We start from the raw sequence: 57,671 nt of genomic DNA, 5'->3' as shown, positions 1-57,671 counted from the left end.
AAAATTCTTAGTAATACAAAAAGATTATCGAATTTAGTTGGTATTATTTTGCAAATTTCAAGATTAGAAAATCAAGGTATCATCGCAGAAAAAAACAAATTTAAATTAGATGAACAACTAAGACAGACTTTATTGCTTTTTGAGTCAAGATGGACTAGTAAAAATATTGATTTAGATCTTGACTTAGATCCAATCACTTTTTATGGAAATGAAGAACTTCTAATGCAGGTATGGGCAAATCTCTTTAGCAATGCAATAAAATTCACTCCTGATAACGGAACTATTACTTGTACGCTAAGACGGTCTGACAGCTTCATTATCACTACAATTTCAGACAACGGCATAGGAATTTCAGAAGATGTACGAAAACATATATTTGAAAAATTTTATCAGGGAGATAAATCACATTCTTCTGAAGGCAATGGCTTGGGGTTAGCTCTTGTAAAAAGAATTATTGATTTATGTAACGGCACAATAGAAGTACAAAGTGAATTAGGTACTGGCTCTACTTTTACTGTTAAATTACCATATTAATTGAACTTTTATAAACTGTATTTCGATCAATTATTTTTCTCTAATGACAGAGCTATATTAATTGATCTAAATGCAGTTTTTTATTATATAAATTTCTATCGAATAACCTTGAATATCTTAAAACAATTCACTCTAAAAACCTATCATCTTACTGAATAAATAATCAAATTTCCATAATACTATAAGTAATGCACTAATAACATTAATTGAAATATGTTAAGCAAAGTAATATATTGGTCCAACAATATTCGAAGGAGATATAACCAGTGAAAAAATTTATTTTCATTTTATTATTAACTTTTTTATCATTATATATATTTATAACACCTTCTATGGCTGATTCAAGATACTTAACCGAAGGTCTTTATGGGGCATCAGATTTAAATTTATCTCAGAATGCTACTCATACTGTTCAAAATAATTCTGATACTGAATATGCCTTTATAATGATTTTTGACTCCAATCAGTTGACTCAACAATACATGCTATTAAAACCTGAATCGAAAGAATATATTTTAGTTCCTATAGAACTAGGATATAAACTTTTGGTAGTCACCAATGACAGCATCACTATAAATTAAATGTAATCCATAGTTTATTTTTATTCTTACACCAAAATTCAAATTTGAAAGGTAGTTATTTGATGAAAAAATTCTTTTTTTTACTTTTATGTTTCTTACTTATCTTTACTGAACCTGCAGCAGCAAATCCAAAATCGCTTAAAGAAGGATTCTATAAAGTTACTGATTTAACTATATCAGAAAATACAACTTATACAGTACAAAATATTTCTTTTAATGAACGTATTTATGTGATTATTTTTGATTCTCATGCTCAACCTCTTCAAGGTGTTCGTCTAAAACCACAATCAAAAAAGTACAACTTAATTTCACTTCAGCCAGGCTATAAGATTGTACTAATCGGCGGTGGTGAAATTAATATATCTCCTGATATTATGTTAAAATAAAAAACTAATGTTTTCTTCTATTTTTTATTAAAAACTCACTATGACTATTATAAATATGTATACTTTTCCTCAGTTTTCAAATAATAAATGAGATAAAAAATTTAGATGATATATAGAAAACATACGAGGAGGACTAGTCTAATGCAAAAAGTCACAAAAACAATGGACGGAAACCAAGCCGCAGCATATGCTTCATATAATTTTACTGAAGTGGCTGCAATATATCCAATAACTCCTTCTACACCAATGGCTGAGGGGGTTGATGAGTGGTCTGCCCACGGAAAGAAAAACATGTTTAATCAACCAGTTAAAGTAGCTGAGATGCAATCAGAAGCTGGTGCTGCTGGTGCCGTACATGGATCACTTCAAGGTGGAGCATTAACTACAACATATACAGCATCTCAAGGATTGCTTCTTATGATACCGAATATGTATAAGATAGCCGGTGAACTTTTACCAGCAGTATTTCATGTAACTGCTCGTGCAATTGCAACTCATGCTCTATCAATATTTGGAGACCACCAAGATGTTATGGCAACTAGACAAACTGGATTTGCTATGCTTGCATCAAGCAGCGTTCAAGAGGTAATGGATTTAGCCTGCATAGCTCATTTAAGTGCAATTAAAGGAAGAGTCCCATTTACCCATTTCTTTGATGGTTTTAGAACATCACATGAATATCAAAAAATTGAAGTACCAAATTTTGATGCAGTAACTAGCCTTGTAGATAAATCTGCCTTAAAAGCTTTTAGAGATAGAGCTTTAAATCCAGAACATCCAGTTGCTAGAGGTACAGCACAAAACCCTGATATATACTTCCAAGGAAGAGAAGCACAGAATCCTTTCTTTAATGCAGTGCCTGACATAGTGGAAGATTATATGAAGGAATTAAAGAATATTACTGGAAGAGAATATCATCCATTTGATTACTACGGTGATCCAGAAGCTGAAAATATTATAGTAGCTATAGGTTCAGTATGTGATACTATAAGTGAAGTTGTAGACTACCTAAGAGAAAAAGGCGAAAAAGTTGGTATGATAAAAGTTCATTTATACAGACCATTCTGTGATAAATACTTCTTTAATGTTTTACCTAAGTCTGTTAAGAGAATAGCTGTTTTAGATAGAACAAAAGAGCCTGGCGCACCTGCGGAACCACTATACTTAGATGTTACTAAACTTTTCTACAATGAAAATAATAAACCAGTAATAGTTGGAGGAAGATATGGTTTAGCCTCTAAGGATACAAGACCATCTCAAATTATTTCTGTATTTGATAATCTTAAATCAGATAAACCGAAAGATAATTTCACTGTTGGTATAGTTGATGATATAACTAACACTTCTCTACCTGAAGGGGAAATAATTGATACAACACCACAAGGTACTATCAGCTGTAAGTTCTGGGGACTAGGATCAGATGGTACAGTTGGAGCTAATAAGAGCGCTGTTAAAATTATAGGTGATAATACGGATTTATATGCTCAAGCATACTTTTCTTATGATAGTAAAAAGTCTGGTGGTACTACTGTCTCACATTTAAGATTCGGTAAGAGCCCTATAAAATCTCCTTATTTAGTTTATAATGCAGATTATGTTGCGTGTCACAACAAATCTTTTATTTATAATTTTGATATTTTAAAAGGATTAAAGAACAACGGAACTTTTGTACTTAACTGCCCATGGGATAAAGATGAAATTGAAGATAAACTTCCAGCGGCATATAAAAGATATATAGCAAAAAACAATATAAAATTCTACACTATAGATGCGATTGCTATTGCTGGTGAGATAGGTCTTGGAAATAGAATTAATATGATAATGCAATCTGCTTTCTTTAAATTGGCAAACGTTATCCCTGTAGAAGATGCAGTTAAATATTTAAAAGATTCTATTTCAAAACTATATGGTAAAAAAGGTGATAAAATAGTTAAAATGAATCATGATGCTGTGGATAGAGGCATAGATTCATTAAATGAAGTTAATATACCTGACTCTTGGGCTAATGCAGAAGAAAGTAATAAACCAGTTAAAAACGAACCAGATTTCGTTAAGAATATTCAACGTCCTATGGCAAGACTTGAAGGCGATGAATTACCAACAAGTGCTTTTGCAGGTATGGAAGATGGTACTTTCCCACTTGGTACAACTGCTTACGAAAAACGTGGAATTGCTGTTAACGTTCCTGAATGGCAGACAGATAAGTGTATTCAATGTGGTCAATGTGCATTTATCTGCCCTCATGCAACTATACGTCAATTCTTAGTTAATGAAAACGAAAAGAACAATGCTCCTGAAGACTTTATCACAAAGAAAGCTGCCGGAAAGGGCCTAGAAGACTATGGATACAGAATACAAATAGCTCCGTTAGACTGCACAGGCTGCGGAAACTGCGCAGATGTATGTCCTGCTCCTGGCAAAGCTCTTATAATGAAGCCAGCTGAAGAACAAATATTAGAACAGGCAGAAAATTGGGAATATGCGATGAGGCTTACTCCTAAGGAAGATTTAATTGATAGAAACACCCTAAAGGGCAGTCAATTAGTTAGACCTCTTTTAGAATTTAACGGTGCTTGCCCAGGATGTGGTGAAACACCGTACATAAGACTTTTAACACAACTTTTTGGAGAAAGAATGATAATTGCAAATGCAACTGGATGTTCATCTATTTGGGGTGCAAGTGCTCCTTCTATTGCTTATACCACAAATACCGAAGGAAAAGGTCCAGCTTGGGCTAATTCATTATTTGAAGACAATGCTGAATTTGGATATGGTATTTTCCTTGGTGTTAAACAAATTAGAGAAAAGCTTGCAGACTTGATGAATGAAGGATTAGAATCATCTGACTTTAATGATGATATTAAGAGTGCATTCCGTGAGTGGCTTGATAATTTTAATGATGGAAACGGATCAAAAACAGCCTCAGCTAAAGTTCTAGAAGTTTTAAAGAACTCAAACAATGAAATAGCAAAAGAAATATTAGAAAGAAAAGACTACTTAATTAAAAAATCCCACTGGATACTTGGTGGAGACGGCTGGGCTTACGATATAGGTTATGGCGGAGTTGACCAAGTGCTTGCTATGGGTGACGATGTTAATATATTTGTAATGGATACTGAAATATACTCTAACACTGGAGGTCAGGCTTCAAAATCAACTCAAACTGCTCAAGTCGCTAAATTCGCAGCAGCCGGTAAGAAAACTAGAAAGAAAGATTTAGGACTTATGGCTATGAGTTACGGTTATGTATATGTTGCTCAAATAGCTATGGGCGCAAACATGAATCATGCAATTAAAGTAATCGCTGAAGCGGAAAAATATCCAGGTCCATCAATAATTATAGCTTATGCTCCATGTATCAGCCATGGTATAAAAGTTGGTATGGGCAATAGTATTAAAGAGGAAAAGAAAGCTGTAGACTCTGGATACTGGCACCTATATAGATATAACCCATTATTAAAAGATGAAGGCAAGAATCCATTCTTACTTGAATCTAAAGAACCTTCTGCTCCATATAAAGATTTCTTACATGGTGAAATACGTTACTCATCCCTAATGAACGTATTCCCAGAAATAGCAGATAAATTATTTGACGAAGCAGAAAAGAACGCAAAAGAAAGATATGATACTTATAAGCGTTTAGCTGATATGCAATATTAAACAAGAAACGCTTCAAATACCTTATCAATAATATAGTAAATAAAATAAAAAAATCCTCGATTTTTCGGGGATTTTTTTATACGATAGTTTGAAAATCAAAAGTTATATTCCACTAGAAATAAGAAGCATGTTTTGTGAAGTGTTTCATTGGAATTTTGATGGTTATGATTCTTAAGTGAAATTCCAAATCTAAGATTTGGTTAATTGAACTTACTCAGTGAACGAAGTGAGTCGAGTTTCCTTTGCATTAGCCCAAATATGCTAGTTCAAACTCGCTTTTGAGGCTAGCATTTTGGGTTCAACTTCTAATCTTAGAATCATCCATAAAAATTCCTTAGAAACCGTAATAAAACATGCTTCTTATTTCAGCGATGGACATATACTTACTTTTGATTTGTATCTACATATTCTTTTGCATTTCTTACTTGTATTTCGCTAGGAATATTTACGTTAGATACTGGTTGAGCATCTTCCATATTAGCCCATGCAGCTGCATCATGCTTTTCTATTGGCATACCAACGAATTTTTCTTTAAATCTATTTTTCATGTGTAAAGCCTCCTTTTATGTGCAAGATAGTTTTAATAACTTGAGATTAATAATAGTATTAGCATAAAAATGAAAAGTATAACTGAAATTAATTCTTAACTTACTATTAGTTAAGAGGCAGATACTACTTTTATATTTTATGAAGCTTCTTATATTTTACTCGTTAAGCTAAAAAAAATAGTTTATAACAAAAAATAAAAGCCTCCTAATAAGACTTTTACTAAACCAAAACAAAGATTTAAATTTTACTTGTGCTTCTCTATTTATTAAAATTATACCTACTTATAACTATTACCAATCTTCTCTACAACATCAAATCCATATTCTTTATCAATAATATAACTATTTTCACTAGTTTTACATAGATAGAAAGCCATTAATAAATCTCCCATGCTTCCTAAAAAATTTAATATAAATATTATAGTTCCAATATTTCCTGAGATAAATATTGAAGCTACAGAAATTATGGTTACTGGAGCTAAAAGAACTAATAGAAACTTTGTTCTATGCAGTGGATTTCCTGAAACTTCCTGAACATAAGCATATAACACTTTAAAACCATATCTTACTTTACCACCAAATATTCTATAAACAAAACCATGAATCAACTCATGTATACACGCTACAATAGAAAAAATTAATACAATAGAAATATTAAGTTTTATAAACTCAGTCCCTGTAATACTCATCATATTATTATGAAATAACATATTTGCAAACAAATTGTAGATATTTTCTTGCTCTATTAAACAGAATAGAAATGCTATAATAAAACATACTGCATGAAGTTTCCATGAAACTTTAAAAGACATATCAACACCTCCACTATGGAGTATTGACATATATTTTTTATTCTAATCCTACGCTAAAGTAAACTATTTTTTGCATTTCATGGGGTAGTGACTATAATATCTATTTTTAGAAAATCTAAATTGTACGATTCATAATAAATATCATGAAACTAATTTCCTATTTCATTTATCATCATTTCAGCATTTGAAACGTAATTTGACTTTGGATAATTTTCTTTTACTTTCTTGAAGTAAATAAGCGCATTAACTTTATCATTTGTTTCTTTATAGCATGTCCCTATTTGATATGTAATCCATGGCATAAGGTATAGATTAGGATCAATTTCTGATGCTATTATTAACTTCGGAAGTGCTTCAGAATACTTTTTTTGCTTATACAACTTATTGCCTTGATTATATATACTCCATAATGCATTAGGATTTAAATCTTTCCACAACTTATCAAACTTCATTTTAGTTTCACTATCAAAATTAGTATTTTTTATACTTATTAAAATACCGGCAGCCTTCTCATAATTACCATCCTTAAAAGCTTTCTCAGTATCATTTAACTTATTTATAATGTCCTCGTTACTCTTGTTCTTATCTGCTTCTACTTTAGAATCCTCTATCCCTTGTGGCACACTTTTGTTTTCTTCATAAGTAATATTTTCTTTATCCAAACCTTCACTTTCATCTAAAAGCTTATCAGTTTCTTCCTCTGAATCAATAATATTATTATTACCTTTAAATCTATCTAAAAAATCTTGAATATTATATGAATAGAAACGACTTGCCCCTGCTCCAGTAATAATCGTCATTATAATTAATAAACCTATTACAATGCTGCCTGTTGAACGTTTAGCTGATGTAGATTTCTTGAAATCATTATTAGGTATATATTTAATTTCATCTATGTCTATTACATTATTTTTAGCAATTAATTTTTGGGTTATTAAACTTTGTATGTATTCATTTGCCAATTCATTGTATATTAAATCCTTAGAAAGCTTTTTAAATATTTTTTCACCTTTCTTATATTCTTTCATATTAACATGGCATAACCCCTTAAGTTTTAATGCATCTGAAAATTCCTTATTGTAAGACAAAGATTTCTTCAAATCATTTATAGCTAGCTCTAATTTACCTTTTCGTATGTCTCCTATGGCCATATTATATAAAATTATAGACTTTTTGATGTTATCATTAATTCCATGTTTGTTTAATTCCATTTCTCTTATATTGATTGGCTGAGCTTTTTTTATTTCCAGATCAAAATTAACCAACTAATCTCCCCCTTAAAATTTTACATAATAACGCATAGTACCTCTTCATTTGATACTCTATTATTATAAAAAAAACTAAACTTTCCACATTTATTAAACTTTAACTAATATTTATATATAAAGTTTAGCAAATTATGTCACAAAACACAATAAAAAGTCTCATTGATAAAATCAAATTTTCTTTTTTAAAGGGTAGATAGATATTTAGATAATAAAGTTAATCATTCTTTAGAAATTTCCTTAGTAAATATCCACTGCTTATCTTTAATATTTCTCCCTTGAATAACAACCTTATCTCCATTGACTTCGATATATAAACCTTTAATATAAGGTTCTCTCCTCCTGCCACCTTCACTACCTTGATCCGGAATTATAGTATAGTGAACAGCACCAGTATGGACCATTGTAAATGGTTGATTTAATACTACACTATTTTCATCTAAGTCTCTATGAGTATGAGAAGAGAATAGTATTACTTCAGGATATTTAGATAATATTTCTTTAACTTGATCACTTTGTTTAACACCAACCCAGCTATTTGCTCCATTTCCACTATTTAATGGTTGATGTAAGAATACAAATATCGGTTTCCCTTTTTGATATTTTTCAGCCAACTTTTCTTTTAGCCATTTTTGTTGTTCTTCAGATATAGAAGCTGTTATGGAATTCATAGTTTCTGAATTACCATCTTCCGATCCTAGAGATATAAAATGATAATCTTTTACCCATGTATCGTGATACACTTTATCTTCTTCAGCAAATTCAAGATATCTATTTATGAATGTTTGAACCTGTTCTGGTGAATTGACCTCTATATCATAGTTGAAAAATTCATGATTACCTATATTCTTAATAATTATTTTAGGCAGTAAATCTTTATTTTTATTAATGGTTTTCTTAACTGAGTCATATTGTTTTTCAATTCCTTGGTCTACAGTATCACCGTTTAAAACCAAAGCATCCATACCTGGATTTATTTTATATAAATCATTTATTGACTCCTGAAAGCTATCAATATTTTCATGGACATCGCCAAGCACTGCAAAAGCAAGATCCACATCAGGTACTTTCGATGCTGCACTTTTATCTATAGGTTTGGGTTTATTCATATATATAACTGCTGCTACTCCTGCAATTATTAATATAATGGAAATAACTACTTTCTTTATCTTCCTCATTATTACTCACCTCTTCCTTATTTTAATCAGCTTTATGAAAAATATATCATATTCTTTATAAATAATAAAACAAACCACATATTAGTTGATCAACTTAATATGTGGTTCATCTTTATATATTTAATTTGAAAGCATTTTTATTACTTATTGCAACTCATTAAATTACTTTTTTATAATTTGTACCTACTTAAAACTTTTAATAATTTTTATTAATTATTTATACAGCATTCTCTGAATCCTCTGAATCTTTTTCATTTTGAAGAATACTGTGCTTTCTTCCATAAACGAAATATACTATAAGTCCTATAATAAGCCAAACTATGAAACCTATCCATGTTATTAATTTCAATCCGCATAATAAAACTACACAACATATTATTGAAATTAATGGAGTAAATGGAACTCCTGGTGTTTTAAAAATTCTTTTAAAATCTGGCATTGTTTTTCTAAGCACTATAACTGCAACAGATACTGCTATAAAACTTAATAATGTACCTGTGCTTAAAAATTCTACTATAATATCTAACGGTAAAAATCCTGCTATTATTGCAGCTATACTTCCAGTTATCATCGTTGAGATATGTGGTGTCTTATGAGTAGGATGTACTTTTGAAAATATTTTTGGTAAAAGCCCGTCTCTTGACATAACCATAAATACTCTAACTTGGCCATAAAGCACTACCATCATAGTAGAAATCATTCCAAGAATAGCACCTGTTCCTACTAGCGCTGCGCCCCAGTTTATACCAACTCTTGCTAAAGCTCCTGGCACTGCATTTTCTGAAATAATTTCACTAAAAGGAACCATTCCAGTAAGTACAACAGCTACTGAAACATAAAGCAAAGTAACTGCTATTAAACAAATTATAAGTCCAATTGGAATGTCTCTCTTTGGATTTTCAGCCTCTTCTGCAGCTGTAGAAATAGCATCAAATCCTATAAACGAGAAGAATATAGTAGCTGTTGCCGCAAAAATTCCTTTAAATCCAAACGGAGCAAACGGTTGATAATTAGCAGTATCTATATGTCCCACTCCAAGTATTACAAATATAATAATTATTGAAATTTTTATTCCTACAATAAGATTATTAACTCTAGCACTTTCCTTCATACCATAATATAATATGTAAGTTATTATTGCAATTATTAATACAGCTGGTAAATCTACTATTCCACCTTTACTTGGTGATGAAGTAAATACTGCTGGAAGCGTCACTCCTACTGATTTTAGAATACCAACAAAAGTACCTGACCATCCCGATGCTACAGCACTACATGCAACTAGATATTCCGCAGTAAGACACCAACCAATTATCATAGCGATTATTTCACCAAATACTATATAAGAATACGAATATGTACTTCCTGCTACTGGAAACATTGTTGAAAGCTCACAATAACATAATGCACATAAACCTGCTACTATACCTGCTAAAATAAATGAAATAATTACGGCAGGTCCTGCTAAATGTGCACCTGTTCCCGTTGCGACAAAGATACCTACTCCAACAACTGCTCCAATCCCAAATGCAGCTATATCCTTAGCTTTAAGATTTCTCTTTAGGGATGATTGCTGAGCACCTTTCAGCATCTTATCTACTGACTTTTTCTTAAAAATGTTCATAAGGGTCCTCCTATTTAATTAATATATGCCCCAAATATTTACGTTTTAATATGCTAATTTTTCAGCTTTTAAATATATATGCCGAGAAATTATAAACTTTTAACAAATCACTTGCTATTTTAACACATTTCGATAATACTCGGCAAGCTATTAACATTATGATAATTTGATTTTTTATATAAAAATAATTTTCACTATGGACTTTTTTTACATATTATCCTTACCCTACAATAAATTAAAGAAAATACTCACAAAACATATTTGCTTATATAGCTGTATTCTACTTACTTTCAGCCAATATAACTTGTTCATAATAATTTTTTTAGTAAATCCGTACTTATGAATTATAAGCATTAATATATCAAAAAAATTTATCTATTATTAATGAGGCACATTTAATATTATATATTTAATATTAAATTTCCTATTATTTATTGTTTTATTCCATTAAAAATCAAATTCCTAATTATAATTTTTTATATAAAATTTTATAATTCAGAAAGGTTTTTCCCACAAACTTAAGCCTTTTTGAGAATACCTCCTAAATAAACTTATTAATTTGACAACAAAAAAAAGAACGACTTACTAGGATGTAATAAGCCATTCAAATATTGGTTAATAATTATATTTTAATAGGGGTAAATAATTTTTAACTATCTTACACTTAATATATTACAGTATAAATATGTCAGTAGTGTGGCAAAACATTAAAGATTTAATTAATATATAATGAGCTGTATCAAGAACAAGTATTCACTTTAATCTTGATACAGCTTGTATTTTATTTTGTGATTAAAAACTATTGTTTTATATTGTTTTTCTTATAAGCACACCATATTTAAATAATTTATTATCTGAGTATCGATTGCTAAATAAAATTTCTCCCCCCTCGTCAATTAAGATATTATTATCAGAACAATTTAGTAATATCTCTAGCTTATTATTACCATACTCATCAATTTTAATATATTCTATTACCCTATCCTCCCTAATAGTGTTAGGAAAATGAAAGTTGCGGCTTTTAAATAATTTTTGTTCTTTTCTAAGTTTAATTAATTGTTTCATAATGCTAATTTTTTCGTCATACTTCCCGTCTTCAATTTCATCCCACGGCATACATCTTCTACAATCTGGATCATGTTTTCCTTCAAGCACTATTTCTGTTCCATAATATATGCATGGACTACCCGGCATTGTAAACAGTACTGCAAGTTGCTGATAAAATATATTAATATCCTTCACTCTAGATATTAACCTTTCAGTATCATGAGAATCCAACAAATTAAATAGCACATCATTATTTTGCTGCATATACATTGTATAGCATCTATTAATTGTATACTCAAAATCTTCCTTAGTTAAACTATCATCAATCCAAAAATCAGCTATACCACTAGTTAATGGATAATTCATAACAGCATCAAATTCATCTCCTCTAAGCCAAGAAATTGAATCATGCCATATCTCACCCAAAATGTAGAAATCTGATTTTATAGCTTTCATCTTTTTCCTTAATGTCTTGCAAAAGTTATGTGATATTTCATTTGCAACATCTAATCTTAATCCATCAATATCAAAGTTTTTGACCCAATATTCGCACACACTAATTAAATAATCAATTACTTCAGGATTATTTGTATTTAGCTTTGGCATCTTCTCAGAAAAAGCAAAAGAGTAGAATCTTCCATCTTTTGTATCTCGATTATTATTTTCAAAAGGCCATTTATTTACCATAAACCAATTAAGATACTTTGATTCCGGACCCTTCTCTATAACATCAATCCAAGGCCAAAATTTAGGCCCACAATGATTAAACACACCATCAAGCATAATCTTAATTCCTTTTTCATGAGCTGTATTTACTAGTTTTCTAAATACCTCTTCATCTCCAAAATTAGGATCAATTTTCATATAATCAGTAGTATCATATTTATGGGTTGAAACAGCTTCAAATATAGGAGTTAAGTAAAGTCCTGTAATTCCCAAACCTTCTAAATAATCTAGTTTATCCACTATACCTTGCAAATCCCCACCATAATATTCCTTATTTGTGACTTCCCCCTTGTGCCAAGGTTTTACGCCCTCCGGATTAATTGACGGATCACCATTACAAAAACGTTCCGGAAATATTTGATACCATACCATATCATTTACCCAGTCAGGAGTTTTATTTATGTCTGCACTGTTCATCCATGGAAAAGTAAAACATTGAAGCATTCTTCCATCCATATGCATTTGTTTTTCGTTTAGAAAACCATCTTCAAAGTAAAACCAAGTCTCTTTCTCTCCTACTAATTCAAAATAGTATCTACATCTTTTGAATTCCGGCTTCAACGTTGTTGTCCACCAAAGTTGATGCTTAAGTCTCTTTTTATATGCTATTTCTTCTCTTTTACCTTCCCATTTCCACTCTCCACCTAAGATTCCTGTTGCAAAAGGATCTCCATAATGTATAAATACTTTTTTTATATCAAAACCTGTTTTTAGATTTATAATTAAATCATATTCATTAATTGGATAACATAAGTTATCTGAAGTTCTATGATATATTGCTTCAAATTTCATAATGCTAATCTTTCTCCTTTTCACTTCGAGATAGCTGATACGCTATTCAAATTATAATATATAGTAAATAAAAATCTTACATAAACTTTCTCTATATCATCCTTTTACAGATCCTGCTGTTAATCCTTTTGCAAGGAATTTTTGTGTAGCAACGAATATTGCAACAATTGGTATTGTTGACATTACTGCAGCTGCAGAGAACTGAGTCCAGTTTGCTGCATATTGATCTCTAATAAAGTCTCTCATACCTGTGACTACAGTTTGAGCATCTTTTGCCTTTATAAGTGCTGATGTAAAATAGAATTCACTATATGTTCCAATAAAAGCAAAAATAAAGATTACTACAATCATATTTCTTATTAGGGGAATTATTATTTTTATAAAAGCTTGAAAAGTTGATGCACCATCTATATAAGCTGATTCCGTTAGTTCTTTTGGAATACTATCCATGTAGCCTTTCATGAGCCAAATATTATACGCACTTCCTCCTGCTAAAAGTAACACTAACGCCCACAATTTGTCCATCATATTATATTTGTATGCAACACCTAATATTGCTGGTAATGCCATAGTTGTTGGAAACATTTGTAGTAATAAAAGTGACATAAGTCCATATTTTCTTCCTTTAAATTTAATTTTAGAGAAAGCAAAAGCAGCTGGCATTGTTAATAATATCTGTATTACAGCTACAGTCGTACAAAGAAAAATTGAATTTTTAACCCAAACTAAAAATTGAGTTTTAGTTAGGACTTTAATATAATTCTCTAAGGTAATAGATTTAGGGAAAATAGATGATTGTGTGAATCCCTGACCTTTAGCCAGCGATGCTGTAATAACAGCCAATAATGGTATAAGCACTATTATACACATAAACCAAATTACAACTCGTGAAGCCCATGCAGCCCTCATTTGAGCTGGCCTTATTCTTTTTTTATACTTTAATACTTCAACTTTTTGATTTTCAACTGATACCATCTTAATTAACCTCCTCAAATTGCCTTGATGCTTTCATTTGAATAAATGAAATTGTTCCTAATATTACAAAGATAATAATGCTTATAGTTGAAGCTATTTCATACCTTCCAAATTGCATTGACAATCTATAGTTAACTGATGCAAGTATATCTGTATAACCCGCAAATTGTGTTCCTGCTCTAGCCGGAGCACCATTGGTTATTAAAAATGCTGTTCCGAAATTATTAAAGTTAAAAGCAAAACTTGTTATTACTAATGGATATGCTGTTTGAGCAAGAGAAGGTAATGTTATTTTTACAAATTGAGTAAGCTTACTAGCACCATCAACTTCTGCTGCTTCATAATAAGATTTCGGTATTGCTTCCAATGCCCCTATACAAACGTTCATCATATACGGAAATCCCAACCATATTGTAACAACAACTACTACAATTTGTGATAACGTAGCATTTGTTAACCAAGGAATTGGTTTTACTATTAGATGCATACTAATAAGCAAGTTATTAATCGCACCATAAGTTCCATTAAATAAACCTTGGAATGAAAGTACTGCAACAGTACCTGGTAATGCCCATGGAATAACTAAAATTGCCTTATAAATTCCCCTTTCCCTTATGTTCTCATTGTTAACCAATATGGCCATAATAAGACCTAATAAAAATCCTCCAAGTGTTGTTAATACAGCATAAACCATAGTCCATGCAAATACAGGAAAGAATACTTTACTAAATGGCCCCTTAAATACTTCTATAAAATTTGTAATACCTACAACATGAATAACACCTTTTGAATATTGTGTATAATCAGTAAAAGCAATATATACCGTATAAATTATCGGTAAAAATGATAACACAAATATTGAAATTAAAGCTGGTGATAAAAAAGGAATCGCTATATAATTCTTTTTACTTTTTACTATTTCTTTACTTCTCATGATTGCCTCCCTCTTTAGCATAAAAGAATAAAATTAAAAATATTAATATTTTCTTTATCAATTTTTATCTATTTATATCATTAAGGTTCATCAGGTATTCTATATAAAAATATAGTGATAAACCATTATTAACAAATTTGAATTTCTATTATATGAAATAAGGGGAAGTATATTCCCCCTCATTTTAATTATATTATTGTTGAGCTATACCTTCTTTTACTTGCTTTACCATTTCCTCTCCAGTTGTTTTAGGATCCTGTTGTCCTGCTGTCATTGCAGTTAACATGTTTCCTGCTGGGGTCCATACAGCTTGCATTGCTGGAATGTTTGGCATTGGAACAGCATATTTTGCTTGTTCTGAAAATGCAATCATGTCCTTATTTGCCTTAAATGCGTCACTTTCTACGCCTTCTTTAGTTACTGGAATTCTACCACTGTCTATTATTATTGGATTAATATTACCTTGTATATATTTCATTAAATCCCAAGCTAAATCTTTATTTGGTGATTTTTCAGCTACAAATGCTGTTTGAACTCCTAGAGCAGTTGTGACATTTTTCCCACCAAATGTTGGCATTGGGGCGATTTCATAGTTAATATTTGCTGCTTTAGCTGATGAAGTATCCCATGCTCCTGAAATATAGAATGCTGCATCTCCTGACATGAATCTATTTTTAGCGATATCATCAGTTGTATCTGGCGCTATAAGTTTATCTTTAATAACTAGGTCTTGAATAAATTGTAATCCCTTTACTGCACCTTCATTTGAAAGTCCTATATCATTTGGATCAAGTGTTCCGTTATTGTTCTTAAATACATATCCTCCTTGAGTTGTAAGGAATCCTAAATTATAAAATAAAGCATTAACACTATATGAGAATCCAACTCCTGGTTCCTTGGCCTTAGTTACAAGTTCCTCAAAAGATTTTGGAACTTCTTTGGCCTTGTCTTTATTTATGAATAAAGAAACTGTTTCTTGAGCATATGGAACTCCATATTGTTTACCGCCTATAGTTACGGCATCAATTGGTCCCTTAGAAGTATACTTGCTTGGATCTAGAAAACCACTTGGTACTTCTGCAAGTAAACCAGCTTTTTGGAATGTGCCTAAATTATCATGTGGTATACCAATCATTATATCTGGAGCTGAAGAACTGTCGGCTGCTTGCATATATTCTTGAGTCTTACCTTTATCATCGACGCAGTTAACTTTAACTCCTTTATCTTTGCCCCATTTTTCTACTAATTCTTGAAGTTTCGGAAATTCTGATTCAGAAGTCATGTGTGACCATACTGTTATTGTTTTATCACCACCTGAGCTGCTACTTGCTGCTGCATCTTTTGATCCTCCTGAACATCCAGCTAATGTTCCCATCATTAATGCTGTTGTCATTATTAACGACAGTATTTTCTTATTTTTTACCATTTCATATTCCCCCTATAATTTTGTACTTTTAAATTTTTTCAAGCCTAGTAACTTTTGATTTTAGGTTTAAAAATATATGCAATGACTTTTATTCCATAATCTAGTATAATTATTATAACAACAAATTTATTTATAAAAAGAAAGTCATACAGCCATTTGGAATCTGTACCAAAAATAATTATCATATATCAACATTAAATGAGATATGTTGAATTGCACTTTTAGAATTGTTTTCTGGAACCTGTATAAAAATAATTGTGATGTATGCATTTTGAATATTCTAACACAATTAATGAATTCTATCAGATATGAACTTTTTATAGTTCTTATCTGAACATCGTTTACATTAACTATTATAATGCTATATTCATTTATAATATAGGTTTATATTATAAAAAACATTGCCAATTATTAATATTTTTTATAATATCACAGAACTCACATAATAAATTATTGCGTAAAGGAGATTTTATATATGGAATATAATTATGAAATAGTTACAACTCCCAAAAATATTCCTGCCAAAATTATTATAAATTCTTCTCCTGAAGTAGTTTATAGACATTGGCACAAGGATTTAGAATTAATATATTCTTATGAAGGTAGCTTCGTAAGTCATATAAATGGTGCAATTCACTCAATACGAAATAAAGAGCTTATTTTAGTTAATAGCGGAGATATACATTCCGTAGATGAATATAGTAAAGATAAAGCTACAACTTTATCTATCTTAATTTCATATGATTTTATAAAAGATAATTATCCAGAGATAGATAATATAGAATTTAAGCTGGACAAAAAGAATTTTAATGTGATAGACAAGCTCAATGAAATTCATGAGGAAATCTGTGGCATGTATGTGGACGATATGAAAATTAGTAATAAATCCCTTCTATTTGTTGAAGAAGAAAAACCTAATAATAAATTTCATCATTTAAAAATAAATAGTTACTTGTATGAAATTCTATATTTACTACTATACAATTATGGAATTGAAAAAGATACCCACATAACTCTTAAAACTCAAAAGCATTTGGAGCGTTTTAAAATCATTACAGAATTTATTGATAATAATTTTAAGGATAATATTTCTTTAGATGAAATAGCATGCAGATACGATATCACAAAAGAATATCTTGCAACAATTTTCAAGAAATATATGGGTATAACTGTTGGCACATATTTAAAAAACAAACGCCTTAAATCTGCATATATGGATTTAGTTAACACAGATTTATCAATTAACCAATTAGCTTTTGATAATGGTTTTCCTAATATTAAATCATTCATAAACTCTTTTAAAGAATACTATGGTCAAACCCCTTATGCATACAGAAAAGATTTAGAAAATAAGAATAAATTACTTTAAGTATAATTTCTTCTTAATAAATTAAAATTGAGTAGAATCGAAATGCCCTAATTCATATAATACCTAAAGTAATTCTATAAAGTGATAAGATGAGATACGTATTAGATACAAAAGAGTGTGAATTCTTAGGTAAAGGTAAAGAAGGCGCTGTCTATTTGACTCCTGAAGGATACGCCCTAAAGATATTTCATAATAAAAGAAAAGCTGAGGATGAAGCAAAGCTTCTTGAAGTAGTTAATGACAGTAGATTCTTTCCTAAAGTATTATTCATAGCAAATAATATGATTTTGAGAGATTATGTTCAAGGAGATAATCTTTATGATTATGTTAAAAAAAATGGTTTATCTTATAATCTTTCCATTGAGCTTATAAGCCTTATAGAAGAATTTAAACGCTTAAAATTTACAAGGCTTGATATTAGAAATGCTCATATATTTGTAGATAAGAATGAACAGATACAAGTTATTGATCCTAGAAAAGTATTTATAAAAAAGACTCCGTACCCAAAGGAAATTATTAAAGTACTTGTAAAGCTAGACCTATTTGATGAATTTTTAAAAAACCTTCTAATGTATAATCCTCAGCTCATTAAATATTGGGTTAATGGATATAACTACTTTAAGTATACATCAAAAAAAGTGATACGTATTAACATGTATGCCTGTTAGAATATTTATATCCTTACTTTACCAAATGTTTTAATAATACTCTTTTTCTTAATCCTAAAAACCATAAAAATATCATCGGAAACATTAATTAATTTATTAAACAGAAGACAGGGTACTAATCAAGTAGTGCCCTGTCACTTAATTATGTGCTGTATATAAAACAAAAGTTCTATCTAGACTTATTTCTCCTAGCAAATAGTATAAGTCCTACTCCTAACAAAATACCCGCAATACTTATTAGTTGGGCTACTCTTATGTTTCCAAGCATCAAGCTATCAGTTCTCAATCCTTCTATAAAGAATCTTCCTAGTGAGTATAATGATATGTAGCTTCCTATAACAATTCCATCATTATGACGGCTTTTCTTATATAAAATTACTAATAATATTACACATACCATAAGATTCCACATTGACTCATACAAGAAAGTTGGATGATAATAAGTTCCACCAATATTCATACCTTTTTGAATGAACCCTGGAAATTTACTTATAAATTCATAAGGCACTTCCCCACCATGCGCTTCTCCATTCATGAAATTCCCCCATCTTCCAATAGCTTGAGCTAATATAATTGATGGAGCAACTACATCTAAATACTTTAGCATTTTCAGTTTTTTTATTTTGAAAAAGATATAAGTTGCTATAAAAGCACCTATCAACCCACCATGTATAGCTAATCCGCCTTTTCTAATATTAAATATATCCATTAAATTATTTTGGTAGTTTTGAAATTCAAAAATTACATAATACGCTCTTGCTCCAACTATGGCAGCCGGAAAAGCTATAAAAAAACAGTCAAGTATTGTATCAAAATCTACATCATTTTTCTTAGAATTATAACTAGCTAGTAATATAGCTGCTATAACGCCTAACGCTATCAATATCCCATACCATCTTATTTCAAAAGTTCCAATTTGGAAGGCTACTGGATTCATAAATAATTCCTCTTTTCTTTAGTCAGTATTTTTATTTAATTAATGATTTTATCTTGCTTTCTAAAATATCTTTTGATATTCCACCTGAATAATCATTAATAATATATCCATCTTTATCTATAATAATTGTCCTTGGTATAGCTGTAATATTATATTTATCTGATGCATCCATTTCATTATCAAATAAAACTTTCATATTATAATCATTTTCCTTAATAAATTTTTTTGCATCATCTACTGTTTCCCTTTGCCCATCAGTTAAGTTTATCATTAATATGGCTACTTTATCCTTGTACTTATTTGACATTTCGTTAAATGCAGGCATTTCTTCTCTACAAGGCGGACACCAACTAGCCCAAAAATTTAGCACTACAGGAGTTCCTCTATAATCTGATAACTTTACCTCTTTAGAATTTTCATCATAAACAGTAAAATCTGTAGCCATTACTTTTGCTTTAAATTTTGATGGTTTTGTACTCTGCTTGTTCTCATCGCCATCTTTTTCTGCCTGTATAGTAACATTCTTTTTATTATATTCTGAAGACAACAAACCATATCCAAAATATGTAACTACTAGAAATGCGGCAAATCCTAAAAAACCTATTATTAATATAATTAATTTTTTCCTATTTTCCATAGTTCCTCCTAAAACTTAAAAAGCGAAAGTATCCTATTTAAGTGCCCAGTCATAATAGATATACCTATTAAAACAAGCATAATTCCAGATACATAATTTATTATACTATAATTCTTCTTAATAAAATTAAAAGTTTCCTTTAAATTATCAATTAAAACCGCACATATTATAAATGGTATTCCTAATCCCAAACTATAAATAAGCAGCATTACTATCCCTTTTATTATATGTCTCGAATTCACTGCAATCATTAATGCTGAGCCTAGAAATGTACCTATACACGGGGTCCATCCTATAGCAAATATTATTCCAAATAAAACAGAAGAGAAAAATTTAAAAGATTTTATTTTAATGTTCAATTTCAAAGTTTTCTCCAAAAATCCAATTTTAATTACTCCCATATAGTTAAGACCGAATATAATAATTATTATTCCACTTATGATATTCAAAATTATGCTTTGCCTTTTTATTAAATTTCCTAATGAACCTGCTAATCCTCCGAGTAAAGTAAATACTACAGTAAAGCCTAATACGAACCCTAAAGAATTGGTAAGTGCACTACTTTCATTTTTCTCGGCTCTGCTCAAGTTATCGCCAGCGAAGTAAGAAATATATAATGGTAATAGAGGCAATATGCAGGGCGAGATAAATGTTATAATTCCCTCTAAAAATAATAAAAAATATTCCATTCCCTTATCCTTTCATATGAATAAAAATATATGGACCTCTAATATATACTTATTCTTTACTAATACATTATATCATTAATTTAAAATTATAGTTATTATATATAATATTTTCTATATATACCGCATATAACTTAGACTTATGTGTCACTTACCGAAATAAGTAACATATTGTGTTTCGGTTTCTAGGACTTTTAATGGATGATTCTACGACTAGAAGTTGTACCCACAATGCTTGCCTCAACGACAGGCGTTGAACAAGCGTTGTGGAAATTTAAAGGAAACTCGACTCACTACGTTCGCTGAGTAAGTTCAATTTACCAAATCATAGATTTGGAATTTCACTTAACAACCATTACCATTAAAATTCCAATGAAACACTGCAAACAATATGTTACTTATTTCTAGTATAGTGATACACTCAAAGTTAATACGTATGGATAGTCATTTTAATTATAGGTTAAATATACAATTTAGGAGATCACTCCATAAATCTAATTTATATATTGTTTATCTATGAATAAAGACGAATTTGAATCTATAAGACTTCTTGAAATGATTGTATAAAAATAGAGCTAATATCCTATAGATCTCATATTCTTCTATGGATATTAACTCCGTTATGCAATTATATTTTAGTCTATAGTATAAATTTTCATAAAACTATCTAAGGTTTATTCCATATTCTTTAATACAGATTTCTAATGCCTCATCTGTAGTATAAAAATTCATTCCAGTGGAACGTGCCTTATCGCAATTTAATCTTATATCTCTTGGGTTTGTTTTGTATTTTTCTTTATCTTCTATTATTAGCTCATCTATCCTGCTTTCAAGACCAAGTTTTTTAAAAATAGATTTTACTATTTCATACCTATTTTGATTGTTTTCACTACCTAAATGATATGTTCCATAAGGAGATTTGAATAATATTTGGAAATTTTCAATCATATTATAAACATAGGTCATTCCTCTAAATTCATTGCTTGAAACTGTAATTTTTTCATTTTTCATAATACTGCTGATAGTCTCCCACAAGATATTTCCTGCCATACCACAATTTCTATCTGGCAATCCAAAAAGCCATGTGAATCTAACAATCCATAGTTCATCAATTATATCTCTTAATGATTTTTCTGCTTCAAGCTTATTTTTACCATACACTGTATCAGGAACAGCTTCATCATCTTCTTTGAATGGACCAGGATTTGTATTTCCATTAAATACTTGTTCACTGCTTATAAACACAAGTTTTCCACCAATCTTTTTTGTTGCTTTTGCTACATTTATAGCTCCATTTACATTAATTTTATAAGCAGCTTCTGGATTCTTATTACAAAAATCAGTTACTGCTATAGCCGCTGCATGAATAACAATATCAGGATTAAACTTTTCAAAGATTTCATTTACATTCTTTTCATCTGTAATATCTAACTCATCTTTATCTGTAACTAAAAATTCGTATTTTCCCTTATAATATTGCACTAATCTGCTGGAAAAAAATCCTTTTCCACCTGTTATCAATATTTTTTCCATTTAAGATCCCCCCATTAATTACATACAATCACTTTATTTTTTCTCACTAAATTATTAGACATCTATTTTAGCTATTGAAGTTTTCACCGATACTCCATCTATACTTTCAAGCTGCTCTGAAAACTCGTTAATAACCTCCTCTGTTTCACCCGTAAGCGCTATAGAGATAACTGACAATTCATCCGCAAATGGTATTCCCATTCTTCCTTTTATACTGCCTCTAAATGATGCAACAACATCATTAAACTCATCTTGAACTTCCTTTGGATGCTCTAATATTGCACTAACTACTCCTAATTTTGACATTTTCTATTCCTCCATCGTTCTTAATATAAAAATAAGATCTTCTTTAATATGAAGATCTTATTTTTATACTATTCAAAATTTTATACATTATATTTTTTCCTATTTCATATATATTATTCACTAAATTAAAGTCGTCTATATTTTTTTATTCTAACTTATTTTTTATTAGCTTATTATCAACTCTTGAAATAATACCTTTAGAATAAGATTGAACAAAATTACCTTTATATTTTATTGATTTGTTGCTTATTAACTCTAAAACACTATTTTCTGATTTATTATTAATATATACCTTACCTGAATAATCAATAACTATATCAGTTTTATCTACTGGCTCCTTTAGATTTAATGAATTCCACTTTTTATTTGCATCTGATAATACTGCATAGAATATCTTATTAACCTTGTTATTTTCTATCTCACCAAAATATACATTATCATTCACATCTGCTCCTAATATTTTAGAACTTTTAACATTAGGTATTGATAAAGGTGCTTTAGCATTTAGTACTGTTATAGATGCACCTTCTTCCATAACCGCATTTGTACTAGTTGTGGGAACTACTACACTCCCTAAAACTTTATCACTCTTTACCTTTTTTAATTGATTCATAACGTTTGCGTAATATAAATCATATTTCCCATCGCCTTTTTTGACCTTAATATATAAGCTATGTGTTAATGTTGAAAATACTACGTTACTTATCTCCTCTTTGGAACTATTAAGCCTAATTCTCATTTTATTCAAGTCAAAATCTGCAAGATCTCTAACTTCTCCTTTTTTAGCATCAAACGATATAGGTTCAAAGTAGTATATCCCTTTGTCTTTTATTTTTTGGATTACAATCATATTATCTTCATTATTTAACCACTTATAAAATGATACCTGTGCACCACTATCAAGCTCACATTCTGTCTCTTTGTTATCATTACTATCCAATATTTTCAGCTTGTTTCCATCTATATATGAAACAAATCTACCATCTGAAGATACTTTAATTTCACTTATGTTACTTTTTATATCGATTTCTGTTTTTTTATCTGCTATATCTTCTTCTTCATCAATTTTCTCTGCCTGTATGCTAATATCTGAACCTAAATACACTTTATCTACATATAAAAATATGCTTTGCTGCAATATTAAAGCAATTGCAAACCACGTTAATCTTCTCTTTATATTCTTATTCATAAATTTCTCTCCTTTATTGTTCTACATAAAATGCTGTGGCAACAGATCTTTCACCATCCCAAGCATTAGGAGAATTTATTACATTGCCTTTATAATACATGGTTGATGAGTATCCGCCATCAAGAGCTCCTGCGTTAACCGCGCCTCTACTCATCATGATTTCTTGAACATCATATAAGCTAGCTCCAGGTGATGTTACTTTCCGTCCATCTATAACTAAAAAGATTATTGTTCCATCCGCCTTTTGACCAACAGCAGTTCTTGGGTTAAGACCTTCCTCCATTTTATTTTTCACTTGCCTTACTCCATTAATTATAATATTAGGTTTTCTAAAGCACATAGCTTCTTGAACATTTAATTTTTTAAGCTGAGAGATTGAATGATCCCCAACTATAAGCTCTCCATTTTTTGTAAATGCAACAACATTTTCAATTGTATTCTCATTAACGTTTCCTTGTGGGTAAACAACTTTTCCACCAGAAATTACAAAACCACCAGGTTCTGAACCAGTACCTGCATATGCAGTTCCATCAGAAGATTTATCTATAAATGAACCACCATTAATGGCTGCAACGGCATTATGTTCACCAGCCATATCACTTGTTTTTTGCCCCATTTTCCCTAAAAACTTGGTCATTGCCACCTTAACCTTCAGAGGATTTTTTATTTCTAATATATATGCATCAAACCTTTGTTCATGTACTTTATATCTGTTTACTTCATTACCAACTGTATATTTAACATTTACCTTTTTCATGTCTTGGAAAACCTCTGCACTATCATCATTTTCTTCAATTCCAAGCATTTTATCTAATAATGGTTTAGGGATTATATCATTTATTAAGTACGCGTGTCTTGTTGCAAGTACTGTTGAGATTAATGTTTTTCTAGTATTATCATAGGGTCCTAAAAAAAACACAAGAGGCGTAGTTACAACTAGGAATATAAGCATATCCAATACTCCTCTTAATAGTACTTTTGTATTAGATTTCTTTTTCTTTTTTCGTTTTTTAGGTCTACGATTAACTTGTTTATCCATGTATTCCTCCAATTATATGCTTTACTTAATATCTTCATTATTTCCTATTATATAGAAAATTATTTGCATAGTTGTTACAAAAAAATTAAAAATATATTTAAAAAGAGATATTTATAAAATAGGAACCAATCTCTATCTAAAAATATCTCCAACTAAATTTTAAACTAGATTTCTAAGCCATACCTTTTGTTTATACCTTTTAAATCCTAAAATAAATTTATATACTTCTTCAAATGCAACCATTGCATATACAGAGTATATAGGTAATTTTAAAACCATTCCACCAAGAAAAGCAAAAGGAATTCCAACTAACCATACACCACTAATATCTAACATTAATGCTACCTTTGTATCCCCGCCGCTTCTTAGAATTCCAACTATATTAACCCAGTTAAAAATTTTAAATGGTAAGTAAATTATAAAAACAATTAAGCATTTACTTATATCTCCTCCTACTGCATCTGATACACTAAAAAGAGTAATCAATGGATTCCTTATAATAAAGCATATCACACCCATTATTAGCGCACAAATAAATTGAAGAACAATGAAGTACTTTGCATGAGCCCTAGCCTCATCTAATTTATTCGCCCCTAATTCATTTCCTAATATAACAGCAGTTGCAGCACTAATGCCTTGGAATATTACTGTGATTATTTGTTCAACGGTTTGAGTAATTGTAATAGATGCAACAGCTCCATCTCCCATTCTTCCGTATACTAACGAATACATTGTAACTCCAAGTCCCCACATAAATTCATTTAGAATAACAGGTGAAACAGTTTTAAAATATAAATTAACAAAGTTTTTATTAAAAGACACTAATTCTTTAATTTTTGCTGCCGCTGGTCCTTTCTCATAATATACTATAGACAAAATGCACAAGCATTCAATTGTTCTAGCAATCAATGTTGCAATGGCCTCACCTTGAACCCCAAGAGCGGGTGCTCCAAAATGTCCAAATATTAAAGTATAATTTAGTATTACTTTTATAAAAATAGAAATCAATGTAATAAATACTGGCGCCTTTACTTGATTTACACCTCTTAAAAGCGCAACGTAGACATTGGTAATTGCTGTTAGTGGATAACTAATTGCAGATATTGCTAGATATCCCGCACCAATTTTTATAGTATTTTCATTAGGAGTAAATATCCCCATAACTAACTCGGGGCACATTAAACTTGGAATGACAAAAAGAATTGAACCCAGCAAAGCAATTGTAAGAGACATTCCCAATACTCTTCTTATATTTTGAATATCCTTTTTTCCAAAGTATTGAGCTGTTAAAATAGAAGAACCGCTTACAACACCAAATAACAGCAACGTAAAAACAAAGAAAACTTTATTTGCTAGTCCAACTGCTGCAATCGAGCTCTGCCCCAAACTCCCAATCATTACAGTATCTACGAGATTTAAACTTGTATTTAATAGAGCCTGCAATGCTATTGGTATAGTAATTGCTACAGCTTTACGTATAAATTTTTTATCTTCTGAAATATCCTTTAAAGTTCTAGTAATAATCATAATCTTCCGTACCTCGTATATTCTGCTATTTTATCAAATTCTATTGTAACTCAGTTAAAATACTTATGTCCAGCACTAATACTTAGTTTATAACTTATTACAACCGAATCCTTACTCTTTTAAATGCATAAAAATTCTGAATAAAGCAAAAAAACCACACATGAATATGGAATAAGTTCCCTTTATATGTATGGTCTTTATACATTAAAATTTATAAATATACTTTTATGTTTCTAAATTCCCATTGTTCTGTTTTAATATATGAATTTCTATTTAGATAAAAGCATTTTTATTGAAATTGCAATCATCAATATAGCAAAACCCTTTTTTATTACTGATATAGGAACACTATTTGCAATCTTAGCGCCAAATACGGACCCTATTACCAAAAATATGCATATTAATATTCCTGCCTTTATACTCACCTGCCCTCTTCTATAATATTCGATAAAAGCTAAAATTCCAACGGGCGGCAACATAATTGCAAGTGAAGTCCCCTGTGCCTTTAACTGGTCAAAACCGCATAAATAAATAAGTGCAGGAACAATTATTATTCCACCTCCAATTCCAAACATTCCACTTAATACTCCTGCCATCAAACCAATTAATGTAAATAACATTATCTCCGTCATGACAACCTCCTATTTGATTTATTTAATTAATCAAACTTTTAATTTTATAGTTTAGCCTAAAAATTCTCATAATTACTCTTTAGTATTATAATCATTATTTTATATATCTACGCTAAGAAAAATAAAATTAGTAAAATATTTTAATATAGTATGTAATTAGTTAAATGTTTAAATATTTTATAAATTTATTGAGTTTTTAATATTGGGTGTTTTTATTTAATGATTTTGGTTGCGCTTAAAAGTTCCGAATTGTGCTTCGCACTCTTCTTATAGGTGCGCGCTTTTTTTAGATGCATGCTTTTTTAGATTCAATGATCTTGGTTGCGCTTCGCGCTTTTTTTAAAGGTGCGTATTTTTTTGAAATTTAATGATCTTGGTTGCGCTTCGCGCTTTTTTTAGATGTGTATATTTTTTTAGAATTTAATGATCTTAATTGCGCTTCGCGCTTTTTTTAGATGTGTATATCTTTTATATTTTTAATCTGGTATAATAATGTAATGTTTAAATTTAACGCATATTAGCAATACTAAAAGATAGATAATCCCTTGTAAAATAACTTATTTTATGTTATTTTTTCAAATGGAAGTTATTATAGATTTTTTATTATTCAAATATTAAAATACTGAAAGAGGTGCTTAACCATAAATACAAATTATAAAACTCAAGAAAATAAATATACGCCAAAAGGTAACTTAACTGAAATTACTGTGCTAAAGAAGGATGGATCTGAACTTACTTGTAAAATAGATACATATGATGCCGAAAGAGTAAAGCAAGAAGGAATTTGGTTTGCTGAATGGCATAAAGATTTCAATAACTACTTAGTACAAACTCAATCTGTAACTAAGGTTAACGGCAAGACTACGGCTACTAAAAAAACTATTCACTCAGTAATTCTAGATGTTGATCCAAGAACTCCTATAAAGCATTTAAATGGAAATACATTAGATAACAGAAAAGAAAATTTAGAAGTATACAATAGAACATCTAAAAATGATTGTACAAAAATAGATCATGAAACAATGGGAATTATCTTAAGGGATAAATTCGGAAATCACAAAGAAACAGCCTTAATCTCAATGGAAGATGTAAATAAGGTCGTAAGGGATAATTATAACTGGGTTATATATAAAAAAGGTTCTGAATTAATGGTTGTAGCTAATACTCCTGAAGGCAGAATTCGTTTAGATAGCTTAATTATGAATCCTGATGAAACAATGAAGGTGCATCACATAAATCTAAATCCTTTAGATAATAGAAGAAAAAATTTAGAAAATCAACCTATCTAAAATTTGATAAACGTGAATATAAGTCATTAATTAATACTAATAAAAAGGGAGGACATTCTATTTATAATAATAAGTGTTTTCTCTTTTTTTTTATTTAATAAATATGAGAATTATGTCACTTCTATTAACAATTTATTGGAATTTTGTTATTTTTATTTAAGAGAATTAGGTGTAAACTATTAAGTAAGAGAATTTGTGTGACTAAATATGAGGTGATTAATTTGACTAAATTTGAAATACTATTTGGGGATATCACTAAGATTAAGTTTGATGCGATTGTAAATGCTGCAAATGCATCTTTACTTGGTGGTGGCGGAGTTGATGGTGCAATTCATCGAGCTTGTGGTGATAAATTACTTGAAGAATGTAGACATTTAAATGGATGTTTAACAGGAAAATCAAAAATAACTAAATCCTATGGGCTGAGAGATTATGGGATATCATGGGTAATACACACCGTTGGCCCCATTTACAGAAATAATGGCACAGAAGAAAAATATTTACGAAGTGCGTATCGATCAGTTTTTGAAATTGCAGAAAATTATTCTAATTACTATGCTAAGCAGTGTAATGAAATCTTAGATAAAAATCTTTATCGTTTTAATACAAGCAGGCAAAAAGATCTTTTAGTAAAAGAATTTGAAGATTATATAAAAGAACATCCAATTAGAACTATTGCTTTACCCTCAATAAGTACTGGCGCATACTCATACCCACTAAAAGATGCTTGTAGTATAGCCTTAGATGAAATTCTAAATTTTATCGAAAATTCGCCTGAAGTTTTTGATAAAATTGCAATGGTCTGCTTAGATGAAAAGACTTATGATATGTATCAATCTTTATATAAAGAGAAGCTATAAAAATACAAACATAAATGCTTGTTTATCATTTATAAATCAAAATTAATAGCAGGTTATCCTAGTTTTGCTTGTCCAAATCTAAATTTGATTCATGCAAAACTAAATAACCTGCTATTAATATTTTCTATTAATCCATATAGAATTAAATCTGCATTTATTTTAAGTATATATTAAAGTCTATGCAAAATATCTATCTAAAAGTCCTTTGAATGCTTTTCCATGTCTAGCTTCATCTTTACACATTTCATGTACTGTATCATGGATAGCATCTAAGTTTAATTTTTTAGCAAGTGTTGCTAAATCTTTTTTACCTTGACATGCACCATGCTCTGCATCAACTCTCGCTTGTAAGTTAGCTTTTGTATCTGCTGCTACTACTTCACCTAATAATTCTGCAAATTTTGAAGCATGTTCTGCTTCTTCAAAAGCTATTCTCTTATAAGCTTCTGCTACTTCTGGATATCCTTCTCTATCAGCTTGTCTTGACATAGCTAAGTACATTCCTACTTCTGTACATTCACCAATAAAGTTTGCTTGTAATCCATCAATTATTTCTTTATCCACACCTTTAGCAACTCCGATTACATGTTCATCAGCAAAAGCTAAGTCTCCACTTTGTTCTACGAACTTGTCTGAACCTACCCCACACACTGGGCATTTTTCTGGTGCTGCTTCTCCTTCATAAATATATCCACACACTGTACAAACGAATTTTTTCATAATTTATTCCTCCTAAAATTTTAATTTATTTTAATTATAATTACTTATTTTTCTTTTGTTAATTTATTAATATTTAGCTATCTGCTACATTTTTTATTATATAATAATTATTATCCGCTGTAAAGAGTTTTTTAATAAATATTTGAAATTTATAACGAAATATTTATTAAACTCTATTATATCCCTATAGATCCTTTTTACTCCAAGAATATTATACTATTGTCCGTTAGTAAAAATGCATGCAGCAACATTTCTGACCACAAAAATTTCAGCCTAAATAATTCATTATTTCACTTGTACCTCCAGAAGATGATATAACTAGTTATATAGATGTTACTATACATGTACTTTAATATAATTACAAATACCTTCTCTAGTATTAAACAATAACACTTTAAATTGTTAATAATATCTGAATGTTTTATTATATATCTATAAACTTTATTGTTTGAATATTGATATTTACTGTATAATATATTTATACTTAATTTTAAAGGAGTGTTTTTATTGTTTGGATATGTAACTCCCTTAAAGGCAGAAATGAAAGTAAAAGATTTTGCTAGATTTAAATGCTATTATTGTGGTTTATGTTGTCATATTAAAAATGAATTCGGTAATTTGCCTAGGATGGCTTTAAATTATGATATGACTTTTTTAGGCTTGTTATTGGACGCATTAATCCCTGAAGAATTAGAGGTTTCGAAGTATAGATGTTCACTTCATCCCACTGAGAAAAAAGCTGTAATTGTAAATAATAAAGCTTTATCCTACGCAGCCGCTATGAATATATCTTTATTTTATTACAAGCTTTTAGATGATGTTAATGATGATAAAAATATAAAGAGTAAATTTTTCTCAATTCTTTTATCGCCATATAAAAGAAAATTTTCTTCTTCAGTTATAAATATTAATGATAAAATTATGGAATCGCTAAATAAGCTTTCTACCTTAGAGAACACAAAATCCTTTGCCTCTATTGATGAAATATGTGATCCATTTAGTGATTTAGTCGGGATAATCTTGCGAGACTATCCTTTTGAATTAATAAACGATTCTCCTGAACTAAGAAATACTTTATATAGTTTAGGGTATTCTATAGGCAAATGGATTTATTTAATTGATGCTTTAGACGATTTAAAATCTGATATGGAAAAAGGAAAGTTTAATCCAATAGATTTTTTATATAATAAAGATGCCTTAATATACGATAAATTTATAGGATTGATAAAATCAAAAATAGAATTTACAATTTTAAATTGCGGCTATAGCTGTAAAGAAAATTTAGAACGCTTGAAACTTAGGAGAAATGAAGATATATTATATAACATAATAGAATTAGGCTTAATGGATAAATATAACAATATAATTAATCATCCAGAAACTACTAATGAAACTAAAAGGAGAGATTTATAATGAATCCATATGAAATATTAGGCGTAAAACCAGGTGCCAGTCAGGATGAGATAAAAAGTGCTTATAGAAAATTAATTAAACAATATCATCCTGATCAATTTGGTGATAATCCTTTAAAAAATTTAGCTCAAGAAAAAATGATTGAAATTAATGAGGCTTATGAAAAATTAACCAAAAACCCAAATGCTAATTATAGCAATAATTCTTCTTATAATAATTCTTCTAGCAGCTTTTCTGATTTTCAAGAAATAAGAAGATTTATTCAATCTGGAAATTATACAGCTGCTGAAAGCAGATTAAATTCTAATAATAATAGAAATGCCGAATGGAATTATTTATATGGCGCTGTACTTTTAAACAAGGGATGGTTTGATTCCGCTTTGGAACATATGAATACAGCGGTAACTATGGATCCAAATAACTTCGAATATAGACAAGGTTTAAACTCATTGAGGCAAAGAGGAAACAATTACTCTAATCCATATTATAGAACAACCAACACAAACAATGCAGACATGTGTAACTGTTGTATAAATCTTTGGTGTTTAGATTCTTTATGCGAATGTGCTGGTGGAGATTTGATTGGCTGTTGCTAATCTTTAGTTTGTTAAGGCTTTCCCATGAAAATTCACAGTACAAACTTGTACTTATTTAAAGAGGTGAATAATTTTATGAATGCAAAATCTGTTGCTGAAAGTGGAATATTAGTGACTTTAACTCTAATAATACTTTATACTGCTTCTATTATTTCAATAAGTACTTTATCTATTTTGACAGTTGCTTCATGCTTAATTCCTATATCAATTATTAGAACTTCAATTAAAGGAACAATACTGGTTTATATTGCATCCAGTATATTAAGCTTTTTTTTAACTCCAGTTAATATTGCTTTTTTATATACTTTATTTTTTGGTATTTATGGGATAGTAAAGTACTTTATAGAAAAACGCAGAAACATTGTTATAGAGATATTCTTAAAGTTAATTTCTTTTAATATTCTACTTTCTCTAATGTATTTTGTTATCTCAAATTTCTTAGATACTTTTAATATTAAATCGCCTATCTATTTAATGTGGATAGCAGGACAAATCGGCTTTTTAATATATGATTATGCCTTAACTCTTATAATAAGTTTTTACTTAAATAGAATTCACAAGCATGTTTAAATATAGGTGTGCAATAATTTGCATAAAGATGTTACCATCTTTTAGTAATGTCTAAAAAATAAACATAATAGTGAATTTATCAATATTATATAGATATTTTGCATTTGGTGAAAGAAAACTCTAAAGTCAGTTTAGCAAAAATCATATAATTCAGATGACTTAATGCATATAGACAAACTATATTTAACTTGTCTATATGCAGCTTTTATCATTCCTTATATTTTATAATTAATTTATTTAAAAATTCAACTGTTTTGACTGGTGCTTTTCCTACTGATGTTTCGCCAGCTAATAGAAATCCTGTAGCTCCTATCTTTATGAAATTATATATACTTTCCACTTCTGAAATAGCCGGCATTTTTCCGCTTTTCATACTATTAAAAAGGTGAGTTCCGATGATTATATCTTTTCCCTTATCCTTAATAACTTCTTTTATTATTTGCTCTTCATATACTGGCGTATCTTCAATTGATGTTTCTGGAATAAGATCTCCTCTGCCTATTACAATTCCATCTGCCTCAGTCAAAATAGTTTTTATATTATTTACGCCATTTAAGGTTTCAATCTTTGCCCAAATTTTTGGTTGAATACCACCTTCCATATTTTTATTTAGGAATAGTTTTATATCTTCTATATCTTCTTTACTTTCAACAAATGATTGGCATATAATATCTACTTTATTTTTGATTCCCCATCTTATTGCATTCTTATCATTTTCACTTAATGAGAAAGCTTTTCTTTCTAAATTTTTTATATTACAGCCCTTCCCTTTTCTTATTATCCCCCCTCTTATTGTAACAACCCTAATAAGTCCATCTTTTTTACCTATAACATTAAAAATCATGGTATTATCTTTTATTCCTATTTGTTCATAGTTCTTTTCATTTAATATTTTATTTTTTATATTTAATGGAATTATCTTTGTTTTTATTTTATTAGTATCTTTGTTTATCTCTTCATATTTATCTTCTCCACAAAAATAAATTTCTTCTCCATCATAAACTTTATATATATATTGAAATTTACTAGATACTCTTACTTTATTCCCTGAAAGGTCCAGCACAATTTCTATATTATCTTTTATTTCCTTCGCCATCTCAAAAAATTCTAAAAATTCTGTTGCACTTCCGTGTATAAAATTGAATCTTAATGCATTTACGCCACTATCTATTATGCCTTTTAGTATAGTTCTATCTTTTACATTTGGTCCTACTGTTCCTATTATATACATACTGCCCCCCAAATTTATCATTACTCTTATTCATATTATAAAATAACGTTAATTATCACCTATTCATTGTCCAAAATGTTCTAAAATATAATACAAAGAATAAATTAATAATGAATAAAGTATTTCAAGGAGGTCTTTTATTTGAAGAAATTACATTATATTTTTATTGTTCTTTTTCTTTTTTCCACTATTAGTGGTTGTAGTTTACAAGATCCTAAATACATAAATTTATCTGTAAAACCAAACAATCATTATTATATTGATGAAATTAGGAATAAAATATTAAATAATGAAAAGTTTACCCTTTATGTGTTTGATACAAACTTATATAAGGAAATAGATGTTCCTAGTGATGAAAATATAATAATGGAAGATTTTATTTCTTCTTTAACTAGTGATAATTATTCTGATGAGGCTGCTGATAAAAAAGAGCCTTACAGAATAAAACTTATTTTTGATGATAAGAAACAGTATTTAATGAAAGTTTTTGATGATTGTCTCATATCTGTTTCTCCATGGGATGGAAACTTTAAAGAAGATATAGTATCAATAAAGAATTTACCTTTAAGATATAATCTTTTCGACTTCTGCAATCATATTGCAAACGAACCCTTAACTAAATAAACCCAGTAATATTAACATTTACAAAATATCAATAAAATTTTTGCCCCTTATAAAATAGTACTAGATATTATATAAAAATATGAAAAGGTACTTTTATTTGTGAACATCCATAAAAAGTTTAAAACCTATTATAAAGAACATTGTTAGACTGTTCCTTATAGTAGGTTTGTTAAACTAATGCAAGAAATATTTATATTCACTTTACTACTAATAATCTCTGGTCATCTTACTCTTATCTAATAGTTTAGATATACCAGTCTTTTCCCAATCCGATATCTCACTAGTAGCTTGATCAAAAGTTCTTCCTTGCCCTACAAGTATACCTACCATGATATATTTCTGAAATAAATGTTCTAAACTAACTCCACCATTAGCTTCTTCTAATGCATCATCAACTAATGGAGTAATATATCCAATCCAATCATCAGGGCTAAAATCATATGTATCTACCAGTGCTACCCTAGCTTTAGATGCAGTATTTATATTTTTACTTTCTGTAAGTATTCCAATCTTAGGTATTCCGCTAAGTTCTGTAATAACTCCATGATGAGAATAAAATTCGGTTGTTAAATCTTTCCCAGCAGTAAGATCAAAATGCTTACCTCCTGACCATGATTCTACTTTACTTAAATCATAGACTATACCATCAACTGCCACATAAATTGGCTTTCCATTACTTCCATCATATTGTGCTAATTCTTCTAAAGTAAATTGTTTTTGTTGCCTGCTATAATTTTCTCGTATAAGATCTTCAATTGTTTTTAAATCAAAATAAATAGACATAAATACCCCTAAACTATTTTTATCTATAAACATTTTATTAATATAATAATGATAATATGATACTTGTTTATTAATGTAGAATTTTTCTAAATATTGTACTACTTCTTAATTTCTATTATGATCAAATAGAAATTAAGAAAGAATCTACAAAAACCACTCAAATTTAACACAACTTGAGTGGTTTTCTTATTAAGACCTTTCAAAACTTTATCTAAAATTATATTCTGTAACAATACTTTCTCTATTCTTAGTTTTATCATTAAAGTATTCATAAAAAGATAATGCTAAAAAGCTTCCTGTGATATTATACACCTTACTAAATCCTAAGTTTTGAAGTGCTAAAGTAGCATTATAACTTCTTTGTCCTGTTCTACAATGTAGATATACTGGTTTATCTTTTGGTATTTCATTTATTCTTTGTCTTAATTCACTTAATGGAATATTTACTGCATTTTTAATATGGCCGCTTGCAAACTCGCCTCTTTCTCTTACATCTATTATATGAGAATTATGCTCTACAAGGCCTCTTACTAAATCAACATTAACCTGTTTAAAGTCACCATTTAAGAGATTAGAACCAACATATCCTGCATAGTTAACCACATCTTTTGCAGTAGAAAATGGTGGTGCATAACACAATTCTAAATCTTTTAAATCTTCTAAAGTGCCTCCAAATTTTATAGCTGTAGCAATTACATCTATTCTCTTTGTGACATCACCTTTACCTATAGCTTGAGCTCCTAAAATCTTTCCTGTTGGAACTTCAAATAATAATTTTAAGTGCACTGGTGATGAATTAGGCATTATTCCTACCTTATCTGTAAGTATAACCCTTACAACATCATATTGTATTTTCATATTTAAGACATTTATAAGAGCTTCATTTAGGCCTGTCGATGCTCCATTATAATCAAAAACTTTTATAGCCGATGATCCTATATATCCCTTATTTATTCCCTTCTTTCCGTTCATATGGTCTGCAACGGATCTTGCCTGCTTTTGAGCCGGTCCTGCAAGTGATAATTTTTGTACGGAATGAGTTAATGAATTATAAACTTCTATTGCATCTCCAACAGCATAAATATTCTCATCATTTGTTCTGTAATTTTGATCTACCTTTATTGCTCCTGTTTCGCCAATGTCCAATGCTGCTTCTTTAGCTAAAGCAGTTTCAGGTGAAACACCAATAGCCATTACTACAACTTTAGCATTAACTTTTTTACCTGATCCTAAAACTACTGTATCCTTTTCAAATTTTTCAACTTTATCTCCTACAATTAAATCTATTCCATGATCATAAAGTTCTTTATGAAGAATTTGAACCATATCATAATCAAATGGCCTTAATATTTGATCTGTTCCTTCTATAAGTGTCACATTATAATCAGCTTCCCTTAAATTTTCAGCTGCTTCAACTCCTACATATCCACCGCCAATAACGACTATGTCTTTTGCATCCATTGATTTAATGTATTTATTTAGCTTATCTATATCAACTACATTTCTTATTGTAAAAACATTCACTTCTTCTATTCCTGGAATATTAGGCACAATTGGCTTAGCTCCTGGAGATAACACTAACTTATCATAGTTCTCTTTATATGTTTCACCAGTTAGTAGATTTTTAATAAGTGCATATTTTTCTTCTTTATTTATAGATAACACTTCATTATTTACTCTAGCTTGAATATTATATTGAACTAGAAATTTTTCTGGACTCATTAAAACCAATCTATCAGCTTCATCTATTAACCCACTTAAATGATATGGTAGTGCACAATTCGAAAAAGATACATGTGGCCCTCTTTCAAACATTATTATTTCATCTTCTTCACTAAGCCTTCTAAGTCTTGCTGCAGCTGATGCTCCCCCTGCAACTCCTCCAACTATTAATATTTTCTTCTTCATAATCACGAACCTCCTATTTTATCATAAAAGTCATTTATTTACTTCCATGACTTTATTATATATAAATCTCTAGAAAATTTATGCGATCTAGTCACACACATATACTATAGCAAAAGAAAACAAACTATTTTCTTTTAGTTCCTGCATATGACCCCATTCCACCTGAAACATTGACAACATTAAATCCTTGACTTGTAAGTGTATTACATGCTCTTGCGCTTCTGCCACCTGATTGGCACATTATGTAGTATTCTTTACTTTTATTTAAATATTTTTCTGGCTCATTTAAAAGTTTACCCATTGGTATATTTTTAGCACTTTTTATACTGCCACCCTTATATTCATAATCTTCTCGGATATCAATCAACTCAACCTTTCCTATTAACTCATCAATATCATTCACATTAATTACTCTTCCATTATCCTTCTTAAATAATCCAAACATTTTAATTCCTCCTCAAATTTTTCTTAATTAGTATTTCATAAATCATTAATATCATTAATTTTTTAATATTTCATTTAAATCTTTTAATAATATTATTCTTTTTATCTATTTTCTCTAATACTGGATAATTGCCAGATAAAGCTTGTATATAACTTGATTTATCATCTAATATATCTAACTTACTATTCCTAGTGTGACTCCTTGATATTATTATATACTAGTATCTCAAAAACATTTGTGATTTAGTCACACAAATAAAATCCATTAAAAAAAAGAGGATATATTATTCTCAGTTTCCTCTCTTCTTATTATTAAACTATTTAAAATGCCATAATGACCATGCAATTTTAACATTTCGTACCTTAAAACAGAATCATTCCTATTTTATAGTAATGTTATTGTATCCTATGGCTTTTTTAGGGCATGCTATAGCACACTTTCCGCACTGAATACAATCTGGGTGGCTTAATATATCACCTTTATAATCATATGGAACTAACCCTAATGGACATTTCTTTTCGCAAATTTTGCAAGATACACATGTATCTGATACATGCAATACGTTTTTACTTTTTCTAAATTTTCCTGTGATTGATGCTAAAGTTCCCATAGGACAAAAGCTGCACCAAGTTCTATGATTGAATACTAAGGATAATGCTATACCTATTATAGTTGTTACTACAATCAATCTATAAACTACCATTCCTATTCCATAAAGGTTCCCCCAATTTTTATATACTCCTGAGGTAAACATTGTCATCATTATTGTTAGAATAACCGCTCTAAAATAATAGGATTTAAAAAACTTAGGCGGCTTTCTCTTATTACTAAATTTTGATACTACGTTATCATAAAAATTTCCTCTTGGACATAAATTTCCGCACCAAAATCTCCCCTTATAAATAGATACAATTACTGGTGCTATCATACAAATTAAAGCCACCACTGCAAATCTCAAATCAAACATACCTAATACTATAAATGCGATTAATAGTGTAAATGAATACTTCTTCCATAACTTTAAAAATTTTTCCAAATAAAATCCCCCCGATTTGTTATTTATTAAATAAGCGCTTTCTATTTTTTTACCTTCGCTTTTTTGGTTCTCTTTTATTCTAATAAATATCGCTATTCTTATCTGTGACAATGTCACTCAACTAAAGTATTATCATTTTTCACTCAAACAAAAGTATGTCTTATTCGAATTATCACTTAATTTAATTATCTTAACTTTTCCCTAGCCCCTTCTACTTCAAAATCTGGAATTATGTTTTTAATGTCTTTTAATTTAGTATCTTTTGAAATAGACATAGGTAAATCAAGCTTTTTATAAACTTCATTTAAATCCATGTTTAATCCAGCAGAACAAGATATTTAAGATACCTTAAAGGCTTGTCTACTTTTTCTGGCATAATAAACCTTTTTCTAAATAATTTCTTTCCTATAATCCCGAAGAATTCTTGAAGAGCGCCAAATGGACAAATAAGTCCACAAAAACTCCTTCTAAATATTAATGCTATTATTAGTGTTATTATCAAAATAACTATTGTACCTGAAAATATCTTTTCTATAAATGTGCCTCCAAAAATCAAACTATAAAGTGACTCTAATCCTCCATAAGGGCACAGAGCATGTATAGATGGTTCCTTACCTCCTCCCAGAAGTTGGTGAAGATAAGCTTCTACAGTACTATGTATCAAAAATATCGCAAGTAAAATATAACGTAGACTTTTTAAAACTTTATTATTTGGCATTTGTTTTCCCCCTAATACTTTTTATTTGTTTCCATTCAATAGTTTTTATGAATTTATATTCTCTTTATGAAAAGCAAATCTATTTCCTAAGTTTAAACTCATCATAAGACAATTCTCCCTTTGCAAGTTTTTCACATGTTGAGTTATTAATACCTTTATTTTCAATTTCATTTTTAATATTTAAAAATTCCTTGGTGTCTATGGCACAATGCGCATATCTTTTTAAAAGTATAGTAGTATAAGGATTCGAATCCTCTGTATCTTCAATAACAGCTTTTCTTTCAATATACTCATCAGCATTGATTATACCTGCAGCATATTTTTCTTTAAGAATATCAATTAATATTATTGCAAATGGATTTTCAGTTTTCTTATTTCTTAATAAAATGAATAACAATACTGCAAAAATCATTAAAATAAGCATTAAGATATACGAACCCCAAAATCCATATCCCATATGATATCCATGTCTCACAAAATCACCTCTTCCTACATAATTGAAAATGAAATAGTTATTGTTGTGCCTTTTCCTAAATCACTTTCTATAGAAACACTTCCATTTAAAACCTTTGCTAATCTTTTTGCTATTGAAAGACCAAGACCAGTTCCACCTGCATTTGCATTTCGTGCTTTATCAGCCTTGTAGAATTTTTCACCTAAATACTGAATTTCATCGTTAGGTATACCAATTCCATTATCTTGTATGGTTATATAAATATTTTTGTTATCTGTATATGTTGTTACTCTTAAAATACCTTTATTTTCAGAAAACTTAATTGCATTGTCTAAAAATATGATTAACATTTGTTTTAATTTATCATAATCACTTAATAATGTTGGTAAATTTCCCTCTAAAGACAATTCCAAATCTATCTGCTTATTTCTTATTAATGGCCTAAGGCTTCTTATAGTATCATTAATGAGCATATTAACATCTAATTCACTAAAATCAATTTCTAATTTGCCTGAATCCAACTTGCTTAAATTAAGTAAATCTTTAACCATTCTTTCAAGTCTATTTGTTTCTTTTATGAGTGTAATGCATGTATCCGCTACATGTTCTGGCTTTGTCATTCCATCTACAATAGACTCTAAATTACCTTTTATAACTGTTAATGGAGTTCTAAACTCATGGGAAACATTTGAAATGAAGTCCTTACGCATTTGTTCAAGTTTTTCTTTTTCACTTATATCTTGTATAAGAATGACACCACCTATAATCTCATTTGAATTACTCTTTATAGGAGATAATGAAAATTCCAATACCTTACCTTTATGCTCTTTTATTATTAATTTTTTCTCATTTTTTAATATAGCAGAATTGAATTCTTGAATTACATCTAATTCTGCTAATATTTTAATGACTTCATTTTCATCTATCATTTTATATGAAAGCAGATTTATAGCAGCTTCATTTATATTTATAATCTGTGAATTTCTATCCAAAGCTAAAATTCCATCACTCATGCTTGTTATAATATTACTTAATTTGTTTTTTTCTTCGAAAAGCTCATCTATAGTATACTTAAGCTTCAAAGACAACAAATCAAATGAATTCGATAATTCCCCTATTTCATCTTTTTGATATATGTTTGTTTTTATTCCATAGTGACCCCTTGCTAATTCCAAGGCAGATGAATTAATTTTCTTTATTGGTCTAGAAATATTCCTAGAAAAATAATATCCTAATACCCCTACAAGGATTATTTCACCTAAAACTGCTAAAATTAAATTTAGAAAGAATTTATTCATGGAATTTGATAAATCAGTTATTGATGAATTTAGAATTACAGCTCCTATTATGGTATTATCCTCTTTTATTGGAACTGCTATTGTCATTATTTCTTCATTATAATAAGGATTATAACCTTCGTCATACGCTTCTTCTCCATCTAATACTTTGCTATTAATATCATTATATAAATCCGTTATTTCTGAATCATTAATGTACTTAATATCATTATCAGTATCCGATGCAGTTATAATACTCTTATCTGTATTAAGTATCCAAATCTTTGCATTATCAATATCATTTAGTAAATGTATCATTTTTATAAACTCTTCATTATTTAAAGAATTCTCCACGTATGGTTTAATAGTTTCAGAAATTGCTAATGCATGTTTGTTCATATTATTCTTTTTAACTTCATAAATATTATTTCTAAATATATTTAAAGCTATAATACCTATAAAAAGAGTCGAAACTACAACAATTACTAAAAATCCAAGAGTTAGTTTGAAAGTAATATTTTTCTTAAACATCTTTCACCTCAAATTTGTACCCCATACCCCATATAGTTTTAATATCCCAATTATACTGTCCATTAAGGTCCAGCTTTGCTCTTATTCTCTTTATGTGCGTATCAACTGTTCTTGGATCTCCAAAGTAATCGATTCCCCATACATTATCTAAAAGATCATCTCGTTTGATAATATTATTAGGTGAACTTGCAAGCATCCATAAAACTTCAATTTCTTTTTTCGTAAGATTTAAATATACTCCTTCTAATTTAACAGCATAATTATTTATATCTATTTCAAGTGATGAATATTTAATTAACGATAGCTTATTATTTTCAATAGGAGTAATGCGTCGTAGTATTGCTCTTATTCTAGCCACTACTTCCCCAGGGCTAAAAGGCTTTACAATATAATCATCAGCACCAGAATTTAATCCTAGTATCTTATCTGCATCTTCGCTTTTAGCAGTTATCATAATAATTGGGGTATTTGATTCTTCTCTAATTCTATTGCAGACTTCAATTCCATCCATTAATGGCATCATGATATCAAGTAAAATTAATACAGGATTATAATGTTTAAATTTTAATAATGCTTCTTCCCCGTCAAGTGCAAAAATCACATTAAATCCTTCCCTTTCTATATAAGGTTTTAAAATTTTAATTATTTCCATATTATCATCAGCAATCAAAATATCTTTACTCATTTTTATCACCTCACATCTTTTTTTGATGTTCCTATGGCTAAATTATATCATCAACTGTAATTAAAATTGTGTCCTAATTGTGTACTTTTATTTCACAATTAGGACACTTTTACATATTAGAAATGATTTATTATTAGTGTGTAGACAATATCAAACTAAAAAACAGTTTAACAAACTTTCACACTAACTTAAAATTTAAGGAGGACTATATAATGAAATCAAAGAAATTAATATTAGGATTAACTTTAGCTATTACAATGGGATTAGGTGCAACTGCCTATGCAGCCAGTACAGAAATAACAACAACATCATCATCAACTGCTACTCACCAAAGAGCTGGACTTGGAAGAATTACAGGAATGAGAGGTTATGATTATATAGAATCAATATTAAAAAATAACCTTGGTATGACAGATGCAGAAATAACAGCGGGGCTTAATTCTGGAAAAACAATGTATACTTTAGCAGAAGAAAAAGGAATGACAGAAGATCAATTTAAATCAGCTCTACTTGAAGAAAGAAATAAAGCAGTTGATAAAGCCGTTGCAGATGGCACTATAACAAATGAAGAAGGTGTTTTACTAAAAGAAACTTTAAAAAATAATCTTTATAATTGCACTGGAACCCCAGGTCAAAAAACAGGCAAAAATGGAGCTGGACGCGAAAATGCACAAGGAACTGGACATATGTCAGGTGGTGGATTTAGAGGTACAGGTAATTGTTACATTGATAATACTGTAAAATAAATCGAACATTCTTCATTTAAAACACTCCTCTACTTATAATCACTTTACTTTTTAATTCTAACTTAGCAAAATATAATTCACTTTTCTGTGATAAAATCACATTCAATTTCTCTTATTATGTATTAATATAAATCATGATTATACTTTCTCACTAATAATAAACAAAAGACTTTGCGTAATTTACACGAAGTCTTTTGTATCTAAACTTACAAACATATATGATAAAATTAGCAGTATTTGTTGTACTTGCTGCATTAGTTACACTACTACCTTCATTATTAGTTGTATCTGTTATCGTATTTATCTTCTGTTTCATTAAATTTTCATTCATATTAGAATTATTACTTGTAATATTTAATGTAAATAAATAGTTATATTTAGATGCATGTTTTAATTCATCTGTTGGTGCTTGACTAATTAGATAATCATAAGTGTATTATTACATTTACAAAGAAATTAAAAAATATATTAATTTCAATATTCTACAATACTATATTTTGAAATGAGTTCTCATAATCCATTTTGTAAGATTTAATGATATACAATATTTTAACGTTAAGCCTTTGTTTCATTTGAATTAGAATTTTGAGTGTTCTGAGTATTGTTCTCATTTTGTGCACTTTGCTCATTTTGTGCCGTATCAGCTCTCGAAGCTATACTTAATCTCTGTAGCTGAATTAATGCCAGAATATCACCTATACTAGTGAAAAAAAGTGCCAATACTCCTAACCGGTCTCCTTCAGGATATTGTTTTGCAATTCCTATAGATAAAACCGCTGTTAATGCAGTGAGCTCCTCTGGCGATAAATCAAAAATATCCATACCTATTACCTAAATAATTGTTTATAATTTATTTATATACAGTACTTATTATAAAAGTGCTAAGTGAACTAACTATTATTAAACCCACACTTAATATATGACATTCAAAATCTACATAACGTGTTCTAGTAATGATTTTACTTTTATATCAGTATCTGATCCTAAAGAGGGTGTATTTACAATTAATTTCAAGTTAGAATTATCTGAAACATCAAAACTAACGAACTCAAAAAACAGTTCACCTACAATTGGATGTTTTAGTTTTTTATACGCTTCACTATTTCCCTGGACATCATGTCGAGTCCACCATAAATTAAATTCATCACTTTCTCTTTTAAGATCTTCAATAATTTTAGTAAGCCAAGGGTCTTCAATGTAGTGTCCTATTGTTGATCGAAATCGTGCCAGCATTCCTTGTGCATGAGATTCCCAGTCTATAAATAATTTCTTATAATCATCATATGTAAACATCATCTTAATCATATTTCTCTTGCTTTCATCTATTTTTCTAAAATCAGCAAACACAGCACTTGCAGCTTTATTCCATGCAATAATATTCCATCTTGTATCCATAATAAAAGACGGACTTAATAATAAATTATCTAACACATGCTGCAAAATTTGACTAACAGATTTTTGGTATGAAGGAATATCTGTTGGAAGAGCTTGTCTTGCCAAAGTATATAGATGAATTCGCTCTTGTTTATTAAGCATTAGAACTCTGGACAGGCTTTCCAGTACCTCTGCCGATACTTGTATAGTACGTCCTTGTTCAAGCCAAGTGTACCAAGTCAATCCTATGCCCGCAATATGTGCCACTTCTTCCCTTCTAAGACCTGGTGTACGACGACGTCTTAAACCTTCTGAAATTCCTAATTCAGATGGTGAGATTTTGGCTCTTCGGGTTTTCAAAAAATCTCCTAGTTCTTTATATCGCTGTTTCTCCATATTTAAACTTCCTTTTTATCCTATTATTATTTATACCAGTATAAATAAGCTCCTGTATCATCATAGAACTTTATATTATATTTATAACATATTCTAATCTTATAAAATATAGAAACGGAGGGTAATTATTAATGAAAATACTATTTTTGAATGGTTCACCTAGAAAAAACGGATATACTATTGGTGTAATGAAATGTATTGAAAAAGAAATTGACTCAAAACACACAGTTGAATGGATACACTCATACGATTTGAGCGTGAAGCCATGTCTAAGCTGTTTACAGTGCAGGCCAAATAAAAGCTGCATTCTTCCTAAAGATGATGGACATAATGTATGGGATAAAATTCGTTCTGCTGACATCCTAATTATTGGTAGTCCCACTTATTTTGGAAATATATCTGGGCCATTAAAAATTCTTATCGATAGAAACCTTACTGCCTTTGAGGAAATAGCAGCGAGTGGTTTAGAAATGCCCATTCCATTACACAAAGGGAAAAAGGCTATCATGGTTACAGCGTGCAATGCGCCTTTTCCGATTAGCCAACTTCCAACCCAAAGTAAAGGTACTCTGCAAGCTATAGAAATAGTACTTAAAGCTGGTGGATATAACATTCTTGGAAGTATAACTTTAGATGGCGCTGCTTCTAGAAATGAAATACCTTTAGAAATTCAGGAACAAGCGAAAATGCTTGGAATCAATCTTCAGTCATAAAAATTTTTTTATAGTAAAGAGATATAAAAGAAGGAGTTATTTATCATATATAAATCTCCTTCCCTATTTAAAAACTTAAATTTATTAGCAACACCTAAGTTATTAAGTACTTTTTTCTAGTCACATCAACTTATTATTGTATGAATAATTAGAAGTTTAAGTTTACTAAAACTACCTGTAACTATATTCCAATACTTTGCTATAGTTTGGATTATCTTAAAATACTAATAATATCTTGTAGAAGTATGTAATTACTCCCTTTGATTAAAAATTGTTTTGCATATACAATTACACAGCTACTTGCTTTAAGTTTTTTTCAGACTTCCTACACGTATACATCTACGTATCAAATATTTTCATCTTCTATCTCTACAATAACAGTTTCGTGGCTTGAATCTAAAATAGCTTTGGGATTTTGATCATATCCAAGTTCTTTTTTGGTATATGCGCATACACTACTAGAAAGATACTCTTTCAATAACCTATCAGTGATATATTTATTACGCTGTATAACCTCTGATACGCTACCACTTAATGCTTTGGCTAAATGATATGTCCATATTCCATTCTTTAGGATATCACTTCCATAAGAACTTTGTCCTGGCTGACAAGACAAAAATGTTGCATAATATGGAAACTCACTCGTAAGAATCATTATTTCATCTTGATTAATATCATTAATATTACTTCTCTCATTTTCATCCTGAAAGCTTTGGGCACAGGCATCTATAAAAATAAGAGCATTTTTACATTTAGATTTTAGTAAAGGATCTAGTAAAATTTTACGTAATGAGACAGAAGTTTCAATTATATGGTATCGATGCATATCATAAGTTGATAAATAATTAGTAACTCCATTATGGAAACCATGTCCAACATAATAAAATATTAAACGATCTTCTTCTGTTAAGCAGTGAAATAAGTTTTGAAAATCATACTCTAGATTATTTTTATACGCTTGTTCATTTATATACATATAAATATCATCCTCATTTACTTCTAGTGACTTTATCAATACTTCTTTAAATTTAAGTGCATCATCTGTAGCATATTTTACTTTTGGAACTTGATTCTCTTCTCTAGGAATATAGTCTTCTATTGCAATAATAATCGCTATAGTCTTTCTATAATTAGAAACGCTTAATGTAGTTTTATCTACTAGTGGGCTATTTTCTAAAACACTATTAACTCCTTTTCTTATATATTTTTGATTTTCTAACAAAACATCATTGACTGCTTTTTCTGTTTTGATTACAAAAATAGATTTTTCTCCACTTTTTACCCAATCATAAGTTACTGTTGGTAATGGCGTAAGTAGTGAAATTGCCTTATTGGTAATTTTGTCAACTTGGAAATCCGAGCTAAGTCCTATGATTTTATTTGAATTGGGTAAAAATTCTTTAAGTCCGAAAATCAATGTTCCCCCGTTTTTATTTGCAAATGAAGAAATTATTTTTGCTATTTTATAATGACTATATGGGATAGGATTGAATTCTAGCTCTTCAGACTTAGACTTATTTAGCAAAGTTTGTAGTTCAGCATCATTAACATCAATATTTTTAATAGGAATTCTATTCACACCAGTCATTTTCAGTAATTGACCAAACGTAAATTGTTTAGGGGGAGTGATCCCATCTTCATACCAAAGTTCAGCATCTACATATTCAAGAACATCGAATTCAGATTGATAAAAAATCAAGATTTTACCATCATCTGAAGGTCTAGCTATTACAGTTATTTCATTTCCATTCTTTATAATGCCGCTAATAACACTCTCTGCAATGCCATCAATATGCGAACAATCATATTCTGGTAATTTCTTGAGATGCTCTATTACATTATTTACAGCTCTTGGAATACGTTTCTTGATATACTCCTTTTTACTATAGTCATGCTTTGACATATGATAAAATTCTGGAGGTATCTCTTTATCATTAATTTCATTATCAATGTGTGTAGAATAATTTGCCTTTGGTTTATCTACCTCATCCTCAAAATCTTTTCTCATTTCAAAAAGTTCCTCTGGTATATTGATGTCTTCTTGTATAAAGTACTTTTGAATTTCTTTGATATCAGCTCTTAATAAAAAATCTAGTTTACTGCCATAACCCTCTAATCCTAAATAAGTACATAGAACTTCAGCTAGTCTTAATAGTACACTATTTGAATACCATGGATTTGTTACATAAAGTCTATTTTTATCAAAATGTAAATTTACATATTTTTCAAAGTTCATTTCATCATATGTGATTTTTAGCTCTTTTGATTCATAAATTTCTAATTCATTAATTCTATCTTGTAACTGTAATAATTTTTGTTTAATATTATCATCATTTTCATCATGTTCTATCCATATTTTAAAGTATGGAACAATACTATTTAACTTAATTTTTAAGTTGTCGCATATTTCTTCATCATCACATACCAATTTAAACTGATTTTGACTCAATAATTTCACTTGAAAATAGTTTAACATTTTTTTAAGATTTTGATGGTTTCTATTTTCTTGATTCAATTTTATAAAAGCATATTGTTCTTGGAAAATAGATTCATTTCCATCTATAAAATAATATAAATTATTACACTTTGTAAAAATATCATTACTATTTAACAAGCAATTGCTTTTAGACCATATTTCAACTTTTTCAATATCATTTTCACTCCAATTAACACATTTATCTAGCAGTATTGAATAAATTGATTGTATTTTTTCATGGTTTTCATTTTTAATACTACCATCCTCTTTAATGTCAGAAGAAATCTTTAAAAGTATATTCAAATAATCTTCTAGCTCAAGTTTAGTTTTAAAATTAAAAAAAGATCTCCAGTCTTGTGATAAATCTACTCCTTTAAATACCGGTAAATATTTCCCAGCAATATCTTTTATTTCTTCTGTATTTAAAAATACTTCTGAAGATATATATGTTTCTCCATTAAGTGTAGGAATACATTTTATATTTTTAATAAACCATGGTAAATAATTAGAAATTTCATCACCACTTGTACGACCAGCCCTGCCATAATTTCCCCAATATGCTGTTGCCTTTTTTATAACTTCCGATATAGTATTATTTTCTATAAAATCTTGCCAAAAAAGAAAGCTTAACTTATTATTGTTTTCTATATTGTTTATCAAATTTAAACTAACAATATTCGAAAATTCATCAGCCCAAAACGTATTAATAAATGGATTAAATTTCATATTTTCTGTACTAAAAAAATCTGCTTTTACCCCATAATTTAATAGATCATATTTAGATTCTTTTTCTTTAAATGGAATTGGATTAATCCCCTCTTTAACACCAAGAATTTTAAAAAAACGTCTCCATTCATCTTTTTCATGAATGTTATAGCAATATTTTTCGCTAATAAACATATCTTCTTTAAATATCTTTTCGATTTTCAATCTTGGACTATAGAAATCAGACAAATAGCATTTAGATGCTTGTACTAATGTATTTTTTGTAGTGATAAGTTTTATTTCTGATAATTGTTTAATAAGATTTTCTTCAAGTTCACCTTTTCTATATAATGCAAATAATTTTTGAATTTCAGGTATTGCATTATCTTTATTAATATAGTTACTTGCATTAGGTATAATATTTTGTGTTATGTAGGTTATATCAGTCTTTTCTTTTACTCCAAGGCTTTCTAACCAGTTTTTTGTATCTAAATCATGTAATAACCAATCTAATATATCTTTGTGCACAAAAAATAATTCATTCTCAATATTATTCCAATTTTCATCATCATCTACTGGAAAACAAACTTGTTTAGGGTAATTAATATGATTTTTATGATCCCAAATAAAAGGAATATTAGACACATACTCCTCAGTAACTTCTTTGATTTTTTCAGATTCACAACATTCTTTTAAAAAAATTATTAATTCAATATTATTTTGAATTGAATGTGTTTCTTTAAAATATGCCGAGTTCAAAAATGTTTTAAAATCTTTCCACTCAAAACTTGAAACGCCAAGTTTTTTTAATTTACTCCAAAACATACATTGCTTAACATAAAACTTAGTTGTAACATTAGAATCTTGTTTTGTAATAAAATTCTTAATAGGTTCTTCACCAACAAAGTTCTTTTCCGATAGGTGCGTAAAATCTATCAATGCTTCGCTGATCTTAATCAATGTATTTTGGCGAGATAAAATAAAAGCGATATCTTCTTTTGCTTTTTTAATACCTCTGTTATAAGATTTTGCTAAATCATCTCCCAATGAGCTTTCTTCTGGTATTAATTTATATGACTCAAAAGAAATTCGAGAAATTACTAGCTCAGAAATCCACTTGAAAATTTCATAAGAAATACATTCAAACAACCACTGGTTCCACTTAGAATCTTTGTGAATACTTTCTCTATTAGCTGATATAAGGAAGCTTGTGTTTACTAGTACAGGCAAAGCATATTTAGTTTCTCCCGTAGGTAAATAAGAATATAAAACTCTATCTTCTTTATCCAAATTGACTATTCCATTTTTATCAATTTGAGCAGCAAAAGTCATCTCAATATTATTAGCTTCTAATAATTTAGATGGGATATGTTGTTCTTCTGAAAGAGTAATTTTTAATTCTTTTGAAACATTTAAATAAATATTTTTTATTAACCAGTCTTTTTGAGATATTTCTCCTTTATTTAGAATTATTCTATTTGCATTATTTCTATCAATTCTAATAACTTTATCTTCAAAATTAATTTCCGTTATATTCTTTAAAAATAAAAACATATTAACGTTTTGTGATAAGTTTTCAATTGCATCTTTCGTTTCTTTAATATGATTTATTTTGAGTATTGTTGCAACATTTGCACCAATTTCAGAAATAAATTTTCTAATTTCACCCCTAACTTCTGTACTTTTTGTGTATATTGGTATTATTTGCCAGGGATATTGAAATGTTCTATTATATTCAATTTCCCATTCTTTTTGAGTTATAGACCATTTCCATTCAAAATTATAAGAACTATCAAATCTAAAGAATTCGCCATCAGTATATATAACAACATTATTCGATTGACCAAATACTGATTTAAATCCAATACCCTTATACCCAGTCTTTTTTACGTCAGATTTTTTTGTTCCATTGTTAATATTACAAATACCTCGGATATCTTTTTCATCAAATGCTTTACCTGAATGTGCTACTACCAATTGATCATTAAATACTTTTATCCAAACTTTGATACCATAATAATCTTTACAAGATGAGTCATCAGCATTTTGTAGAAGTTCATATATAAATCTATTTGCATCTGTATAAAGGTCTACTGATAAAGCAATTATAGCATCAGCTTGATTTGCAGCGTGTCCTGGAATATTATAGCTTGTATTATCAGTAAAAATTTTTTGTATTACTTTCATAAACTCTGTTCTATTCATAATATCACCTACTTTAAATAAAAATATATTTTTTTATAATCAACTATTGTCGTTTTCATCAACTTAATTAATTAGACTTTCATTTTATTACTATTGATTTGAATTGGCCGTGTACCTTTAATTGTTATGCCTATCATTAAATCCACTTGCCTTTATTGCAATAACTACAAAATTCTTAGCTTTCAATTATTAACCTATTTATTATCTGTTTACTATTGTATACATGTTTATATTATTGCAATTTTGTCAACAATTTCTACAGAGGTGTTAGTTATGCAATCAAACAAAACTTGTCCATTAGTTGAGCAATATCTAGATTATCTTTTAATAATAAAAAATCGTTCAGAAAACACAATCCTAGAGTATCGTACAGATTTACTTATGTTTTTTAGTTATATAATTAAGTTACGTAATATTAATATTGTTGACATAAACTTTGAGCAAGTAAATCTAGAATTTATAAAATCTATTACTCTACAAGATATGTATTCTTTTATTTCCTATTGTCAAAAATCTTTAAATGCTTCTGCAGGTACTCGTGCAAGAAAAATAGTTTCCATACGTCAATTTTGGAAATATCTAAAAACCAAAGCTCATGTTATTGAAAACAATATTGCTGAGGAATTGGAAACTCCTAAATTACCAAAGCGAATACCTAAATATCTTAATTTAGAGGAATCAGTTCGCTTATTACTTGAATGAAAGGAATCCACAAGAGATCATTGCATAATTACTATTTTTCTAAATTGTGCATTAAGATTATCTGAACTTGCTAGTTTAAATATAGACCAAGTAAATAATGACATTTTATCTATAGTTGGCAAAGGTAATAAAGAACGTAAAATTTTTCTTACCCCTGCAGCTAAAAAAGCCATTAATGATTGGATGCAAATTAGAAATTCTATGAATATTAACAATAATGCTCTATTCATCTCCAGAAATCATAACCGCATTACTACTAAAGCTATTCAAAATATTGTAAAGAAATATGTTATTTCTTCTGGACTTGATCCTAAATCTATATCAACACATAAACTTCGTCATACCGCTGCTACCCTTATGTATAAATATGGCAAGGTAGATATCCGTTCCCTACAACAAATTCTTGGACATGAAAGTGTTGCTACAACAGAAATTTACACTCATGTTGATGAGCATCAATTACAATCTGCTGTAAACTCTAATCCATTAGCTCTGATGTTTAATTAACAATATTTATTATCTACTTCCTAATCATGTTAGTAGATAATTTTAATTATAATGACTATCTTAACTTGTTATTATTAGGCTAATAAACACATGTATAATGCAGCACTAAATATAACTTTTATAGTACTGTTATCAAATAAGTAACTAAATTATTTTATATTTTCTGATATTTTTACTATTATCATAAACTGCAGAAATAAATCCGTTATCTATTGCCTTTACAAGGCTATCAAGCATTCCCAATTTGAATTCTTCTTTTTTTAGATTATTTGTTATTTCTTCCAGATTAACTTCCTTCTGTGCAATAGAAAATATCTTCCCAAATAAATTGCCTGTTTTCTTTATATTTGCTGATTCACTATCTAATTCTATACGTACTTTTTTACTCATACTAAAATGCCCTTTGTTATATTCTATTAATAAAAGTATGGGGGTAAACGGATATTCTATATCGAAGTCTTCTTCTAATTTTCTTAAAAACTCAATATATATACTAGCACTAAAATAATATTTCTTATCACCTATGATTATTTCTTCATTCCTATCGCTAAAATTTTCTTCTAAATAGCCGGGTAGATAGAAATTAATATATTTATCCGACTTATAATTAAATTGTTCTATGTAATTTAATATATATTCCCTATTAATTTGCTGTCTATAGTCAGCAATAAGTATCCCAAAAGTTACAGGAATATCTCTATTTTCTCTCCTCTTAATTTCATGAACCATTCTATCATAACTCCCTAAAGGCCACATTTTAAATATCCTCCATTTATTGCAAATCTATGAATTACTTAACTTTATTTATAATTGAATCTTAAAAACTAATTTTATGAATTAGTTGAAGTTGGTTTACCAACTAATTTAATTCATTTTTTGACTTTCTCCCGAGATATAAAAATTCCATAATCGAATTAAACTCTTTTATATCAGACGATTCACCACTAACTATGCCACTCATCCTGTAATAATCAATTGCACTTTCAAAATCATTATATAATTTTCCGTTTTTGCTTATATCATCAGCTACTAAATTTATTCGTTTGGTGCAAAGGTCATACATATTAGGTGCTGCAGAGACAATTACTCTTGCAAGATCTTCTCCACATTTTTCTATAATATCTTTTTCTGCATTTTTTGTCACTGAAGGTGTAATCTTTAACTTCTCTTTCATTTCTTCTATCCATTTTATTGCAGCTTCTTTATTAAGAGCTTTTAAGATTACCAAAGACAGCTTATCAATTATCATGATATTTTCAGGGTATTTACTATAAAGATATTCTAATGATAAATATCTTATAATAGGAGGTAAAATTGAAAATTTATATACAATTTCCAAATTTGTGCCAAACTCATATTTTTCAAAAAAATTGATTAATAAATAAGCATATAAATTAAAAAGACTATCTATTACAGTTTTTACATCTTCTTCGGTAATCTCTCTTGTCAATTGGGTATGGGTGCATTTTGAACCCATTTTATTAATAGTTTTTATTGCATTTAATAATAGAGTATTATTTTTTGTTTTAATTCTTGATATAATTCTTTCATCGCCTAATGTAACTTTAGTTTTTTTAGGAAGATTTAATATTCTTCTAACTACAACTTCTGCATATTGTCTTATTTTTGCGATTGTTCCCCTCCGTGAAGCACCCTCAAGATAAAAAGCATCATTTATTAAATCTTTGACTAAAGCCTCATAGGCTTCATTATTAAATTCAGCCATTATAATTACTCCTTTCTAGCTGCCGATTATAGACATTACAGGTATCCCAAAATCAGTTTTATCTACTTTTTACAAAATAACAAGGATAAACTATTTTTCCCATAAATATCATATCAATATTATACTACAAAGTTTTATTATTTCACCTATATTTCCCTTAATAATTTTTCATTATTTTCACACCGCATTATGCGAATTAAATAGTAAACATGGAGATGTATTATCAAAAGAAAAGTTAGCTGAAGAGTTTAGGCCTTTAATATTCAACATTTCTAAAAGAACTTTTATCGACGGTTATGAAATAAATGATATTAAAAATAATATGAATGATTTAATTAAAAGAATGAAAACTAGAAGCTCTACTGATGGAAATGATGCCCTAAGCCTGCATAACGAAGTTGAAATAGATTCCCTATCTCAAGATATTAGCCTGGAAAGTTTATTTTGTAATAAATGTGATTATGAAGATTTGAGACTTGCTCTTAAAAATTTAAATGAAGAAGAAAAGGAACTCATTGATTTCATATTCTTTAAAAATAATACCGTTCAAATTTATGCTACTCTACTGCTTGTCTAAAAAAGAAAGTTACTTTAAAGAAGATTTTTAAATTTATTTCTCTATATTATAAATACCCTAATACACAAAAATCCGAGGCTAACCTTGGATTTTTTGATTTCACTTATGTTCCAGCATTCAAATCTATTTTTATCTAATCAAATGTGAAATTCCCCACAACTCTAGTTGTCCTTTCTGCATATTTATCAACTAATTCATTAGCCTCATTACAAATATCTTTAAGTCCACATGCCTCACATTTTATAATCCCTTCATCAAGTAAAAAATAACTAAGTTCATCCTCAATTGTTGAATTTCTAATAGCTAAAGCAATTTGCTTTTTATCAAATCTTTCTTCTTCCTGTGACTTCATTTTTATTTCATTTCTAACCATACCAACACACTCCATAATTTTATTAGCAGCTTAAAATATTATTAGCTTCTACTATGGATATATATTTCATTCTAAAAAATCACATTAAATTAAATCATAAGACCGCCCAACTACAGTTTTCATAGTTAAAAAAGCTCTTAATTGTGCTAACGCACTCTTTTTAAATGTGCATATTCTGAAGAATATATATTCTTGTATGGTAATATTCTTTAGAATATCTATGGTGTAGAATATTTATTCTAGTATTCTGCAGAATATTTATGGTCCACCATATAAAAACTCCAATATCAAAAGTAATATTGATAAACAAAAGTTTTTTCTACTGAATAAATTATCTTAATTTTCCCTTATACTAACAATAAAGTTTTTTATTCTTATTTAGGTTAAAAAAGCTATAATATAAAAATTTAAGGAGGATTTTAAATAGTAATGGCGAATTATATACATTGTAAACATTTACTGGTGTTTGCATAAATATAATTATTGATAGATTAAAGGGAGGCAGAATTATGAAAAATTTATTTAAATGTACTGTTTGTGGATTTATATGTGAAGGTGTAGAAGCTCCAGAAAAATGTCCAAAATGTGGAGTTACTAAAGAAAAATTTGTTGAATTAACTAGTGAAGAAGCTAATAAGATTTATCAATCTGATAGAACTAACGATATTCACTTAGAGATCATTAATTTGGCTGATAAAATTTTCAAGCTTTCTAGAGAAGGAATAAATATTAATTTAGATCCTACTTGCGTATCTGCCTTTGAAAAAGCTAAGAATGATGCTTGGACCATAAAACAAATATCTAAAGCTGAATTAGCAGCTCATATGAATAAAGGTAAATGGTAATCTTATATAATTATAAAAGCCTATTGATTTAGAACATATTAATTAAAAAGCTGAGAATCTTTAAATTTAAGGATTCTCAGCTTTATTAAATATGAAATTTAGAAAAAATATTCAGTCAACCTTTATTAACATAAAATTAAAACTATATTTTAGTCACCTTCAGCCAAGATATTAAATACTAAATTTTTGAGATAATTCACCTAATGTCTCAGCTGTTTCTGCTTGACTTTGAGATGATTTGGCTACTTCTGCAATTGCTAATGTCACTTCATTAATACTAACTAATATATCTTCAGAGCTAGTAGCTGATTCTACTGCTGTCGAAGATAAACTTTCTAGAGCAAAATTTATTTGATTTATGACTTCTTTCATTTGTTCTGATGAACTTGCTATGTCACTTGCTATATCATTAACCAATTCTGCATCCTTTTCATATTGGATTCCTGTATTTTTAAGCAATTCATAACTTGGTTTAACGTCATTTTCAAGATAATCTAAAACCTCTTGTCCACTTTTTGATAAATTATCAAAAGCATTTTGAACCTTATGAACCATTCCTTGAATGCTAGATACAGCTTCTGCTGATTGTTCTGCAAGGCTTCGTACTTCATCAGCAACTACAGCAAATCCTTTTCCCATCTCTCCTGCCCTTGCTGCTTCTATAGCCGCATTTAATGCAAGCAAATTAGTTTGAGATGCTATCTCTCCTATTGATTCTGCCATTACTTTAACATCTTGAACTATTTTTCCTTCTTCAATAGCTTTAAGAATATTTATTTTGTTTTCTTCATAAATTTTATTTCCATTTTCAATATTTTGTATTGCTTGTCCTTTTATTTCTTCTGCTCTCTTCTTTATTTCTTTTGCAGATTCAAAGCTTTTATTTGCTTTATTATTTAACTCGCTTGTCGCATTTGCTATTTCTTCTGCTGATGCACTTACTTCTTCAGTTGTTGCACTTAAATCTTGAGCTCCTTTAGTTATTTGTTCCGTAGAATCATTAACCATTTGCATTTTTGAAGAAACTTCTTCAGCTGTTGCTGATAATTCTTCACTAGCAGCGCTAATATCACCTGAACTGCCTATCATTTGAGATATTAGTACCTTTATATTGTCTTTGGATTTGTTCAATGCACTTGCAACTTCTCCGATTTCATCATTGTTTTTAATATCTATTTCCTTTGTTAAATCCCCTTCACCTAGTGCTTTTGAAAAATTGACTATTTTTCTTAATTCTTTTGAAATAGATACAGAAAATAACATTCCAATTATTATAGCAACAATAAATATAAATATAGTAATTGCAATAACTGTAATCTTTGAACTATTGTAAGTCAATATATTATTTTCTGAATTTGTGCTCGCCTCGTTAATATTCATAGAAATTATTTCATCTAATGATTTGAAAAGATTTTCTCTTACAGCAGTTCCATTTGAAATTTCTCCTATTGAAGATTTATTATTTCCATCTAAAGCAAAAGTATATATCTTCTTTGCTATATCTGAATATTCTTTTGCTGAATTTTCTATTTTTACAAATGTATTTTTCTCATGCTCTGCAAGTAATTCATTATTATAGGTTTCCATAAGCTTTTCATTATTATTTAATAAAGTTTGTACCTCTTTAGCTATATTATTTTTTTGACTTACGTCCATGTCCTCATTATACGCTAATGTAGTTAAATTCCCACGAATGGATAAATAATTCTGTTTTATTTCATCAAGTGTCTGTATAGATTTAAAGTTATATTCATACATTAGTTTGGTATTCTTATTTAATTTATCCATATTGTATATTCCTACAAATCCAACAACACCTGTGAATATAGATACAAATATAAATAATAAAACTAATTTAGATGCAATTCTCAAATTATTGATTAGTTTAAACATAATTAATCACTCCATTCATACTTAGCTGTCCTTTATCGCAATCGAGACTTTATGAGTTAAACATTTGTACTTTTATATATTTTTAATATTCTGAATTAATTTTGTCTTGTTTTTGAATTTATTATTAAATAAATAACTTTATCTTTACCTTTTACTTCTTTCATCTCCAAGACTAATAAATTTATACGATTAAACAATTCTTTGTGTTGATTATATATATTTTTAATTCCTATAGATAAACTTTCATCTCAATTAAAATTCATCAAAACCACCTCTTATAAC

51 protein-coding genes and 3 pseudogenes (1 of these 54 running past the window's edge) are annotated in these 57,671 nt (G+C 28.9%); 17 read left to right on the top strand and 37 right to left on the bottom strand.

The window, feature by feature from the left end:
- From CLCHR_RS01395 to nifJ, 4 genes are all read left to right on the top strand, one after another.
- Positions 1-534: the 3' portion of a sensor histidine kinase gene (locus tag CLCHR_RS01395; protein WP_079437872.1), read on the top strand. 498 nt of this gene lie to the left of the window's left edge; the window shows 534 of its 1,032 coding nt (coding positions 499-1,032); its start codon lies beyond the left edge, outside the window; it ends in the stop codon at positions 532-534.
- A 266-nt stretch (positions 535-800) separates the two neighbouring features.
- Complete coding sequence (locus CLCHR_RS01390; protein WP_079437871.1) at positions 801-1,115, top strand: hypothetical protein; 315 nt, start codon at positions 801-803, stop codon at positions 1,113-1,115.
- Positions 1,116-1,177: 62 nt separating this feature from the next.
- Positions 1,178-1,501 carry a hypothetical protein gene (locus tag CLCHR_RS01385; RefSeq protein ID WP_079437870.1) on the top strand — a complete coding sequence of 108 codons (324 nt, stop codon included), beginning with the start codon at positions 1,178-1,180 and terminating at the stop codon, positions 1,499-1,501.
- Between the two features lie 141 nt (positions 1,502-1,642).
- On the top strand, positions 1,643-5,161 hold the full coding sequence (nifJ, locus tag CLCHR_RS01380) for a pyruvate:ferredoxin (flavodoxin) oxidoreductase (RefSeq protein WP_079437869.1): 3,519 nt from the start codon (positions 1,643-1,645) through the stop codon (positions 5,159-5,161).
- Positions 5,162-5,544: 383 nt separating this feature from the next.
- Here nifJ and CLCHR_RS01375 read toward each other — a convergent pair whose 3' ends face one another.
- The 9 genes from CLCHR_RS01375 to CLCHR_RS01335 all read right to left on the bottom strand — a co-directional run bounded on the left by CLCHR_RS01375 (position 5,545) and on the right by CLCHR_RS01335 (position 16,488).
- Positions 5,545-5,709 (bottom strand): CDIF630_02480 family spore surface protein, encoded by a 165-nt coding sequence (locus tag CLCHR_RS01375; protein WP_079437868.1) that lies wholly within the window; start codon positions 5,707-5,709, stop codon positions 5,545-5,547.
- A gap of 278 nt (positions 5,710-5,987) precedes the next feature.
- Positions 5,988-6,521, bottom strand: coding sequence for a DUF3267 domain-containing protein (locus tag CLCHR_RS01370; protein WP_169896724.1), 534 nt, complete (start codon positions 6,519-6,521; stop codon positions 5,988-5,990).
- 149 nt (positions 6,522-6,670) lie between these two features.
- Positions 6,671-7,786 (bottom strand): tetratricopeptide repeat protein, encoded by a 1,116-nt coding sequence (locus tag CLCHR_RS01365; RefSeq protein ID WP_079437866.1) that lies wholly within the window; start codon positions 7,784-7,786, stop codon positions 6,671-6,673.
- 221 nt (positions 7,787-8,007) lie between these two features.
- On the bottom strand, positions 8,008-8,964 hold the full coding sequence (locus CLCHR_RS01360; protein WP_079437865.1) for a metallophosphoesterase family protein: 957 nt from the start codon (positions 8,962-8,964) through the stop codon (positions 8,008-8,010).
- A gap of 217 nt (positions 8,965-9,181) precedes the next feature.
- Positions 9,182-10,588, bottom strand: a complete 1,407-nt coding sequence (locus CLCHR_RS01355; RefSeq protein ID WP_079437864.1) for an amino acid permease — start codon at positions 10,586-10,588, stop codon at positions 9,182-9,184.
- An 807-nt stretch (positions 10,589-11,395) separates the two neighbouring features.
- Positions 11,396-13,153, bottom strand: a complete 1,758-nt coding sequence (locus CLCHR_RS01350) for a glycoside hydrolase family 13 protein (protein WP_079437863.1) — start codon at positions 13,151-13,153, stop codon at positions 11,396-11,398.
- Between the two features lie 96 nt (positions 13,154-13,249).
- Positions 13,250-14,128: a sugar ABC transporter permease gene (locus tag CLCHR_RS01345; RefSeq protein ID WP_079437862.1), complete on the bottom strand. Its 879-nt coding sequence runs from the start codon at positions 14,126-14,128 to the stop codon at positions 13,250-13,252.
- A 1-nt stretch (position 14,129) separates the two neighbouring features.
- Entirely contained in the window at positions 14,130-15,062 is a 933-nt protein-coding gene (locus tag CLCHR_RS01340) for a carbohydrate ABC transporter permease (protein WP_079437861.1), read from the bottom strand.
- Positions 15,063-15,255: 193 nt separating this feature from the next.
- Positions 15,256-16,488, bottom strand: coding sequence for a sugar ABC transporter substrate-binding protein (locus CLCHR_RS01335; RefSeq protein WP_079437860.1), 1,233 nt, complete (start codon positions 16,486-16,488; stop codon positions 15,256-15,258).
- A gap of 475 nt (positions 16,489-16,963) precedes the next feature.
- Here CLCHR_RS01335 and CLCHR_RS01330 point away from each other — a divergent pair, with 475 nt between their 5' ends.
- Together CLCHR_RS01330 and CLCHR_RS01325 are read left to right on the top strand one after the other, a co-directional pair.
- Complete coding sequence (locus CLCHR_RS01330; RefSeq protein WP_079437859.1) at positions 16,964-17,857, top strand: AraC family transcriptional regulator; 894 nt, start codon at positions 16,964-16,966, stop codon at positions 17,855-17,857.
- Between the two features lie 89 nt (positions 17,858-17,946).
- Positions 17,947-18,525: a serine/threonine protein kinase gene (locus tag CLCHR_RS01325; protein WP_079437858.1), complete on the top strand. Its 579-nt coding sequence runs from the start codon at positions 17,947-17,949 to the stop codon at positions 18,523-18,525.
- A gap of 169 nt (positions 18,526-18,694) precedes the next feature.
- Here the strand turns inward: CLCHR_RS01325 and lgt are convergent, their stop codons facing one another.
- From lgt to CLCHR_RS01280, 9 genes are all read right to left on the bottom strand, one after another.
- Positions 18,695-19,462 carry a prolipoprotein diacylglyceryl transferase gene (gene lgt / locus CLCHR_RS01320; protein ID WP_079437857.1) on the bottom strand — a complete coding sequence of 256 codons (768 nt, stop codon included), beginning with the start codon at positions 19,460-19,462 and terminating at the stop codon, positions 18,695-18,697.
- 31 nt (positions 19,463-19,493) lie between these two features.
- A complete protein-coding gene (locus CLCHR_RS01315; protein ID WP_079437856.1) occupies positions 19,494-20,099 on the bottom strand; it encodes a TlpA family protein disulfide reductase in 606 nt (201 codons plus the stop codon).
- Between the two features lie 8 nt (positions 20,100-20,107).
- Positions 20,108-20,788, bottom strand: coding sequence for a cytochrome c biogenesis CcdA family protein (locus CLCHR_RS01310; RefSeq protein ID WP_079437855.1), 681 nt, complete (start codon positions 20,786-20,788; stop codon positions 20,108-20,110).
- A 660-nt stretch (positions 20,789-21,448) separates the two neighbouring features.
- A complete protein-coding gene (locus CLCHR_RS01305) occupies positions 21,449-22,318 on the bottom strand; it encodes an SDR family oxidoreductase (protein WP_079437854.1) in 870 nt (289 codons plus the stop codon).
- A 54-nt stretch (positions 22,319-22,372) separates the two neighbouring features.
- Positions 22,373-22,624, bottom strand: a complete 252-nt coding sequence (locus tag CLCHR_RS01300) for a TM1266 family iron-only hydrogenase system putative regulator (protein ID WP_079437853.1) — start codon at positions 22,622-22,624, stop codon at positions 22,373-22,375.
- Positions 22,625-22,769: 145 nt separating this feature from the next.
- Positions 22,770-23,813 carry a hypothetical protein gene (locus CLCHR_RS01295; protein ID WP_079437852.1) on the bottom strand — a complete coding sequence of 348 codons (1,044 nt, stop codon included), beginning with the start codon at positions 23,811-23,813 and terminating at the stop codon, positions 22,770-22,772.
- Between the two features lie 13 nt (positions 23,814-23,826).
- Positions 23,827-24,852 (bottom strand): phosphodiester glycosidase family protein, encoded by a 1,026-nt coding sequence (locus tag CLCHR_RS01290; RefSeq protein WP_079437851.1) that lies wholly within the window; start codon positions 24,850-24,852, stop codon positions 23,827-23,829.
- 159 nt (positions 24,853-25,011) lie between these two features.
- Positions 25,012-26,379, bottom strand: a complete 1,368-nt coding sequence (locus tag CLCHR_RS01285; protein WP_079437850.1) for an MATE family efflux transporter — start codon at positions 26,377-26,379, stop codon at positions 25,012-25,014.
- Positions 26,380-26,648: 269 nt separating this feature from the next.
- Positions 26,649-27,011 (bottom strand): sulfite exporter TauE/SafE family protein, encoded by a 363-nt coding sequence (locus CLCHR_RS01280; protein WP_079437849.1) that lies wholly within the window; start codon positions 27,009-27,011, stop codon positions 26,649-26,651.
- A gap of 641 nt (positions 27,012-27,652) precedes the next feature.
- Here CLCHR_RS01280 and CLCHR_RS01275 point away from each other — a divergent pair.
- Together CLCHR_RS01275 and CLCHR_RS01270 are read left to right on the top strand one after the other, a co-directional pair.
- Complete coding sequence (locus CLCHR_RS01275) at positions 27,653-28,300, top strand: hypothetical protein (RefSeq protein ID WP_079437848.1); 648 nt, start codon at positions 27,653-27,655, stop codon at positions 28,298-28,300.
- 221 nt (positions 28,301-28,521) lie between these two features.
- Entirely contained in the window at positions 28,522-29,160 is a 639-nt protein-coding gene (locus CLCHR_RS01270; protein WP_079437847.1) for a macro domain-containing protein, read from the top strand.
- Between the two features lie 177 nt (positions 29,161-29,337).
- On the opposite strand, the gene CLCHR_RS01265 is transcribed toward CLCHR_RS01270, so the two are convergent.
- Positions 29,338-29,880 (bottom strand): NADH peroxidase, encoded by a 543-nt coding sequence (locus CLCHR_RS01265; protein WP_079437846.1) that lies wholly within the window; start codon positions 29,878-29,880, stop codon positions 29,338-29,340.
- A 507-nt stretch (positions 29,881-30,387) separates the two neighbouring features.
- Between CLCHR_RS01265 and CLCHR_RS01260 the strand changes: the two genes are divergently transcribed.
- From CLCHR_RS01260 to CLCHR_RS01250, 3 genes are all read left to right on the top strand, one after another.
- Entirely contained in the window at positions 30,388-31,293 is a 906-nt protein-coding gene (locus CLCHR_RS01260) for a DUF5685 family protein (protein WP_079437845.1), read from the top strand.
- Positions 31,293-31,889 (top strand): J domain-containing protein, encoded by a 597-nt coding sequence (locus CLCHR_RS01255; RefSeq protein ID WP_079437844.1) that lies wholly within the window; start codon positions 31,293-31,295, stop codon positions 31,887-31,889. Before CLCHR_RS01260 ends, CLCHR_RS01255 begins: the two co-directional genes overlap by 1 nt.
- 75 nt (positions 31,890-31,964) lie before the next feature.
- Positions 31,965-32,459, top strand: a complete 495-nt coding sequence (locus tag CLCHR_RS01250) for a hypothetical protein (protein ID WP_079437843.1) — start codon at positions 31,965-31,967, stop codon at positions 32,457-32,459.
- A 208-nt stretch (positions 32,460-32,667) separates the two neighbouring features.
- On the opposite strand, the gene CLCHR_RS01245 is transcribed toward CLCHR_RS01250, so the two are convergent.
- Positions 32,668-33,690, bottom strand: a complete 1,023-nt coding sequence (locus CLCHR_RS01245) for a pyruvate kinase (RefSeq protein WP_079437842.1) — start codon at positions 33,688-33,690, stop codon at positions 32,668-32,670.
- A 141-nt stretch (positions 33,691-33,831) separates the two neighbouring features.
- On the opposite strand from CLCHR_RS01245, the gene CLCHR_RS01240 reads away from it, so the two are divergent.
- The gene (locus CLCHR_RS01240) at positions 33,832-34,314 is read left to right on the top strand and encodes a DUF4883 family protein (RefSeq protein WP_079437841.1); all 483 of its coding nucleotides are present in this window, start codon (positions 33,832-33,834) and stop codon (positions 34,312-34,314) included.
- A gap of 207 nt (positions 34,315-34,521) precedes the next feature.
- Here the strand turns inward: CLCHR_RS01240 and CLCHR_RS01235 are convergent, their stop codons facing one another.
- From CLCHR_RS01235 to CLCHR_RS01200, 9 genes and pseudogenes are all read right to left on the bottom strand, one after another.
- Positions 34,522-35,097, bottom strand: coding sequence for a cytochrome b5 domain-containing protein (locus tag CLCHR_RS01235; RefSeq protein WP_079437840.1), 576 nt, complete (start codon positions 35,095-35,097; stop codon positions 34,522-34,524).
- A gap of 207 nt (positions 35,098-35,304) precedes the next feature.
- A complete protein-coding gene (locus CLCHR_RS01230) occupies positions 35,305-37,005 on the bottom strand; it encodes an FAD-dependent oxidoreductase (protein WP_079437839.1) in 1,701 nt (566 codons plus the stop codon).
- A 124-nt stretch (positions 37,006-37,129) separates the two neighbouring features.
- Positions 37,130-37,450, bottom strand: coding sequence for a rhodanese-like domain-containing protein (locus tag CLCHR_RS01225; protein WP_079437838.1), 321 nt, complete (start codon positions 37,448-37,450; stop codon positions 37,130-37,132).
- A 379-nt stretch (positions 37,451-37,829) separates the two neighbouring features.
- Positions 37,830-38,486 (bottom strand): 4Fe-4S binding protein, encoded by a 657-nt coding sequence (locus tag CLCHR_RS01220; RefSeq protein ID WP_079437837.1) that lies wholly within the window; start codon positions 38,484-38,486, stop codon positions 37,830-37,832.
- Between the two features lie 185 nt (positions 38,487-38,671).
- Positions 38,672-38,800, bottom strand: a complete 129-nt coding sequence (locus CLCHR_RS25395; RefSeq protein ID WP_278336971.1) for a hypothetical protein — start codon at positions 38,798-38,800, stop codon at positions 38,672-38,674.
- Positions 38,801-38,811: 11 nt separating this feature from the next.
- A pseudogene (locus CLCHR_RS01215) lies at positions 38,812-39,204 on the bottom strand (4Fe-4S binding protein); the annotation flags it as partial.
- A 79-nt stretch (positions 39,205-39,283) separates the two neighbouring features.
- Entirely contained in the window at positions 39,284-39,679 is a 396-nt protein-coding gene (locus CLCHR_RS01210) for an SHOCT domain-containing protein (protein WP_079437836.1), read from the bottom strand.
- 14 nt (positions 39,680-39,693) lie between these two features.
- Positions 39,694-41,466 carry an ATP-binding protein gene (locus CLCHR_RS01205; protein ID WP_079437835.1) on the bottom strand — a complete coding sequence of 591 codons (1,773 nt, stop codon included), beginning with the start codon at positions 41,464-41,466 and terminating at the stop codon, positions 39,694-39,696.
- Positions 41,459-42,151 carry a response regulator transcription factor gene (locus CLCHR_RS01200; RefSeq protein ID WP_079437834.1) on the bottom strand — a complete coding sequence of 231 codons (693 nt, stop codon included), beginning with the start codon at positions 42,149-42,151 and terminating at the stop codon, positions 41,459-41,461. Before CLCHR_RS01200 ends, CLCHR_RS01205 begins: the two co-directional genes overlap by 8 nt.
- Positions 42,152-42,363: 212 nt before the next feature.
- Here CLCHR_RS01200 and CLCHR_RS01195 point away from each other — a divergent pair, with 212 nt between their 5' ends.
- Entirely contained in the window at positions 42,364-42,897 is a 534-nt protein-coding gene (locus CLCHR_RS01195) for a hypothetical protein (RefSeq protein WP_079437833.1), read from the top strand.
- 151 nt (positions 42,898-43,048) lie between these two features.
- On the opposite strand, the gene CLCHR_RS25060 is transcribed toward CLCHR_RS01195, so the two are convergent.
- The 3 genes from CLCHR_RS25060 to CLCHR_RS01180 all read right to left on the bottom strand — a co-directional run bounded on the left by CLCHR_RS25060 (position 43,049) and on the right by CLCHR_RS01180 (position 44,667).
- The gene (locus CLCHR_RS25060) at positions 43,049-43,228 is read right to left on the bottom strand and encodes a hypothetical protein (RefSeq protein WP_079437832.1); all 180 of its coding nucleotides are present in this window, start codon (positions 43,226-43,228) and stop codon (positions 43,049-43,051) included.
- Between the two features lie 224 nt (positions 43,229-43,452).
- Complete coding sequence (locus CLCHR_RS01185) at positions 43,453-43,719, bottom strand: hypothetical protein (protein ID WP_079437831.1); 267 nt, start codon at positions 43,717-43,719, stop codon at positions 43,453-43,455.
- A 111-nt stretch (positions 43,720-43,830) separates the two neighbouring features.
- Entirely contained in the window at positions 43,831-44,667 is an 837-nt protein-coding gene (locus CLCHR_RS01180) for a helix-turn-helix transcriptional regulator (RefSeq protein ID WP_079437830.1), read from the bottom strand.
- Between the two features lie 131 nt (positions 44,668-44,798).
- Between CLCHR_RS01180 and CLCHR_RS01175 the strand changes: the two genes are divergently transcribed.
- Positions 44,799-45,380, top strand: a complete 582-nt coding sequence (locus tag CLCHR_RS01175) for a flavodoxin family protein (RefSeq protein ID WP_079437829.1) — start codon at positions 44,799-44,801, stop codon at positions 45,378-45,380.
- Positions 45,381-45,726: 346 nt separating this feature from the next.
- On the opposite strand, the gene CLCHR_RS01170 is transcribed toward CLCHR_RS01175, so the two are convergent.
- Positions 45,727-50,766, bottom strand: coding sequence for a sacsin N-terminal ATP-binding-like domain-containing protein (locus CLCHR_RS01170; protein WP_079437828.1), 5,040 nt, complete (start codon positions 50,764-50,766; stop codon positions 45,727-45,729).
- Positions 50,767-51,039: 273 nt separating this feature from the next.
- Between CLCHR_RS01170 and CLCHR_RS01165 the strand changes: the two are divergent.
- Positions 51,040-51,975 (top strand): annotated as a pseudogene (locus CLCHR_RS01165) (tyrosine recombinase XerC).
- 144 nt (positions 51,976-52,119) lie between these two features.
- Here CLCHR_RS01165 and CLCHR_RS01160 read toward each other — a convergent pair.
- Both CLCHR_RS01160 and CLCHR_RS01155 read right to left on the bottom strand, forming a co-directional pair.
- Positions 52,120-52,731: a hypothetical protein gene (locus CLCHR_RS01160; protein WP_079437827.1), complete on the bottom strand. Its 612-nt coding sequence runs from the start codon at positions 52,729-52,731 to the stop codon at positions 52,120-52,122.
- A gap of 103 nt (positions 52,732-52,834) precedes the next feature.
- Positions 52,835-53,701, bottom strand: a complete 867-nt coding sequence (locus tag CLCHR_RS01155; RefSeq protein WP_079437826.1) for a hypothetical protein — start codon at positions 53,699-53,701, stop codon at positions 52,835-52,837.
- A gap of 160 nt (positions 53,702-53,861) precedes the next feature.
- On the opposite strand from CLCHR_RS01155, the pseudogene CLCHR_RS01150 reads away from it, so the two are divergent.
- Positions 53,862-54,415: pseudogene (locus tag CLCHR_RS01150) on the top strand (sigma-70 RNA polymerase sigma factor region 4 domain-containing protein).
- Here CLCHR_RS01150 and CLCHR_RS01145 read toward each other — a convergent pair.
- Positions 54,412-54,651 carry a hypothetical protein gene (locus CLCHR_RS01145; protein ID WP_079437825.1) on the bottom strand — a complete coding sequence of 80 codons (240 nt, stop codon included), beginning with the start codon at positions 54,649-54,651 and terminating at the stop codon, positions 54,412-54,414. The pseudogene CLCHR_RS01150 and the gene CLCHR_RS01145 overlap by 4 nt on opposite strands.
- 509 nt (positions 54,652-55,160) lie before the next feature.
- Between CLCHR_RS01145 and CLCHR_RS01140 the strand changes: the two genes are divergently transcribed.
- Positions 55,161-55,496 (top strand): rubredoxin-like domain-containing protein, encoded by a 336-nt coding sequence (locus CLCHR_RS01140; RefSeq protein ID WP_079437824.1) that lies wholly within the window; start codon positions 55,161-55,163, stop codon positions 55,494-55,496.
- A gap of 171 nt (positions 55,497-55,667) precedes the next feature.
- Here CLCHR_RS01140 and CLCHR_RS01135 read toward each other — a convergent pair whose 3' ends face one another.
- On the bottom strand, positions 55,668-57,389 hold the full coding sequence (locus CLCHR_RS01135) for a methyl-accepting chemotaxis protein (RefSeq protein WP_079437823.1): 1,722 nt from the start codon (positions 57,387-57,389) through the stop codon (positions 55,668-55,670).
- Positions 57,390-57,671: the final 282 nt, after the last annotated feature.

The sequence above is a fragment of the Clostridium chromiireducens genome (assembly GCF_002029255.1).
Taxonomy (GTDB): domain Bacteria; phylum Bacillota; class Clostridia; order Clostridiales; family Clostridiaceae; genus Clostridium; species Clostridium chromiireducens.
The sequence above is the reverse complement of the archived record's forward strand: the minus strand, read 5'-3'. Positions and strand labels throughout refer to the sequence as shown.

Coding starts and splice junctions, on each gene's coding strand:
- CLCHR_RS01385 (WP_079437870.1), top strand. CDS start 1,178: ATGAAAAAATTCTTTTTTTTACTTTTATGTTTCTTACTTATCTTTACT.
- nifJ (WP_079437869.1), top strand. CDS start 1,643: ATGCAAAAAGTCACAAAAACAATGGACGGAAACCAAGCCGCAGCATAT.
- CLCHR_RS01375 (WP_079437868.1), bottom strand. CDS start 5,709: ATGAAAAATAGATTTAAAGAAAAATTCGTTGGTATGCCAATAGAAAAG.
- CLCHR_RS01370 (WP_169896724.1), bottom strand. CDS start 6,521: ATGTCTTTTAAAGTTTCATGGAAACTTCATGCAGTATGTTTTATTATA.
- CLCHR_RS01360 (WP_079437865.1), bottom strand. CDS start 8,964: ATGAGGAAGATAAAGAAAGTAGTTATTTCCATTATATTAATAATTGCA.
- CLCHR_RS01355 (WP_079437864.1), bottom strand. CDS start 10,588: ATGAACATTTTTAAGAAAAAGTCAGTAGATAAGATGCTGAAAGGTGCT.
- CLCHR_RS01350 (WP_079437863.1), bottom strand. CDS start 13,153: ATGAAATTTGAAGCAATATATCATAGAACTTCAGATAACTTATGTTAT.
- CLCHR_RS01345 (WP_079437862.1), bottom strand. CDS start 14,128: ATGGTATCAGTTGAAAATCAAAAAGTTGAAGTATTAAAGTATAAAAAA.
- CLCHR_RS01340 (WP_079437861.1), bottom strand. CDS start 15,062: ATGAGAAGTAAAGAAATAGTAAAAAGTAAAAAGAATTATATAGCGATT.
- CLCHR_RS01335 (WP_079437860.1), bottom strand. CDS start 16,488: ATGGTAAAAAATAAGAAAATACTGTCGTTAATAATGACAACAGCATTA.
- CLCHR_RS01330 (WP_079437859.1), top strand. CDS start 16,964: ATGGAATATAATTATGAAATAGTTACAACTCCCAAAAATATTCCTGCC.
- CLCHR_RS01325 (WP_079437858.1), top strand. CDS start 17,947: ATGAGATACGTATTAGATACAAAAGAGTGTGAATTCTTAGGTAAAGGT.
- lgt (WP_079437857.1), bottom strand. CDS start 19,462: ATGAATCCAGTAGCCTTCCAAATTGGAACTTTTGAAATAAGATGGTAT.
- CLCHR_RS01315 (WP_079437856.1), bottom strand. CDS start 20,099: ATGGAAAATAGGAAAAAATTAATTATATTAATAATAGGTTTTTTAGGA.
- CLCHR_RS01310 (WP_079437855.1), bottom strand. CDS start 20,788: ATGGAATATTTTTTATTATTTTTAGAGGGAATTATAACATTTATCTCG.
- CLCHR_RS01305 (WP_079437854.1), bottom strand. CDS start 22,318: ATGGAAAAAATATTGATAACAGGTGGAAAAGGATTTTTTTCCAGCAGA.
- CLCHR_RS01300 (WP_079437853.1), bottom strand. CDS start 22,624: ATGTCAAAATTAGGAGTAGTTAGTGCAATATTAGAGCATCCAAAGGAA.
- CLCHR_RS01295 (WP_079437852.1), bottom strand. CDS start 23,813: ATGAATAAGAATATAAAGAGAAGATTAACGTGGTTTGCAATTGCTTTA.
- CLCHR_RS01290 (WP_079437851.1), bottom strand. CDS start 24,852: ATGGATAAACAAGTTAATCGTAGACCTAAAAAACGAAAAAAGAAAAAG.
- CLCHR_RS01285 (WP_079437850.1), bottom strand. CDS start 26,379: ATGATTATTACTAGAACTTTAAAGGATATTTCAGAAGATAAAAAATTT.
- CLCHR_RS01280 (WP_079437849.1), bottom strand. CDS start 27,011: ATGACGGAGATAATGTTATTTACATTAATTGGTTTGATGGCAGGAGTA.
- CLCHR_RS01265 (WP_079437846.1), bottom strand. CDS start 29,880: ATGAAAAAATTCGTTTGTACAGTGTGTGGATATATTTATGAAGGAGAA.
- CLCHR_RS01255 (WP_079437844.1), top strand. CDS start 31,293: ATGAATCCATATGAAATATTAGGCGTAAAACCAGGTGCCAGTCAGGAT.
- CLCHR_RS01250 (WP_079437843.1), top strand. CDS start 31,965: ATGAATGCAAAATCTGTTGCTGAAAGTGGAATATTAGTGACTTTAACT.
- CLCHR_RS01245 (WP_079437842.1), bottom strand. CDS start 33,690: ATGTATATAATAGGAACAGTAGGACCAAATGTAAAAGATAGAACTATA.
- CLCHR_RS01235 (WP_079437840.1), bottom strand. CDS start 35,097: ATGTCTATTTATTTTGATTTAAAAACAATTGAAGATCTTATACGAGAA.
- CLCHR_RS01230 (WP_079437839.1), bottom strand. CDS start 37,005: ATGAAGAAGAAAATATTAATAGTTGGAGGAGTTGCAGGGGGAGCATCA.
- CLCHR_RS01225 (WP_079437838.1), bottom strand. CDS start 37,450: ATGTTTGGATTATTTAAGAAGGATAATGGAAGAGTAATTAATGTGAAT.
- CLCHR_RS25395 (WP_278336971.1), bottom strand. CDS start 38,800: ATGGATTTAAATGAAGTTTATAAAAAGCTTGATTTACCTATGTCTATT.
- CLCHR_RS01205 (WP_079437835.1), bottom strand. CDS start 41,466: ATGTTTAAGAAAAATATTACTTTCAAACTAACTCTTGGATTTTTAGTA.
- CLCHR_RS01200 (WP_079437834.1), bottom strand. CDS start 42,151: ATGAGTAAAGATATTTTGATTGCTGATGATAATATGGAAATAATTAAA.
- CLCHR_RS01195 (WP_079437833.1), top strand. CDS start 42,364: ATGAAATCAAAGAAATTAATATTAGGATTAACTTTAGCTATTACAATG.
- CLCHR_RS25060 (WP_079437832.1), bottom strand. CDS start 43,228: ATGAATGAAAATTTAATGAAACAGAAGATAAATACGATAACAGATACA.
- CLCHR_RS01185 (WP_079437831.1), bottom strand. CDS start 43,719: ATGGATATTTTTGATTTATCGCCAGAGGAGCTCACTGCATTAACAGCG.
- CLCHR_RS01180 (WP_079437830.1), bottom strand. CDS start 44,667: ATGGAGAAACAGCGATATAAAGAACTAGGAGATTTTTTGAAAACCCGA.
- CLCHR_RS01175 (WP_079437829.1), top strand. CDS start 44,799: ATGAAAATACTATTTTTGAATGGTTCACCTAGAAAAAACGGATATACT.
- CLCHR_RS01170 (WP_079437828.1), bottom strand. CDS start 50,766: ATGAATAGAACAGAGTTTATGAAAGTAATACAAAAAATTTTTACTGAT.
- CLCHR_RS01160 (WP_079437827.1), bottom strand. CDS start 52,731: ATGTGGCCTTTAGGGAGTTATGATAGAATGGTTCATGAAATTAAGAGG.
- CLCHR_RS01155 (WP_079437826.1), bottom strand. CDS start 53,701: ATGGCTGAATTTAATAATGAAGCCTATGAGGCTTTAGTCAAAGATTTA.
- CLCHR_RS01145 (WP_079437825.1), bottom strand. CDS start 54,651: ATGGTTAGAAATGAAATAAAAATGAAGTCACAGGAAGAAGAAAGATTT.
- CLCHR_RS01140 (WP_079437824.1), top strand. CDS start 55,161: ATGAAAAATTTATTTAAATGTACTGTTTGTGGATTTATATGTGAAGGT.
- CLCHR_RS01135 (WP_079437823.1), bottom strand. CDS start 57,389: ATGTTTAAACTAATCAATAATTTGAGAATTGCATCTAAATTAGTTTTA.